The 57,671-nt window shown below is 72.0% G+C and carries 48 protein-coding genes and 1 pseudogene (2 of these 49 cut by a window edge); 34 read left to right on the top strand and 15 right to left on the bottom strand.

The annotated features are described in order from the left end of the window. The 5 genes from pgsA to pspM all read left to right on the top strand — a co-directional run. Positions 1-424, top strand: partial view of a CDP-diacylglycerol--glycerol-3-phosphate 3-phosphatidyltransferase gene (gene pgsA / locus IF46_RS0117610; RefSeq protein ID WP_030489449.1) — the 3' portion only. Its footprint begins 176 nt before the window's first position; the window shows 424 of its 600 coding nt (coding positions 177-600); its start codon lies beyond the left edge, outside the window; it ends in the stop codon at positions 422-424. A gap of 150 nt (positions 425-574) precedes the next feature. Next, positions 575-1,054 (top strand): CinA family protein, encoded by a 480-nt coding sequence (locus IF46_RS0117605; protein WP_084597947.1) that lies wholly within the window; start codon positions 575-577, stop codon positions 1,052-1,054. Between the two features lie 221 nt (positions 1,055-1,275). Then, the gene (locus tag IF46_RS0117600) at positions 1,276-1,710 is read left to right on the top strand and encodes a helix-turn-helix domain-containing protein (protein WP_030489447.1); all 435 of its coding nucleotides are present in this window, start codon (positions 1,276-1,278) and stop codon (positions 1,708-1,710) included. A gap of 198 nt (positions 1,711-1,908) precedes the next feature. Next, positions 1,909-2,784 (top strand): PspA/IM30 family protein, encoded by an 876-nt coding sequence (locus IF46_RS0117595; protein WP_030489446.1) that lies wholly within the window; start codon positions 1,909-1,911, stop codon positions 2,782-2,784. Positions 2,785-2,807: 23 nt separating this feature from the next. Beyond that, complete coding sequence (pspM, locus tag IF46_RS0117590; RefSeq protein WP_030489445.1) at positions 2,808-3,593, top strand: phage shock envelope stress response protein PspM; 786 nt, start codon at positions 2,808-2,810, stop codon at positions 3,591-3,593. 39 nt (positions 3,594-3,632) lie between these two features. Here the strand turns inward: pspM and IF46_RS0117585 are convergent, their stop codons facing one another. Next, positions 3,633-7,250 (bottom strand): hypothetical protein, encoded by a 3,618-nt coding sequence (locus IF46_RS0117585; RefSeq protein WP_030489444.1) that lies wholly within the window; start codon positions 7,248-7,250, stop codon positions 3,633-3,635. A 165-nt stretch (positions 7,251-7,415) separates the two neighbouring features. Next, a complete protein-coding gene (locus IF46_RS0117580; protein WP_030489443.1) occupies positions 7,416-8,225 on the bottom strand; it encodes a DNA-formamidopyrimidine glycosylase family protein in 810 nt (269 codons plus the stop codon). Between the two features lie 109 nt (positions 8,226-8,334). On the opposite strand from IF46_RS0117580, the gene IF46_RS0117575 reads away from it, so the two are divergent. Beyond that, positions 8,335-9,597, top strand: a complete 1,263-nt coding sequence (locus IF46_RS0117575) for a hypothetical protein (protein ID WP_084597943.1) — start codon at positions 8,335-8,337, stop codon at positions 9,595-9,597. 28 nt (positions 9,598-9,625) lie between these two features. On the opposite strand, the gene IF46_RS0117570 is transcribed toward IF46_RS0117575, so the two are convergent. Further along, the gene (locus IF46_RS0117570) at positions 9,626-9,868 is read right to left on the bottom strand and encodes a CPCC family cysteine-rich protein (protein ID WP_030489441.1); all 243 of its coding nucleotides are present in this window, start codon (positions 9,866-9,868) and stop codon (positions 9,626-9,628) included. A gap of 25 nt (positions 9,869-9,893) precedes the next feature. Then, positions 9,894-10,124, bottom strand: a pseudogene (locus IF46_RS0117565) (SAM hydroxide adenosyltransferase); the annotation flags it as partial. 147 nt (positions 10,125-10,271) lie between these two features. Here IF46_RS0117565 and IF46_RS32595 point away from each other — a divergent pair. After that, the gene (locus tag IF46_RS32595; protein WP_157563123.1) at positions 10,272-10,826 is read left to right on the top strand and encodes a hypothetical protein; all 555 of its coding nucleotides are present in this window, start codon (positions 10,272-10,274) and stop codon (positions 10,824-10,826) included. 183 nt (positions 10,827-11,009) lie between these two features. On the opposite strand, the gene IF46_RS0117555 is transcribed toward IF46_RS32595, so the two are convergent. After that, positions 11,010-15,731 carry an ATP-dependent helicase gene (locus tag IF46_RS0117555; RefSeq protein ID WP_420063577.1) on the bottom strand — a complete coding sequence of 1,574 codons (4,722 nt, stop codon included), beginning with the start codon at positions 15,729-15,731 and terminating at the stop codon, positions 11,010-11,012. 108 nt (positions 15,732-15,839) lie between these two features. Here IF46_RS0117555 and IF46_RS0117550 point away from each other — a divergent pair, with 108 nt between their 5' ends. The 10 genes from IF46_RS0117550 to IF46_RS0117505 all read left to right on the top strand — a co-directional run bounded on the left by IF46_RS0117550 (position 15,840) and on the right by IF46_RS0117505 (position 26,275). Continuing rightward, entirely contained in the window at positions 15,840-16,226 is a 387-nt protein-coding gene (locus tag IF46_RS0117550) for a hypothetical protein (protein ID WP_030489438.1), read from the top strand. 239 nt (positions 16,227-16,465) lie between these two features. Next, positions 16,466-19,300 carry a Na+/H+ antiporter subunit A gene (locus IF46_RS0117545; RefSeq protein ID WP_030489437.1) on the top strand — a complete coding sequence of 945 codons (2,835 nt, stop codon included), beginning with the start codon at positions 16,466-16,468 and terminating at the stop codon, positions 19,298-19,300. Positions 19,301-19,355: 55 nt separating this feature from the next. Then, on the top strand, positions 19,356-19,835 hold the full coding sequence (locus IF46_RS0117540) for a Na(+)/H(+) antiporter subunit C (RefSeq protein ID WP_030489436.1): 480 nt from the start codon (positions 19,356-19,358) through the stop codon (positions 19,833-19,835). After that, positions 19,835-21,340, top strand: a complete 1,506-nt coding sequence (locus IF46_RS0117535; protein WP_030489435.1) for a Na+/H+ antiporter subunit D — start codon at positions 19,835-19,837, stop codon at positions 21,338-21,340. Before IF46_RS0117540 ends, IF46_RS0117535 begins: the two co-directional genes overlap by 1 nt. Continuing rightward, complete coding sequence (locus IF46_RS0117530; RefSeq protein ID WP_084597942.1) at positions 21,337-21,945, top strand: Na+/H+ antiporter subunit E; 609 nt, start codon at positions 21,337-21,339, stop codon at positions 21,943-21,945. The genes IF46_RS0117535 and IF46_RS0117530 overlap by 4 nt, the downstream gene beginning before the upstream one ends. Next, positions 21,942-22,205 (top strand): monovalent cation/H+ antiporter complex subunit F, encoded by a 264-nt coding sequence (locus IF46_RS0117525; protein WP_030489433.1) that lies wholly within the window; start codon positions 21,942-21,944, stop codon positions 22,203-22,205. Before IF46_RS0117530 ends, IF46_RS0117525 begins: the two co-directional genes overlap by 4 nt. After that, positions 22,205-22,558, top strand: a complete 354-nt coding sequence (mnhG, locus tag IF46_RS0117520; protein ID WP_030489432.1) for a monovalent cation/H(+) antiporter subunit G — start codon at positions 22,205-22,207, stop codon at positions 22,556-22,558. The genes IF46_RS0117525 and mnhG overlap by 1 nt, the downstream gene beginning before the upstream one ends. 177 nt (positions 22,559-22,735) lie before the next feature. Further along, the gene (locus IF46_RS0117515; RefSeq protein ID WP_030489431.1) at positions 22,736-24,091 is read left to right on the top strand and encodes a hemolysin family protein; all 1,356 of its coding nucleotides are present in this window, start codon (positions 22,736-22,738) and stop codon (positions 24,089-24,091) included. A gap of 52 nt (positions 24,092-24,143) precedes the next feature. Next, positions 24,144-25,208 carry a hemolysin family protein gene (locus tag IF46_RS0117510; protein ID WP_030489430.1) on the top strand — a complete coding sequence of 355 codons (1,065 nt, stop codon included), beginning with the start codon at positions 24,144-24,146 and terminating at the stop codon, positions 25,206-25,208. 134 nt (positions 25,209-25,342) lie between these two features. Continuing rightward, positions 25,343-26,275, top strand: a complete 933-nt coding sequence (locus tag IF46_RS0117505; protein ID WP_030489429.1) for a sporulation protein — start codon at positions 25,343-25,345, stop codon at positions 26,273-26,275. Between the two features lie 10 nt (positions 26,276-26,285). Here IF46_RS0117505 and leuE read toward each other — a convergent pair whose 3' ends face one another. Further along, entirely contained in the window at positions 26,286-26,957 is a 672-nt protein-coding gene (leuE, locus tag IF46_RS0117500; RefSeq protein ID WP_030489428.1) for a leucine efflux protein LeuE, read from the bottom strand. Continuing rightward, positions 26,957-28,201: a bifunctional pyridoxamine 5'-phosphate oxidase family protein/GNAT family N-acetyltransferase gene (locus IF46_RS0117495; RefSeq protein WP_030489427.1), complete on the bottom strand. Its 1,245-nt coding sequence runs from the start codon at positions 28,199-28,201 to the stop codon at positions 26,957-26,959. Before IF46_RS0117495 ends, leuE begins: the two co-directional genes overlap by 1 nt. Before the next feature lie 37 nt (positions 28,202-28,238). Here IF46_RS0117495 and IF46_RS0117490 point away from each other — a divergent pair, with 37 nt between their 5' ends. The 8 genes from IF46_RS0117490 (at position 28,239) to rny (ending at position 37,378) form a co-directional block, all read left to right on the top strand. After that, positions 28,239-29,579 (top strand): aminotransferase class I/II-fold pyridoxal phosphate-dependent enzyme, encoded by a 1,341-nt coding sequence (locus IF46_RS0117490; protein ID WP_030489426.1) that lies wholly within the window; start codon positions 28,239-28,241, stop codon positions 29,577-29,579. Positions 29,580-29,894: 315 nt separating this feature from the next. After that, positions 29,895-30,599, top strand: a complete 705-nt coding sequence (locus IF46_RS0117480) for a UdgX family uracil-DNA binding protein (RefSeq protein WP_030489425.1) — start codon at positions 29,895-29,897, stop codon at positions 30,597-30,599. A 115-nt stretch (positions 30,600-30,714) separates the two neighbouring features. Continuing rightward, on the top strand, positions 30,715-31,296 hold the full coding sequence (locus IF46_RS0117475) for a hypothetical protein (RefSeq protein WP_157563120.1): 582 nt from the start codon (positions 30,715-30,717) through the stop codon (positions 31,294-31,296). A 194-nt stretch (positions 31,297-31,490) separates the two neighbouring features. After that, the gene (locus tag IF46_RS0117470) at positions 31,491-32,864 is read left to right on the top strand and encodes an MFS transporter (protein WP_030489423.1); all 1,374 of its coding nucleotides are present in this window, start codon (positions 31,491-31,493) and stop codon (positions 32,862-32,864) included. Positions 32,865-32,869: 5 nt separating this feature from the next. Further along, positions 32,870-33,070 (top strand): DUF3046 domain-containing protein, encoded by a 201-nt coding sequence (locus IF46_RS0117465; RefSeq protein WP_030489422.1) that lies wholly within the window; start codon positions 32,870-32,872, stop codon positions 33,068-33,070. Positions 33,071-33,254: 184 nt separating this feature from the next. Further along, positions 33,255-34,301 (top strand): recombinase RecA, encoded by a 1,047-nt coding sequence (recA, locus tag IF46_RS0117460; RefSeq protein WP_007456801.1) that lies wholly within the window; start codon positions 33,255-33,257, stop codon positions 34,299-34,301. Positions 34,302-34,315: 14 nt separating this feature from the next. Then, positions 34,316-35,014, top strand: coding sequence for a regulatory protein RecX (locus IF46_RS0117455; protein ID WP_030489421.1), 699 nt, complete (start codon positions 34,316-34,318; stop codon positions 35,012-35,014). A gap of 597 nt (positions 35,015-35,611) precedes the next feature. Beyond that, positions 35,612-37,378: a ribonuclease Y gene (rny, locus tag IF46_RS0117450; protein ID WP_030489420.1), complete on the top strand. Its 1,767-nt coding sequence runs from the start codon at positions 35,612-35,614 to the stop codon at positions 37,376-37,378. 100 nt (positions 37,379-37,478) lie between these two features. On the opposite strand, the gene IF46_RS0117445 is transcribed toward rny, so the two are convergent. The 4 genes from IF46_RS0117445 to IF46_RS0117430 all read right to left on the bottom strand — a co-directional run bounded on the left by IF46_RS0117445 (position 37,479) and on the right by IF46_RS0117430 (position 40,991). Then, complete coding sequence (locus tag IF46_RS0117445; RefSeq protein ID WP_030489419.1) at positions 37,479-38,351, bottom strand: amino acid ABC transporter permease; 873 nt, start codon at positions 38,349-38,351, stop codon at positions 37,479-37,481. A 155-nt stretch (positions 38,352-38,506) separates the two neighbouring features. Next, complete coding sequence (locus tag IF46_RS0117440) at positions 38,507-39,163, bottom strand: amino acid ABC transporter permease (RefSeq protein ID WP_030489418.1); 657 nt, start codon at positions 39,161-39,163, stop codon at positions 38,507-38,509. A 79-nt stretch (positions 39,164-39,242) separates the two neighbouring features. Further along, the gene (locus IF46_RS0117435; protein WP_030489417.1) at positions 39,243-40,178 is read right to left on the bottom strand and encodes a glutamate ABC transporter substrate-binding protein; all 936 of its coding nucleotides are present in this window, start codon (positions 40,176-40,178) and stop codon (positions 39,243-39,245) included. A gap of 57 nt (positions 40,179-40,235) precedes the next feature. Then, positions 40,236-40,991, bottom strand: coding sequence for an amino acid ABC transporter ATP-binding protein (locus IF46_RS0117430; RefSeq protein WP_030489416.1), 756 nt, complete (start codon positions 40,989-40,991; stop codon positions 40,236-40,238). Positions 40,992-41,186: 195 nt separating this feature from the next. On the opposite strand from IF46_RS0117430, the gene selD reads away from it, so the two are divergent. Beyond that, the gene (gene selD / locus IF46_RS0117425; RefSeq protein WP_030489415.1) at positions 41,187-42,176 is read left to right on the top strand and encodes a selenide, water dikinase SelD; all 990 of its coding nucleotides are present in this window, start codon (positions 41,187-41,189) and stop codon (positions 42,174-42,176) included. Between the two features lie 239 nt (positions 42,177-42,415). After that, the gene (locus IF46_RS0117420; protein WP_030489414.1) at positions 42,416-42,895 is read left to right on the top strand and encodes a hypothetical protein; all 480 of its coding nucleotides are present in this window, start codon (positions 42,416-42,418) and stop codon (positions 42,893-42,895) included. Positions 42,896-42,908: 13 nt separating this feature from the next. Here the strand turns inward: IF46_RS0117420 and IF46_RS0117415 are convergent, their stop codons facing one another. Next, positions 42,909-43,145, bottom strand: a complete 237-nt coding sequence (locus IF46_RS0117415; RefSeq protein ID WP_030489413.1) for a DUF2277 family protein — start codon at positions 43,143-43,145, stop codon at positions 42,909-42,911. A 162-nt stretch (positions 43,146-43,307) separates the two neighbouring features. On the opposite strand from IF46_RS0117415, the gene IF46_RS0117410 reads away from it, so the two are divergent. The 6 genes from IF46_RS0117410 to fxsT all read left to right on the top strand — a co-directional run bounded on the left by IF46_RS0117410 (position 43,308) and on the right by fxsT (position 52,490). After that, positions 43,308-43,496, top strand: coding sequence for a hypothetical protein (locus IF46_RS0117410; RefSeq protein ID WP_030489412.1), 189 nt, complete (start codon positions 43,308-43,310; stop codon positions 43,494-43,496). A gap of 63 nt (positions 43,497-43,559) precedes the next feature. Then, positions 43,560-45,836, top strand: a complete 2,277-nt coding sequence (locus tag IF46_RS0117405) for an FxsB family cyclophane-forming radical SAM/SPASM peptide maturase (protein WP_232234073.1) — start codon at positions 43,560-43,562, stop codon at positions 45,834-45,836. Next, complete coding sequence (locus IF46_RS0117400; RefSeq protein WP_051723980.1) at positions 45,820-46,644, top strand: aminoglycoside N(3)-acetyltransferase; 825 nt, start codon at positions 45,820-45,822, stop codon at positions 46,642-46,644. The genes IF46_RS0117405 and IF46_RS0117400 overlap by 17 nt, the downstream gene beginning before the upstream one ends. A gap of 52 nt (positions 46,645-46,696) precedes the next feature. Then, positions 46,697-47,356, top strand: coding sequence for a TIR-like protein FxsC (locus tag IF46_RS35205; RefSeq protein WP_030489409.1), 660 nt, complete (start codon positions 46,697-46,699; stop codon positions 47,354-47,356). Further along, positions 47,353-48,624 carry a TIR-like protein FxsC gene (locus tag IF46_RS0117390; RefSeq protein ID WP_051723979.1) on the top strand — a complete coding sequence of 424 codons (1,272 nt, stop codon included), beginning with the start codon at positions 47,353-47,355 and terminating at the stop codon, positions 48,622-48,624. The genes IF46_RS35205 and IF46_RS0117390 overlap by 4 nt, the downstream gene beginning before the upstream one ends. Continuing rightward, a complete protein-coding gene (gene fxsT, locus IF46_RS0117385) occupies positions 48,621-52,490 on the top strand; it encodes an FxSxx-COOH system tetratricopeptide repeat protein (protein WP_030489407.1) in 3,870 nt (1,289 codons plus the stop codon). Before IF46_RS0117390 ends, fxsT begins: the two co-directional genes overlap by 4 nt. Before the next feature lie 48 nt (positions 52,491-52,538). Here the strand turns inward: fxsT and IF46_RS0117380 are convergent, their stop codons facing one another. Next, the gene (locus tag IF46_RS0117380; RefSeq protein ID WP_051723978.1) at positions 52,539-53,447 is read right to left on the bottom strand and encodes an alpha/beta fold hydrolase; all 909 of its coding nucleotides are present in this window, start codon (positions 53,445-53,447) and stop codon (positions 52,539-52,541) included. A gap of 176 nt (positions 53,448-53,623) precedes the next feature. On the opposite strand from IF46_RS0117380, the gene miaB reads away from it, so the two are divergent. Further along, a complete protein-coding gene (gene miaB / locus IF46_RS0117375) occupies positions 53,624-55,162 on the top strand; it encodes a tRNA (N6-isopentenyl adenosine(37)-C2)-methylthiotransferase MiaB (protein ID WP_051723977.1) in 1,539 nt (512 codons plus the stop codon). Between the two features lie 39 nt (positions 55,163-55,201). Here miaB and IF46_RS0117370 read toward each other — a convergent pair whose 3' ends face one another. Both IF46_RS0117370 and IF46_RS0117365 read right to left on the bottom strand, forming a co-directional pair. Next, complete coding sequence (locus IF46_RS0117370; RefSeq protein WP_030489404.1) at positions 55,202-56,566, bottom strand: cellulose binding domain-containing protein; 1,365 nt, start codon at positions 56,564-56,566, stop codon at positions 55,202-55,204. A 236-nt stretch (positions 56,567-56,802) separates the two neighbouring features. Continuing rightward, on the bottom strand, positions 56,803-57,671 hold the 3' portion of the coding sequence (locus IF46_RS0117365; RefSeq protein WP_030489403.1) for a cellulase family glycosylhydrolase. 715 nt of this gene lie beyond the right edge of the window; 869 of the gene's 1,584 nt are visible here — the last part of the coding sequence; its start codon lies off the right edge, out of view; its stop codon occupies positions 56,803-56,805.

The following is a 57,671-nucleotide window of genomic DNA, read 5'->3' as shown; positions in this document are numbered from 1 at the left end:
GATCTTCGCGGTGGCTTCGGCGACCGACCTGGTGGACGGCTGGATCGCCCGCCGGTTCGGGCTGGTCACCTCGGTCGGCAAGGTGGCCGACCCGATCGCCGACAAGGCGCTCACCGGCGCGGCCCTGGTGCTGCTCTCCTGGTACGACCAACTGCCCTGGTGGGTGACCGCGCTGATCCTCGTCCGCGAGCTGGGCATCACCGGGCTGCGGTTCTGGGTGATCCGGCACGGTGTGATCGCCGCCAGCCGAGGCGGCAAGGTCAAGACCGCGCTCCAGATCCTGGCCATCGCCTGGTACCTCTGGCCGATGCCGGCAGCTCTCGCCGCCGTCGGCCCGTGGATCATGGCCGCCGCCGTCCTGGTCACGGTGGCCACCGGCTTCGACTACATAGCCCAAGCCCTCCGCCTCCGCCGCCCTCGCTAATAACCCCCGTAACCTCCCCCTCCCGGCCCTCCCACCCCCGCTCTCCCTCGGTGATCATGGAGTTATTGCCACCCGGGGCGGCGTGTCGTGACGCTAACTTCATGATCGACGCGCTTGGGTTGGGGTTGGGGTTGGGTGGAGGGGGTTGGGGTGGGTAGTGCTGCGGCGGGGGTTGTGCATCGGTTGGCCGAGCGGCACGAGACCCTGGCCACTGTCGAATCGCTCACCGGTGGGTCGCTGGCCGCATCGATCGTGGATATCGCCGGGGTCAGTGCGGTCTTCCGGGGCGGCCTCGTGGTCTACGCCACCGACCTGAAGGGCACCCTGGCCGGCGTACCCGCCGATCTGCTGTCCGAGCGAGGGCCGGTGGACCCGGACGTGGCGGCGGCGCTCGCCGAGGGTGGCCGGCAACGCTGCGGCGCGGACTGGGGGCTCGCCACCACCGGCGTCGCTGGCCCGGAGCCGCAGGACGGCAAGCCCGTCGGCCTGGTCTACGTCGCGGTCGCCGGCCCCAACGGTGGCGAGGTTCGCCAACTCGACCTGGGCGGCGGGCGGGACCACGTCCGCGCGGCGGCAGTGGTCGAGGCGCTGCGGCTGCTCGCCGAGCGGCTCAGCGCCGCGACGCGGTGAACGCCGAGGCCGGGATCGTGCCCGGGACCGCTGAGGCGGGCGGGAACGGGCTGCGGCGTACCCCGGTGAGCCCGTCCCAGCGAACCGACGGGCGGGGCGGGATGTCGGCTGGGCCCGCAACGGGTACGGTTGCGGGAAGGCTCCGACGTTCGGGGTCGGCGCGGCCCGCCGCGACCGGCTGCCCAGCGCCGGGCGCGAGGTATCCCTCAGGGGGAGGTGCGATGATCCTGCTACGCCGGGTGATCGGTGACGCACTGCGAGCGCGCCGGCAGGGGCAGCAGCGCACGCTGCGTGAGGTCTCCACCGCCGCCAACGTCAGCCTCGGCTACCTCTCCGAGATCGAGCGGGGGCACAAGGAGCCGTCCAGCGAGCTGCTCGCCGCGATCTGCGACGCCCTCGGTGCCCGCCTGTCCGAGCTGCTGCTCGAGGTGAGCGACACCGTGGCGCTCGCCGAGCAGATGCCCGGGGTGCTCGTCTCGATGCAGGACGAGCCGGCCGACGCCGCAGCCAAGAGCACCAACCGGGGTGTCCGTCAGGTCACCTCCGACGGCAAGGTGGCTGTCTCGGTCCGCCAGGACTCGCCGCTCAAGGCCACGCTGCGCAGCACCCGTGTTCGCCCGACGGAGCGCGACCGGGACGTGGTCTGCGCCGCCTGAGTCGCCGATCCGGTTGACCATGGGCGGGTTGGCCCCGGCCGCGTAGGGTGGCTCGCAGGAGGTGCCGGTGCTGTCGACCGCCGGTACGGATGCCTCATTGGCGTTCGGCTGGGACGATGGAGGCCGGCCGGTCCCGGTCGGTCGGTTTCAGCCGGCCCGGCCGTGGTGCAGCGACGCTACTGAGGGGATACCGCGGAGATGGCGAACCCGTTCGTCAAGGGCTGGAACTACCTGATGGCACTCTTCGGTGCGAAGATCGACGAGCACGCCGATCCCAAGGTGCAGATCCAGCAGGCCATCGAGGATGCCCAGCGGCAGCACCAGGCGCTGGTTCAGCAGGCTGCCGCCGTGATCGGCAACCAGCGCCAGCTGGAGATAAAGCTGTCCCGGCAGATGTCCGAGGTCGAGCGGTTGCAGGGCAACGCCCGGCAGGCACTGGTCCTCTCCGACCAGGCCCGGGCCAAGGGCGACGAGGCCGAGGCGGTGCGGTTCGAGCAGTCGGCGCAGACGCTGGCCAGTCAGCTCGTCTCCGCCGAGCAGGCCACCGAGGATCTGAAGACCTTGCATGACCAGGCGCTGGGCGCCGCCGCCCAGGCCCGCCGTGCGGTCGAGAACAACTCGATGATCCTCCAGCAGAAGCTCGCCGAGCGCACCAAGCTGCTCAGCCAGCTGGAGCAGGCCAAGATGCAGGAGACGGTGGCCCGTTCGCTGGAGTCGATGTCGTCGCTGACCGCGCCCACCAACACCCCGTCGCTGGACGAGGTGCGCGACCGCATCGAGCGGCGGTACGCCAACGCGATGGGTCGCGCCGAACTGGCCGGCAACTCCGTCGAGGGCCGTATGTTGGAGATTCAGAAGGCCACGATCGACTCGGCCGGCTCGGCGCGGCTGGAGCAGATCCGGTCCAGCATGGCGGGGGAGCAGCTCGGCGGCGGCGCGGGGCAGCGACCGGCCGTGCCGCAGGCCGAGAAGGCCGGCCCGGCCAACGATCCGACGGCCGCCGCTCGGCTGGACGAGCTGCGCGCCAGCATGGCCCGCGAGCGGGGCACCGGCGACCCGACCGCCGCCGGCTGAACGACCGGACCGAGGAGGTCAGGGTGGCAGACGAGCGGACGCGGTACTTCCGGAGGCTGGGTCGGCTTCGCCGGTCGGCCCGACGGTGGAGCGTGCTGGCCGGTGGGCTCGGCGGCGCCGCGGTGGTGCTGACTCCGTACGCCGGCCTTGGTCTGCCCGACGCGGCCTGGGCCGGCGCCGCGGGCAGTGCGGTGGCGCTCGCCGCCTGGCGTTGGATCGACGTGCGCGCCCTGGCCGCCCAGCCGGCGCCGCCCGCGCTCGGCCCGGCCGAGGCGGCGGCCCGGTCCCGAGCCCGGTTGATCGCCGCCGTCGAGCGGCTGCCGGTCGGCCCTGGTGTGCTGGCCGAGGTACGCCGGGTCCGTTCCCGGATCGCGCTGCGCGGCACCAGCGCCGGGGAGCAGTGGGCCCGACTGGATCGGGCGGCGCTCACCCTGGCCGGGATGGCCCCTCGGCTCACCGGGCTGGCCGAGCCGGCGGTGCTGGAGGCCGCTGCCGCCGACCGTTCGCTGCGCGACCTGGCCGCGCGGGTGGCCAGCGTCGAACGTGCGCTGCGGCTGGCCCCGCCCGACGCTCGGCCGCCGCTAGCCGAGGCGCACGCCGCGCTGACCGCGCAGCTGGAGGGCGGGGTGGCGGCGTACGAACGACTGGTGGTCGCCGCCGCCGGTTACCTGGCCGAGGACGCCCGACCGGAGACCGCGCACCCGGCGGCCGACCGGCTCACCGAAGCGACCGACCTGCTGCACGGGGTCGCCGGCGCCCTCGCCGAGCTGCGCGCCGTCGGCACCCCGCTGCGCGCGCCGACGCGCTGACCGCGCGCCCGCGCCGCGCCGCGCGCCAACCCCGGCCGGTCACGGTGGCGTCGTCACCAGGACCACCCCGCTGTACGGCGAGGTGCCCACGACGTTGAACGACCGAATCCGGTAGTGGTAGGTCACGCCCCGGGCCAGCCCCGTGTTGGTGAAGCCGCGGCCGGTCACCGTGAAGGTCGACACCTCCTGGTCGAAGGTCGGGTCGAGCGCCCGCTGCACGGTGAACCCGGACCCTGGACCGCCGGGTGTGCTCGCCGCCCAGGCCAGAATGACGGTCGCGGTGTCCGGCCCCGGCGCGCTCGCGGTGGCGCTCACCCCGCTCGGGGTGCCCGGCGCGGGCGGCGAGGTCACCGTGGCGACCGTCGACCACGCCGAGGCGGCACCCAGATAGGTGGTCCGCACCCGGTAGTAGTACGTGGTGTCCGGCGCGACGGTCGCGTCCAGGTGGTTGTCGCCGACCCCGATCGCCGTGGTGCCCGGGCCACTGGTGAACGTCGGGTTGGTGGCCCGCTGCACGTCGATGCCGGTGGCGAACGACCGGTTCGTCCAGCGCAGCGCCGCCCGCAGTGGCGCGGCCGGCGGGAGCGTCGCGACCAGACCGCTCGGGGCGGCCAGGTGCACCGAGGCGGGTACGCCGTTGGACCAGGACGAGTAGCTGACCGCGTTCTCCGTCCGGATCCGGTAGTGGTAGGTCACTCCGGGGGTTACCGTCGCGTCGGTGTACCGGGTGGCGGCGGCCGCGACGGTGATCGTGGTGACCTCGCCGCCGAAGGTCGCGTCGGTGGACCGTTGCAGCAGGTGGCTGGTGGCGGGCGGTCGGCCGCCGTTGCTGGTCCAGGCCAACGTGATCGCGGGTAGCGCCGTGGCCGAGCCGGGCACCGGTGTCGCGGTCAGCCCGGTCGGTGCCTTCGGCGCCACCCGCAGCACAAGTGGCCGGGTCATTCCGGCGTCGCGGTGACCGGCGAGCTGGCTGTGCCAGCGATACTCCCAGCCCAGGTTGACCAGTTGGTTGACGACCGTGGCGGGTCGCCCGTCGGCCGGGCTGATCGGCGTCGACCCGGTCCGGGCCCCGGCCGGGCGACAGGGGTCGAGCAGCCGGACGCTGTCGCCCAGCTTGAACGGCAGCGCCGGGGCGGCCGGGCGCAGCGCCACCACCACGTCCTCCCGTGGGTTGACCCGGACGATGCCCTTCCAGCCCAGCTCCGTGCCGTGCGGAGGGCGCAGCGTGCCGTCCCAGCCAACTCTGTTGATCACCTGCAGGTCGCAGCCGCCGACGTGCAACGGCTCGGTCTGCCGGACGTTGCCGCTGATCCGCCAGAGCTGCGTGCCGTCGGTGGGAGCGCCCACCGGCACGGCGGGGTCGGTGGCGAAGAGCACCTCGGTGACCGGGTCGGTCGCACCGAGCGGCAGCGTCGTCGGGTTGAGCGGCCCGGCGTGCGGGTGCCCGACGCCGAGTCGACCAACCAGCCGGCCGTGCTCCGGCTCGAAGAGCTGCTGTGCGGCCTTGACCGCGATCGGCAGGGTCACCGGGCCGGTGCCGGCCGTCGGCGTGAACGTCACAGTGGTGGCGTGCACCGGCACCGTCGTCTCCACCACGGTCCGGGTCCCGAACGCCGGGTCGTACACCGGCTGCGGGACGATCGGCGGGCGTTGGCTGGCCGCGTACGCCCGGGGCAGCCGTTCGCGCAGCCGGCTCAGGTCGTACGGCGGCGCGGGCGTCCCGGCGACCCGGAACTGGAGCAGGGTGCGGGTGTTCGGGCCGTACCCCGGTTCGGTCCGGGGCGGGCCGCCCTCGGCGCTGCGGTCCGGGCCGTCGGTGTGCTGGTCGTAGCGGCTGTCGAAGCCGGGCAGCGGGGCCGGGGCGTCGTTGTACAGGATCAGCGTGCTGCCCGGCGGCACGGCGGAGAAGTCGACAAGCACGTCGGCCCGCTCACCCGGGGCGAGCAGCAGGGTGTGCCCGTCGACGTTGAGCACGGTCGGGTCGAGCCGGTCGTAGCGGTAGCCGATCGGTCGGTTCGGCAGCACCACCGGCGCTGGCAGGAGGCCCGCCTCGTTGCCGATCTGGATGAACTCCGGGCCGGCGGCGCGCGGGTCGGGCACACCGCCGTCGCGACCGTCGGTCGGCCACCCCGTCGGACGGTCCGCCGCCCGCGTGGCGGGCACCATCGGCACCTCACCGGCGTCGGGGTCGGCGAGCGCCCCGTCGGCCGTCCACATCGCCGCGTCGGAGCAGGCGCGGTAGAGCTGGAGGTTGAGGCTGCGGTCCAGGCAGGCGTTGAGGATCCGGAACCGGTACGCGCGCGGCAGCACCTCCAGGTACGGGTAGGCGACGCCGTTGACGAGCGGGGTGTCGCCGTACGCCTCGGGGACAGCGGACGGGTGTGGCACACCGGGGCTCAGCGGCGGTTCGTCCGGCGCGTCGACCGGGTCGTGGTACGGGTTCGGCACAGAGCCGTCGGTGCGGGTGTCGTCCGGGGCGCAGCCGCGTGTCCACGGGCCGTAGTCCCACCGGCCGGTCGGGTTGCGTCCGCCGGTCCGGTACGGGTTCTGCCGGGGTTGGTAGACGTGCGGGTGCCAGAGGCTTCCCCGGGCGCCCCAGCGTTCCCGGTCCCAGGTCGGGTCCTCGGCGGCGAGTTGGGTGTCGTCCGGGACGAACGTCTTGTCCTCGATCACCAGGGGTAGCTGGTCGGCCGGCAGCACCCCGTCGGCGACGAGCTGGTCCTCGGCCGGGTCGGTGAGCAGGTAGAGCGCGAGCTGTCCGCCGTAGACGGTGAGCCGGGCCAGGCCGAGAGTGTTGTCGTGCAACCACAGCAGCCGGCCGCTCTGCTCGTTCGGGAAGTAGAGCGTGGTGGCCCCGGCACCGGGCGCCGGCATGTCCGGCACGTGGGCCAGGCCGGGCCCGGTCGGGTACAGAGTGATCTCCCCGGCCGGAGTGATCCACTGCCCCGGGTTGCCCGCGCTGGTCCAGCCGGTCTGCGCCCCGGCCAGGTGCAGCACGGCCCGGTTCTGCGGGTACGGCGCCGGTCCGTCCAGTGGGCCCAGCCCGGCCCCCTCGATGGTGTCGTCGACCGGCAGGAACAGCTCGCCGGCCCGGCCGGTGGGGAGCTGGTTGATGAACTTCACCCGGACCGGTCGCCCTCGACGGGCGAGGATCATCGGCCCGAGGTGCCACTGTCGTTCCGGAGGAACCACCGTGTTGTGTCCGGCCGGGTCGGTGCCCAGGTTGAGCTGCCGGTAGCCGCGCAACCGGGTGGCCGGCAGGTCCCGGTGCAGCCTCTGGGCGTACTCCTGGAGGCCGATCTCGTAGTAGTCGCAGCCCGGATAGCTGATCGTGTCCGGCGCGGCCACCGGCAGGTGGCTGCCGAGATCGCCGCGGCTCGGCTGGCCGGGGATGGGCAGCGGGTCGACGAACTTGCGCAGCCCGGTCCCGGCGGCCACCTTCCCGTCGGGGCCACGCGTGGGACGGGGGCTGTGGGCGAAGTTCGGCACGGTGCCGAAGTAGCGGGGCACCACGGCCGGGTCCAGGCTCGGCGTCGAGACGGTCTCCTCGGCGGTACGCGCGGCGGGCACGGCTGCCGCCTGGTCGTTGTCGCGGGCGTCGGTGTCGCGGGTGGTCCGCTCGAAGAAGGTGGAGCGGAGTCTGCGGAACATCGCCATGACTCTCCCCGGTTCGGGGCGCGAGGTCCGCCACCCCGGCGTGGGGACCTCGGCACTCTGCTGACGGTCGGTGAGCGCTCAACCGCAGCATGCGACTCCGGCGGCCGGTTAGGAATTACCCAATCGTCCGTTTCTGCGACGGGTCTGGTTCGACGAGAGCCCTGGTCAGCCCGATGACGGTGAACCCGGGCGCTCGGGCTGGCAGACCGGGCACCAGTAGGTGACCCGGTCGCCCAACTCCTCCTTGCGGATCGGGGCACCGCAGCGGCGACAGGGCTGGGCGCGTCGGCCGTACACGTAGCTGGTCTGCCCGCGGTGCAGCGAGCCGGTGCTGCTCTGCGTCCACCGACCGCGGTTGGCGGCGAGCAGCCGCTGCGCGAGGGCCACCAGGCCCGGCAGATCGGGCACCGCGTCGACCCGGGTCCACGGTGACACACCGCGCAGGAACAGCACCTCGCACTTGTAGAGGTTGCCCACGCCGGCCAGGTTGCGCTGGTCGAGCAGCGCCTCGCCGATGGTCTGCTCCGGGTGGTCGGTGAGCCGACGGACCGCCTCGGCCGGATCCCAGTCCGAGCCGAGCAGGTCGGGGCCGAGGTGGCCGACCAACTCGTCTTCCTCGGCGGTCGGCACCAGGGTCAGCTCGTGCAGGTGGTAGCCGACCGCGACGGCGCCGGGGCTGCGCAGCACCACCCGGATCAGGTGCGCGGGTCGGCCGGTCCAGCGTTCCCCCGGGGCGTACGCCCGCCAGGCGCCGTCCATCCGCAGGTGGGAGTGCAGGGTCCAGTGCGCCTCGGTCGGAGCGCTGAGGCGCAGCAGCAGGTGCTTGCCCCGGCTGGCCGACTCGCGGACGGTCCAGCCGGAGAGGTCCGTGGTCGCCAACTGCGGCACCCGGAAATCACTGCCGGTGATCCGCGCGCCGGCCAGCGCGCGATGCAGCACGCGCGCGGTGTTCCAGACGGTGTCGCCTTCGGGCACCCTGCCATCCTCCCTCTTTCGAGCAAGATTCGCATGTGTCGCTATTTGTACAGAGGTTCCTCATGATCTCCGGACATGCGAGGGTCAGGGAGTTCTGAGGAGAATGCCCATGAAGCGACATCATTGTCGTATCCCATCTGTCGCCCTTGTCGCCGCCCTCTCCCTCCTGCTCACCGCAGCGCTCCTGCCCGCCACCGGCCACACCCCGGCCGCATCCACCGACGCCCCGATCGCCCTCGTCGCCGCCGCACCCGGCGACGAACGATGGAGCGCCGACCTCACGATCGTCGATCGCGACGACGTCAACGTCCGGCGCACCGCCGCCGGCCTACGACTACGGGAGGCCCGGTCCACCGGTCGCGGTGCCCGCAGCCCGCACAGCGCGGTCGCCGAGGGGATGCTGCTGACCGCTCCCCGCACCCTCGCCCGGCCCGCCACCCGGGTCCGCGCCGAGATCAGCGCCGCGGTCCCGACCGGGGCGACCGTGGAGGCGCAGGTCCGCGGCTGGCGGCCCGCCGGCTGGACGGAGTGGCGGGCGGCCACCGGCGGCGCGGTCTTCGACCGGCCGGTCACCCAGGTACAGACCCGGGTGGTGCTCACCGCCCCTGACGGCGGCGCCACGGCGACGGTACGGGGCGTGCAGCTCACCGCCGACGCGACCGCCGCCGTCTCCGCCGCCACGCCCGGCCGCACCTACCGGGTGTACGCCACCCGCATCGGGCTGGTCGGCGAGCAGACCGCCAACGGTCGTATCGTGCAGCCCCGGGACCACTTCGCGGCGCTGCCGTCGCGGCGGGGTCTCTCCCCGATCAACACCGGCGACTACACCGTGCGGGTCTGCACGACAAGCGGCTCCCGCTGCGAGTACGCCCCGGTCTGGGACGTCGGGCCGTGGAACACCCGCGACGACTACTGGAACCCCTCATCGGTCCGGGAGAACTGGAAGAACCTGCCGCAGGGTCGACCCGAGGCGCAGGCCGCGTACCAGTCCGGTTACAACGGCGGACGGGACCAGTTCGGGCGGACCGTGCTCAACCCGGCCGGCGTCGACCTGGCCGACGGCACGTTCTGGGACGGGCTGCGGCTGACCACAAACGCCTGGGTGGACGTCGCCTACCTGTGGACCGGCAGCGGGCCGCGCGGCGTGGTCGGTGACGGGCCGCTCAACATCCGCGTCGGGGCCAGCACGTCGTACGCGAGCCGTGGCCTCGCCGCCCGGCTGGCCCACGTGCCGATCCAGTGCTACGTCACCGGCCAGTCGGTCGCCGGGCCCTACCGGACCACCACCCGCTGGAACCGTCTGGCCAGCGGGCAGTACGTCAGCCACGCGTACATCTCCAGCGTGTACGGCGGCAGCGTGCCGGTCTGCTGAGCCGGGCTCGCCCCGTCGGGTGCTGCCGTCAGGGGCGCTCGTCGGGGCGAGCCGTGCGCACCATGTCCTGGTAGCGCGGGTGGCTGGCACCGTAGACGGCGTAGTTGAGTCGGGCGTGCGAGAGGCTCAGGTCGCCGTTGGGGCCACCCCGTACGGCGTCGGCGTCGGCGTCGGTCTGGCCGTCGTCGGTCCAGAAACAGACCGGGCAGGTCCCGCCGCCGGTCCGTGACGCACAGCAGGGACAACCCACCGGAACTACATGTTCACCCACCGGAGAAGCATTCCACAGTCGAACATCAGCCCGATACCCGCAGGAGGTCCCCCGGCGACGCCGAAAGGAGGTCCGCGGCCCGCGCTCCGTTGACCGCGACCGCGACCAGATCGGCCGAGTCGACGTACGCCACCAGGCCGCCGGCCGGTGCGTCGCCGAAGGTCCGTCCGTGCACCGCCGGGAAGGCCAGCGCAGCTCCCGGAGCGCTCACCCGGACCATGGCCGGCAGCGGACCGAGCAGCTCGGCGGGTGCGGCGGGCATGTGCGCAGGCTGACCCTCGGCGTCGGTACGCAGTTCCAGGACGAGTTCGTCGCGAGATCGACCGGCGAATGGCGGATACGGGACAGCGCAGTGGCCGACCGGCCCCTCCCGCCGCCGGAAGGCGTTGGGCAGACTGCCCTGGTGACAAATCGGAACCTTCCCGCGATCGGAATCCTGCTGGTCGCCGTCGCCCTCACCGCCGGCTGTGGCAGTGCCGACGACGGTCGCCCGAACGCGGCCCCATCCGCCTCGTCCGAGTCGGCCCCGACCACGCCGACGCCCCCGGAATCGCCCGGCGTCGACGGCACGACCTCGCCGTCCACGGCGACGCAGGGCCCGACGCAGCGGCGCCCGGCCAGCCCGCCTCCGGTGGTGCTCCCCAAGCGTCCGGCCGGTGCGCCCGGGGCGAAGCAGGTCGTCGACGCCTTCCGGGCCGCCGGCCTCAAGGTGCCGAGCCCGAAGGACCGCTCGGTCGAGTGTGGGCCGGACGGCCTGGGCCTGGGCTGTTCCGAGCTGATGGCCACCGGCGCCGTCACCGTGTACGTCTTTCCGGACGAGACCAGCGCCAGTGACATCGCGGGGACCTGGGGCGGCCAGTCGTACCAGCGCGGCGCGGTGGTGCTGAACTACCTGGAGGCGAAGACCCCGGCCGCTGACCGCCCGCGCTACGAGAAGGTGCTCAACGAACTTCGTTGAGCGCCGAGGCGTCCGCGTGGCCGAGACGTGTCGTCCTTTTGAGGGTGATGACTGTGAGTCATCGTGATGACTCACAGTCATCAGGCTCAGTGCAAGGTTGCCCTCGGTGGCCGCGCAAGCTTCGGCCGCGCAGGACCCGACCGCGCAAGCCCGGACCGCTAGGAGTGGGCCGTAACTGACTGGTCAGCCGCGCAGGCGTAGGCCGCGGGGGGTGGCCCGGAAACCGGCGGCGGTCAGCGCGTCACGCAGCGGCGAGGAGTGCACCGCCTCGCCGTCGGCCCGCTCCACCGACATCGCGCCCAACGCCCCGGAATGGACGGCGTCGGCGAGCGCCTTGCCGGCTGCGGCGAGCATGTCGGTGTCGTCGCTGAACGAGAGCAACGTCCGGCCCCCGCGTTCGACGTAGAGGACGAGGTCGCCGCCGACCTGCACCACCAGGGCACCCGCCTTGCGCCCGGCCCGGTGCCCGGTCGCAGGCGCAGCCCCGTCGCCGGAGTCGACCACCCGTTCCGGCCAGGGCAGCGCCGCGCCGTACGGGTTGGCCGGGTCGGTCGCGGCGAGCACAGTGGCCGCCGCACCCCGGCCCCGGGCGCCGTCGGTCGGGTCGGCCAGCGCCCGCAGCCGGTCCACCGCACCGGGTACGGCGAACTGCGCCGCGCCGAGCCCTTCGACGAAGTAACCCCGGCGGGCCGCTCCGCGTTCCTCCAACGCCGACAGCACCGGGTAGACCGCCGAGAACCCGCCGATGACCTGCTCGGCCATCACCGCGCCGCGGGTGACCACCCCGTGCCGCTCCAGCAGCAGATCGGCGAGCGCGGCGGCCCGCCGGGTCGGGTCGAGGTCCCGCTCCGGGAGGCGTGACCAGCGGCCGGCGACCGTCGGCGGGCCACCCCGGGTGGGCAGCGCCACCCGACCGGGCCGCCGATAACGGGTGCGGGGCGCGGACGGCCGGGAGCGGTGCGCACCGCCAGCGCCGAGCACCGCGCGTAGCGGGGCGAGGGTGTCGTTGGTGAGGTGCCCCGCCCAGACCAGGTCCCAGATCGCCCCGGTCAGCGCGGCGTCGTCGGTCGAGCCGACCCGGTCGGCCAGCGGGCGGAAGAACAGCGCCTGCCCGTCGCCGAGCGCGTCGAGCACCGCCTCGTGCAGCGGAGTGTGGGTCAACGCCTCGTCGGGCGGCGGGAGCAGCAGCGGCGCGGCGTCCGCGTACGCCAGGGTGACCCAGCCGTCACCCCCGGAGATCGCACCCGACCCCGCCCAGAGCACCTCCCCGCTCGCGCACAGCTCGTCGAGCTGGGCGGGGGAGTAGTCCGCGACCCGCGCGGGCAGCACCAACCGCTCCAAGGCGGACGCCGGCACCGCCGCGCCCTGCAACTGCTCCACAGTGGCGGCGAGCGCCTCCACACCTCGGCCGGACGAGCCGACCTGCTGCCAGCGGGGCAGGAACGTCGCCAGCGCCCGGGGCGGCACCGGCTCGATCTCCCGGCGCAGCGCCGCGAGCGAGCGGCGGCGCAGCATCCGCAGTACCTCGGCGTCACACCACTGGGCGCCGGTCGAATCCGGGGTGAACTCCCCGGAGACCACCCGCCCGGTGGCGCCGAGCCGGCGCAGCGCCTGCTCGACGACGAACACGCCGAGCCCGAAGCGGGCCGCGCAGCTTGCCGCGGCGAACGGCCCGTGGGTGCGCGCGTAGCGGGCCACCAGGTCACCGAGCGGATCGGCCACCGGGGCGAGGTACGCCTCGGCCACCCCCACCGGCAGCGCCACGCCGAGGGCGTCGCGCAGGCGGGCGGCGTCCTCGACGCCCACCCAGCGCTGCTCGCCCGCGATCCGGACCCGCAGCACCCGGCGGGTGGCCTCCAACTCGGTCAGCCAGCCCTCCGGCACACCGCGCTCGGTCAGCTCGGCGTCGCTCAGGTCACCGAGCACTCGCAGCAGCTCGACGACGTCTTCGGCGTCGCGGGGGCGGCGCTGCTCGGTCAGCCAGCGCAGCTGCCGGTCGGTCTCGGTGAGCACCGCCGGGTCGAGCAACTCCCGCAGGTCGACCCGGCCGAGCAGTTCGCCGAGGAGCGTGGAGTCGAGGGCGAGTGCGGCGGCGCGGCGCTCGGCGAGCGGGGCGTCGCCCTCGTAGAGGAACGCGCCGACGTAGCCGAAGAGCAACGACCGCGCGAACGGGGACGGCGCGCTGGTCTCCACCTCGACCAGCCGCACCTTGCGGGTGGCCAGGTCACGCATCAGCCCGGCCAGCGCCGGCTGGTCGAACACGTCCTGGAGGCACTCCCGGGCAGCCTCCAGGGTGACCGGGAAGTCCGCGTATTCGCGGGCGACGTCGAGCAGTTGCGCGGCGCGTTGCCGCTGCTGCCAGAGCGGCTGGCGGCGGCGCGGGTCGCGGCGCGGCAGCAGCAGTGACCGCGCGGCGCACTCCCGGAAACGGGCGGCGAAGAGGGCGGAGGTGCCGACCGACTCCTCCACGAGCTGGGTGATCTCGTCCGGCTCGAAGACCACCACGTCGGCGCCGGGTGGCTCGTCGGCGGTGTCCGGAAGTCGCACCACGATGCCGTCGTCGGAGGGCATCACCTGGGCGTCCACCCCGTACCGTTCGGCCAGCCGGCGGCCCACCGCGAGGGCCCACGGCCCGTTGACCCGGGCACCGAGGACGCTGTGCACGGCCAGCCGCCAGTCACCCAGCTCGTCGCGGAACCGCTCGACCACGACGGTGCGGTCGTCGGGCAGCGAGCGGGTGGCCTCCCGCTGCTCGCGCAGGTAGGCCATCAGGTTGCTGGCGGCCCACTCGTCCAGCCCGCTGTCGCGCAGCGCGGCCAGTGCCGCCTCGTCGGTCTGGCGCAGGAGGGTGCGCACCCGGGCACCGATGGCCCGGCCCAGCTCCACCGGCCGGCCCAGCTGGTCGCCCTTCCAGAACGGCATGCGCGCGGCCTGCCCGGGGGCGGGCGAGACCAGCACCCGGTCGGGGGTGATCTCCTCGATCCGCCAGGAGGAGGAGCCGAGCAGGAAGACGTCGCCGACCCGGGACTCGTAAACCATCTCCTCGTCCAACTCGCCGACCCGGGCGGCCCGCTCGGCGCCGGCCAGGAAGACCCCGAACAGGCCCCGGTCGGGAATGGTGCCGCCGCTGGTCACCGCGAGTCGCTGCGCGCCGGGGCGGCCGGTGAGCAGGTCGGTGGCCCGGTCCCAGACCAATCGAGGGCGCAGCTCGGCGAAGGCGGTGGACGGGTAGCGGCCGGAGAGCATGTCCAACACGGCGTGCAGCGCCGAGTCGGGCAGCTCGGCGAAGGGTGCGGCCCGGCGGACCAGCACGGCCAGGTCGCCGAGCGGCCACGGCTCCAGGGCCACCATCGCGACGATCTGCTGGGCCAGCACGTCCAGCGGGTTGCGCGGGTAGTGCAGCTCCTCGATCGCCCCGTCGGTCATCCGCTCGGCGACCACAGCGCAGGAGAGCAGATCGCCGCGGTGCTTGGGGAAGACCACCCCACGGGAGACGGCGCCCACCTGATGCCCGGCCCGGCCGACCCGTTGCAGCCCGGCCGCCACGCTCGGCGGCGCCTCGATCTGCACCACCAGGTCGACCGCGCCCATGTCGATGCCCAGCTCCAGGCTCGAGGTGGCCACCACCGCCGGGAGCTGGCCGGACTTGAGCGCCTCCTCGATGTGCTTGCGCTCCTCTCGGGAGACGCTGCCATGGTGGGCGCGGGCGATCACGGGTGCCGCGCCGGTGGCCGCGCCGGACTGGGCCATCACCTCGGCCGGCGGCCGGTTGCGCAGCGGACCGGCCGGACCACCCCACCGCTGCGCGCCGCCCGCCAGGCCGTCGTCGCCTGCCGGCAACCCCTCCGGTACGCCGATCGCGCTCTCGCCCGACGTGGCGGCCACCGCCTCGGCGGCCAGCTCGTTGAGCCGGGCGCAGAGGCGCTCGGCGCTGCGGCGGGAGTTGGTGAAGACGATTGTCGAGCGGTGCTGCCCGATGAGAGTGAAGACCCGTTCCTCCACGGCCGGCCAGATCGACGCCCGACGTGGCCCGGGGCCGCCGAGGTCGTCCTCCGCAGGCTGCTCCTGCTCGTCCAGGCGGGTCATGTCCTCGACCGGGACCTGCACGCTGACCTCGATGGTCTTCGGGGTGGCCGGCTGCACCACGTCGACCGGGCGGGCACCGCCGAGGAATTGCGCGCAGGCGTCGATCGGCCGGACGGTGGCCGAGAGGCCGATGCGCTGCGCCGGGGAAGGCAGCAACTCGTCGAGACGTTCGAGGGAGAGCGCGAGATGCGCGCCGCGTTTGCTGCCGGCCACCGCGTGCACCTCGTCGACGATCACCGTCTGGACGCCGCGCAGCGAATCACGAGCCGCAGACGTGAGCAGCAGAAACAGCGACTCGGGCGTGGTGATGAGGATGTCGGGCGGGGTGCGGGCAAAAGCTCGCCGCTCGTCGGCGGGGGTGTCGCCGGTGCGCATGCCGACGGTGATGTCGGGCGGTGCGACACCCAGTCGGGTGGCAGCCTGCCGGATGCCGGCCAGCGGGGCGCGCAGGTTGCGCTCGACGTCGACGGCGAGGGCCTTGAGCGGGCTGACGTAGAGCACCCGGCACCGCTGGCGGGCCTCGGCCGGGGCGGGCTCGCGGGCCAGCCGGTCCAGCGACCAGAGGAATGCCGCCAGCGTCTTGCCCGAGCCGGTGGGCGCCACCACGAGCGCGTTGCGGCCAGCGGCGACCGACCGCCAGGCGCCGGTCTGCGCGGCCGTGGGTGCGGCAAAGGCGGCGTCGAACCAAGCACGGGTGGCCGGGCCGAACCCGGCGAGCACCGCGCCGGCGTCTGCGTCTGCCCCGGTCACCGGTCCATCGTGCCCCGCCGGTACGACATCCACGAGCGACCCGGAGTGGAATAGGCGCGCAAAAGGCAAAAAGCGTGGAACATGCGCTTAATCCGTTAAGTCTCACTTAACTGCTTGCTTCTAAGGAGCAACATAAAGTAACTTCACTCGCAACGCGAACCGGGGTGAGGGGATTTGATGGCCGGCGAGCAGCGCACCGTCGAACCGGGCACCGACGTGCTGATTCGCAAGGTCGACAGCCATCTCACCGCGCTCCGTGCCGGCCTGCACGGCCCCGAGCTCGAGCTCGCCGAACGCCTCGCCCGCTGCCTGCGGGAGTTGGTCCGCTGCACCGCCCAGGCCAGCGCCGCCGATCGGGGGCAGGTCCGCGTCGCCGTCCACTACTTCGTGCTGCGGCGCGAGAGCCGCGGCCGATTGCTCTCGGTGCGGTCGCTGACCGCCGCAGAGCGGGTGGTCGACCGCGTCGCCCGCCAACTCGGCCGCCTCGACCTGTTGGTCGAGCTGCGCCGTGACCGCCCCGCCCCCGACGACGCCCAACCCCTAAACAAGGCCCTCCTGCGCTAACCCCCACCCCCAACCCCACCCGCCTGTGTTGATCAAGAGGTTTGCGTCATCCTCGCCCGCGTTCCTGACGCAAACCCCTTGATCGACCACGAGAGGGCGGGGTGGGGGTTGGGGGTGGGGGTTAGGGCGCAGTGGGCGAATTCCGGCAAAACCGCACGGCGGGCACCGAACTGGCGTCTGATCGCTGCTAGGCGCCACCGCTGCCACGGGCGTCGGCCATGTCGATCGGGAGCGCGCAGGTGCTGGTACTGCTCATCCTCCATCTCGTGGCGGCCCTCGCCGCGCCCCTGCTCGTTCGCTGGTGGGGTCCGCGCGCGTGCTACCCGCTGGCGTTGGCGCCGGCCGCCGCGTTCTGCTGGGCGGTGGCCCGGACCCCGGCCGTCGCCGATGGCGGTGCGGTGGTCGAGACGTACCCGTGGATTCGGCAATTGGGTCTGGACATCGCGCTACGGGTCACCACGCTGTCCTGGCTGATGACGCTGCTGATCGGCGGCATCGGCGCGCTGGTGTTGGTCTACAGCGCCCGCTACTTCAGCGCTGGCTCCACCGGGCTGGCGCAGTTCGCCGCGGTCCTGGTCGCCTTCGCCGGCGCGATGCTGGTGCTGGTCTTCGCCGACGACCTGCTGCTGCTCTACGTCGGCTGGGAACTGACCACGATCTTCTCGTACCTGCTGATCGGGCACAGCACGGAACGGCGGTCCAGCCGGTGGGCGGCGGCGCAGGCGTTGACCGTCACCACGCTGGGCGGGCTCGCCATGCTTGTCGGGTTCATCATGCTGGGTGAGCATGCCGGCACCTACCGCTGGTCGGAGATCAGCGCGCAGCCGCTGCCCGGCGGCGGTTACCTGGTGGGTGCCGTGCTGCTCATCCTTGCCGGCGCGCTGTCCAAGTCGGCGGTGTTGCCGTTCAGCTCGTGGCTGCCGGTCGCGATGGCGGCACCCACGCCGGTCAGCGCCTACCTGCACGCCGCCGCGATGGTGAAGGCCGGCGTCTACCTGGTCGGGCTGCTCGCGCCGGTGCTCGCCACGGTCGGCCCGTGGCGGCCGGTGGTGCAGATCGCCGGCGTGGCGACCATGCTGCTCGGCGGTTGGGCCGCGTTGCGGCAGACCGACCTCAAGCTGCTGCTGGCGTACGGGACGGTCAGTCAGCTCGGCCTGCTGGTCGCGGTGACCGGGTCGGGGACCCCGGACGCCGCCCTGGCCGGCACCGCGATGCTGCTGGCGCACGCCCTGTTCAAGGCGGCGTTGTTCCTGGTCGTCGGCATCATCGATCACGGTGCCGGCACTCGTGACCTGCGCGAGCTGTCCGGGCTGCGACGTTGGTCCCGGCCGCTGTTCGTGGTCGCCGTGCTGGCTGCGGCGTCGATGGCCGGCGTGCCGCCGCTTGTCGGCTTCGTCGCCAAGGAGGCGGTGTTCGGGGCGTTCACCGAACAGCCGGCGCTGCTCATCGGCCTGGTCGCCGGGACGGTGCTCACCGTCGCGTACAGCGCCCGCTTCCTCTGGGGCGCGTTCGCCGACCGGCCGGGTGTGACGCCGGTCCCGCCGGGACCGATCGCCGCGTCGCTGCTGGTGCCGCCCGCGGTGCTCGCCGGTGTCGGTTTGCTCGCCGGTCCGGCCGCGAGCGTGCTGGACGACCTGCTGCGTCCGTACGCCGATCTGCTCGGTGAGGTCGACGCGCACCTGGCGCTCTGGGCCGGACCGACCCCGGCGCTGGGCCTCTCCGTGCTGGCGCTCGTCGGCGGCGGCCTGCTCTTCGCCGTGCGCGGGCCGCTCGCCCCGGTGCTGGCCCGGTTGCGGTCGCCGGTGGGGGGAAACCAGGGGTACGAGTGGGCGGTGGGCCGCTTCGACCGGCTGGCCATCGAGGTCACCGGCGCGACCCAGCGTGGCTCGCTGCCGCAGTATCTGGGCATCATCCTGGTCACCCTGGTGCTGGTGCCCGGCGCGGCAATGCTCTCCGCCAGCCCGTGGCGGGCGCGGATTCCGCTCTGGGACAGCCTGCTGCAACCGGTGGTCGTGTTGGTGATCACGGTGGCGGCGGTGCTGGCGGTCGGTGCCCGCCGCCGGCTGACCGCGATGCTGCTGGTCGGCATGACCGGCTACGGCACGGCGATGCTCTTCGTGCTGTACGGGGCGCCCGACCTGGCGCTCACCCAGTTTCTGGTGGAGACCTCGACGATCGCGGTCTTCGTGCTGGTGCTGCGCCGCCTGCCGGAGCGGTTCTCGGCCCGGCCGCTGCGCCGCAGCCGGTGGGCCCGCCGCGCCATCGGGGTGGCGGTGGGTGTGGCGGCCGCCGGGCTGGCCCTCACCGCAGTCGGCGCCCGCCGGGCACCGGACGTCTCGGCCGCGTTTCCGGAGCTGGCGGTGGCGCACGGGTACGGCCGCAACGTGGTCAACGTGGTCCTGGTCGACATCCGGGCCTGGGACACGATGGGCGAGCTGGCGGTGCTGGTGGTGGCCGCGACCGGGGTGGCCAGCCTGATCTTCGAGCGGTCCCGCACCGGGCCACGGCCGCGCCGGCCGGGGGCGGACCGAGGGGCGAGTGGACCTGGCCGCCCGGTGTGGCTGCGCGGTGGCCCCACCCTCTACGAGGGACGCCGCTCGATCGTGTTGGAGGTGGTCATCCGGCTGATCTTCCACACCGTGGTGCTGTTCTCGCTGTTCCTGCTCTTCTCCGGGCACAACGCGCCAGGTGGCGGCTTCGCCGGTGGTCTGGTGGCGGGTCTCGCCCTGGTGGTCCGCTACCTGGCCGGCGGCCGGTACGAGCTGACCGAGGCGGCTCCGGTCGGTGCCGGCGCGATCCTCGGCGCGGGGCTGGCCGTGTCGGTGGGCAGTGGCGTGGTGGCGCTGCTGGTCGGTGGATCGGTGCTGGAGAGCGCCAAGATCGACAGGTCACTGCCGCTGATCGGCGACGCTCACCTGGTCACGTCGCTCTTCTTCGACATCGGCGTGTATCTGGTCGTGATCGGGCTGGTGCTGGACATCCTGCGCAGCCTCGGCGCCGAGGTGGACCGGCACATCGAGGCCACCGGCACGGCGACCGGCGGCCTGGCCGTCGACAAGGGGGATCGGCCGTGAGCGTGAGGAGTGAGCCGGGTTTGCGAGCCCCGCAGTCGCGAACAAAGGAGGAACGGTGACGGCCACTGGCGCGGGGCCGACGCTGGTGCTGGTGCTGGCCGTCGCGGTGCTTGTCGGGTGCGGGGTGATCCTGCTGTTGGAGCGCAGCCTGACCCGGGTCCTGCTCGGTGTGATCATGCTCGGCAACGGGGTGAACCTGTTGATCCTGCTGGGCGGGCGGCCGGGCGGGGCACCGATCGTCGGTACCGGGTCGGTGCAGCGGATGAGTGACCCGTTGCCGCAGGCGATGGTGTTGACCGCCATCGTGATCACGTTCGGGTTCACCGCGTTCCTGCTCGCGGTGGCGTACCGCAGTTGGTATCTCTCCGGCGACGACGAGGTGCCCGACGATCTGGAGGACCGGCAGATCATTCGCCGGGCGGGACGCAACGAGATGGGTGCGGTCGACCTCGGTGGGGAGGGTCCGAACGGTGACCCGGAACAGGTCGATCCCGAGCCGGCCCGCCGACGGCTACGACGCGGGGAAGAGACGTGATGAGCGCCCTGTTGCCGCTGCCGGTGGTGGTGCCGCTGCTCGGTGCGGCGCTGACCCTGTTGCTGGCCGGGAAGCCCCGAGTTCAGCGCGCGATAAGCGTGCTGTGTCTGAGCGGCACGCTCACGGTGGCGGTGCTGTTGCTGGTGCAGGCGTACCGGCACGGGCCGGTGGTGGTGGCGGTCGGGGCGTGGCCGGCACCGGTCGGCATCGTCCTGGTGGCCGATCAACTCGCCGCGCTGATGCTTGTGGTGTCCTCGGCGGTGACCCTGTGCGTGTTGCTGTACTCGGTCGGTCAGGGTCGCAGCGAGACGATCGAGAGCACGCCGGTGTCGATCTTCCACCCGACGTACCTGGTGCTCACCGCCGGCGTCACCAACGCGTTCCTGGCTGGTGACCTGTTCAACCTCTTCGTCGGGTTCGAGATTCTGCTGGCCGCCAGCTTCGTGTTGATCACCCTGGGCGGCACCGAGACCCGGATCCGGACCGGGTCGACGTACGTGGTGGTCAGCATCCTCTCCTCGATGCTCTTCCTGACCTCGGTGGGTCTGGTGTACGCGGCCACCGGCACGCTCAACCTCGCCCAGCTCGCCCAGCGCCTCGACGACCTGCCCGACGGCGTCCGACTGGCCCTGGAGCTGATGCTGCTGCTGGCCTTCGCGATCAAGGCGGCGGTCTTTCCGCTGTCGGCCTGGCTGCCGGACAGCTATCCCACCGCGCCGGCCCCGGTCACGGCCGTCTTCGCGGGTCTGCTCACCAAGGTGGGCGTCTACGCGATCATCCGCACCGAGACGTTGCTGTTTCCCGGCGGGCGGGCCGACGTGCTGCTCATGGTCGTCGCCGGGCTGACCATGGTGATCGGCATCCTCGGCGCGGTGGCCCAGTCCGATCTGAAGCGGCTCTTCTCGTTCACCCTGGTCAGCCACATCGGTTACATGATCTTCGGGGTGTCGTTGAGCAGCATCGCCGGGCTCTCCGGCGCGATCTTCTACGTGGTGCACCACATCACCATCCAGACCACGCTGTTCCTCGTCGCCGGCCTGGTCGAGGAGCGTGCGGGCAGCACCGATCTGCGCCGCATCGGCGGGCTGGCCCGGGTGGCGCCGCTGCTCGGCGTGCTGTTCTTCGTCCCGGCCATGAATCTGGCCGGGGTGCCACCGTTCTCCGGCTTCCTCGGCAAACTCGGCCTGCTCCAGGCCGGTGTGGCGGCCGGCGGGCCGCTGCCCGGGGTGCTGGTCGCGGCCGGCACGCTGACCAGCCTCCTCACCCTGTACGTGGCGTCGCGGGTGTGGAACATCGCCTTCTGGCGTGCGCCTCGAATGGCCACCAGCGAGCCGGTCGTCCGGCTGCCGAAGCTGATGGTCGGGGCCACCATGGCCCTGGTCGCGCTCGGGCTGGCGTTGACGGTGCTGGCCGGTCCGCTCTTCGACGTCACCGCCGACGCGGCTGCGGACCTGCGCCTGCGCACCCCGTACGTCCGTGCCGTGCTGCCGGGCGGCGTACCGTGACCGGCTCGCCGCCGACGGCCGTGACCTCCGGCGGGTCGGAAGCGTCGCGGGGCCGGTTCGGGCGTTGGCGGGACCAGGCGGTGGCGCTCGGGTGGCTGGTGGTGGTCTGGAACCTGCTCTGGGGTGACATCAACTGGGCCAACCTGGTCGGTGGCCTGCTGGTGGGTGGGGCGGTGCTGGTCTTCTTCCCGCTGCCGGCGGTCAGCTTCGGTGGCCGGCTGCGCCCGTGGGCGCTGCTGGTGTTCGCGAGCCGGTTCGCCGCCGAGCTGGTCAGCGCAAGCCTGCACATCGCCCGGATCGCCGTGCAGCCCGGCTACCGGCCGCGCGGCGCGATCATCGCGGTCCGGTTGCGGGTCTCCACCGACCTGAACCTGGCGCTCACCGCCGAGGCGGTCTCGCTGGTGCCGGGCACGCTGATCCTCGAGGTGGACCGGGACTCCGGAACCCTCTACCTGCACGTCCTGGACACCCACGCCCCGACGGACCTGGACGTGGCCCGGGAACGCACGCTCGCCGTCGAACGGCGAATCCTGCGCACGGTGGGCTCCACCGCAGAGCTGCGCCAGCTCGACGTCTCCGCACCCGAGAAGGGAACCCGCCCGTGACCACGTTCCTGGCCGTCGTCCTCACCGCCCTGCTGTCGGTCACCGCCCTCCTCGCGCTGGCCCGCCTCTACCGTGGCCCGTCACTGGTGGACCGGGTGATCGCCGCGGACATGCTGCTCGCCACAATGGTCGGCGCGGTGGGCGCCGAGGCGGCGGTCAACCGGCACGCCACCACGCTGCCCGTACTTGTGGTGCTCTCCCTGCTCGGCTTCGTGGGCTCGGTGTCGCTGGTCCGCTTCGCCGTCCGGGAGCAGCAGTGATCGCGACGATCGCGGACTGGCTCGGCGCCGGCTGTCTGGTGGCCGGCGCGCTGCTCGGCCTGGCCGCCGCGATCGGCGTACTGCGCTTCCCGGACGCGCTGTCGCGGATGCACGCGGCCACCAAGCCGCAGGTGCTCGGGGTGCTCCTGCTGCTGCTGGGCATCGCGTTGCGGCTGCGGTCCCCGGCGGACCTGGGCATGATCGCGCTGGTGGCGGTCTTCCAGTTGGCGACCGCGCCGGTCGCGGCGCAGATGATCGGGCGGGCCGCGTACCGGTCGGGGCGGCTCGACCGAAGCCTGCTCGACGCCGATGAGCTGGCCGAACGCGGCTCAGGTGGTGGGTCGGCGGGATGACCGGGGCACCCGCTGAACCGGACGTTTCGCTCCTTCGGCCCACCCCCAGCGGAGTCCCAGCCAGCGCCGATAAAATAGCGGCATGATCGACTCTTCTGCCCAGGAGGGCAGCAGTAGCCAGCCGGGTCGTGCCCGGCATATCCCCGTACCGACGACCCCGGGAGCCCTGAGCAACCCGTGTTGATCGTCGTTGGTCTTCTTCTGATCACTGTTCTTACTGCCGCCACCGGCTACTTCGTGGCGCAGGAGTTCGGCTATGTCGCCGTGGACCGCGGCAAGCTGCGCCAGCTCGCCGATGACGGCGATCCGGCCGCCGCTCGGGCCCTGACCGTCACCAGCCGGCTCTCCTTCATGCTCTCCGGCGCCCAACTCGGCATCACCGTCACCGCGCTGCTGGTCGGCTACGTCGCCGAACCGTACCTGGGTGGTGGCCTCGCCGACCTGCTCGGCGTGGCCGGTGTCAGCGAGGCGGTCAGCCTGCCGCTGTCGGTGGCGTTGGCCCTGGTCATCGCCACCATCGTGCAGATGGTCCTCGGGGAGTTGGCCCCGAAGAACCTGGCCATCGCGCGGGCCGAGCAACTGGCTCGGGCGTTGAGCCGATCCACCCTGATCTACCTGGCCGTCGCCGGGCCGCTGATCCGGCTCTTCGACCGGGCATCGGTGCGTCTGCTGCGCCGGTTCGGCATCGAGCCGATCGAGGAGCTGCCCAGCGGCGCCACCCCGGCGGACCTGGAACAGATCATCGCCGAGTCCCGCGAGGAGGGCAGCCTCGACGCCGAGATGTCCACGCTGCTCGACCGAGGTCTGGACTTCCGCGAGCTGACCGCCGGCGAGGCCATGGTGCCCCGGGTCGACGTGCACACCGTACGGGCACACGAACCGGTCAGCCGGGTGGTCGAGCTGCTGGACACCGGCCACTCCCGCTTCCCGGTACGCGGTGCGGAGGGCGTCGACGACCTGCTCGGCATCGTCGGCATCGCCGACGTGCTCGGCGTACCCCCTGGGGAGCGGGCCACCACTCCGGTGAGTGCGGTGGCCGGGCCGCCGCTGCTCGTACCGGAGACGTTGCCCCTGCCCACGGTGCTCGATCGCCTGCGGGCCGGGCATCGGCAGATGGCGTGCGTGGTCGACGAGTACGGCGGTTTCGCCGGCGTGATCACGCTGGAGGACATCGCCGAGGAGCTGGTCGGCCCGATCCGGGACGAGGACGACCCACCGGAGCGGGCACCGGCCCGGCAGGACGACGGGTCCTGGGTGGTGCCGGCCCGCTGGCGGATCGACGAGGTCGCCGACAGCACCGGCATCGCCCTGCCCGAGGCCCCCGAGTACGACACCCTGTCCGGGTTGGTGATGCGGGAGCTGGGCCGGGTGCCGGAGGTCGGTGACCGGCTGGAGATCAGCCTGGCGCCCGAGGGATCGGACGGCGAGGACGGCGAGGCGGAGCCTCGGGCACTGGTCGAGGTGCTGGCCGTGGATCGGCACGTGGCCGACTCGGTGCGGTTGCAGCTGACCAAGCCGGGGGTGACTGCGTGAGCGCGAGGAGTGAGCTTGCGAGCACCGCAGTCGCGACCAAAGGAAAGCACCGATGAGCCCCGGAATCGCACTGTTCAGCTCGGCGATCCTGCTGGCGCTGAACGGGTTCTTCGTGGCCGCCGAGTTCGCCCTGGTGGCCAGCAAGCGCTACCGGCTGGAACAGGCGGCGGCGAACGGCGGTCGAGCCGCCCGCGCCGCGCTCGACGGCGTACGCGAGCTGTCACTGATGTTGGCCGGCGCGCAGCTCGGCATCACGCTCTGCACCCTGGGTCTCGGCGCGCTGGCCGAGCCGGCGATCGAGCACCTGCTCAGCCCTCTGCTGCACGCGGTGGGCCTGCCGGACGCGGCCAGTCACCTGGTCGCCCTGCTCTTCGCCCTCGGGGTGGTGACCTTCCTGCACCTGGTGGTGGGGGAGATGGCGCCGAAGTCGTGGGCGATCACCGACGCGGAGCGCTCGGCGACGCTGCTCGCGTTGCCGTTCCGCGCCTTCGCCCGGGTCTCCCGGCCGGTGCTCTCCGCGCTCAACGCCCTGGCCAACGCGATCCTGCGGCTGCTCGGGGTCACCCAGCAGGATCAGCTCGCCCAGGTGCACGGCCCGGACGAGCTGCGGATCCTGCTGGAGCAGTCCCGTGAGCACGGGCTGCTCGGTGCCGAGCAGCACCAGTTGCTGACCAGCATGCTGGAGTTGCAGGGCACGTCGGTGGCGCAGGTGATGGAGCCGTTCGCCACCATGGTCACCGTCCGTCGGGACGACCCGGCCACTCGGATCGAAGAGGTCAGCCGGGACAGCGGCCGATCCCGGCTCGCGGTGCTCGACGAGGCGGGCGACGTGTGCGGCCTGGTGCACGTCCGGGAGGCGGTCCGGGTGGTCACCACCGGCCGGGTCGCCACCGCCGGGGAGCTGATGACGCCCGCGTTCACCCTGCCCGCGACGTCGTCGGTCACCGAGGCGGTGGCGGCGATGCGGGCCCGGCAGTCACAGCTGGCATTGGTACGCAACGGCGGCGGCCCGGCCCGGCCGATCGGCTTCGTGGCCCTGGAGGACCTCCTTGAGGAGGTCATCGGGGAGTTCGACGACGAGACCGACACGGTGCCGCGCGGGCGGCGACTTCGCTGAGCTCACCGGCCCGGCCGCGCTGCGTCAGCGTGGCCGGGTCGGCGCTGCTCGGCGCGGGCGGGCTTGAGGTCACCGCGACCGGGTAGGCGCGCACGGTGGGGCCGGCGGGGCCCCGTCCCGGGAGGGGGCGTGCGGTGCGGCTGACGGGAGTGTCCCCGGAGTCCGGCCGGACCGGGCTGGCCGTGCAGACCACGCTGCCCAACCCGAGCACCCGGCCGGGCCTGCGCCTGCCCGGGCGGGTGACCCTCGCGGCGGGCCCGCAGGACGTGCTGGTGCGCCACATCCGGCTCGGCCTCGTCACCACGGTCGAGCCGGATGACCCGAACGCTGCCCGGCGCCTCGTGCAGTTCCATCAGTTGCCGATCGCCGGCCGGTTCGTGGTGCCGGCCGGTCGGCGGCGGGCGGTCGACTTCGCGTTGCCGCTGCCGTGGGAGACCCCGGTGACCACGTTCGGCGGGGTGCCGCTGTTGAGTCTGCGGATGGGCCTGCGGACCGAGGTCTCGCTCGACCCCGATCTCGACCAGGGCGCCATGGTGCCGATCTTCGTGCACCCGATCCCCACCCAGCAGCACGTGCTGGCGGCGCTGGACACGCTGGGCTTCATGATCCGTCAGTCCGGGTTGCAGGAGGGCGGGTTGCCGGGGGTGGAGCACACCCTGCCGTTGCACCAGCGCTGGGGCTACTGGGTGGGCCCGCTCTACGCCGGCCCGATCACCGAGCTGGAGGTGATCTTCGTGACCAACTCGGCGGGTCTGGAGGCGATCCTCTGGATGGATCGCCGGTTGGCGCTGGCCGGGATCACGCACCAGAGCATCAGCCGATTCCGGATCTGGCACGCGGACGCCGACCAGCGGGACTGGATCGCCACCGTGGACGGCTGGATCCGCCAGGCGATCAACCGGCACGCCGCCGCGGCCGCGCACGCCGACTGGTCCGCGCGGATCAGCGGGTCCGCCCACGTCAGCCGCCACCCCGACGAGCCGATCAAGCCCGGCTACGGCCTTGGTGGCACCGCCGGCGGCGCCGGCGTGGGAGGCGGCGGCTCCGGCGGCGGCGACGGCACCTGACCGGGGCGGGTCAGCCGGCGCTGGCGGTGGCCAGCTTGAGGCTAAAGGCCAGGAACAGGGCTGCCACGGCGGTGGTGCCGCCGGCCGCCAGGCGGCGACGCCTGCGGAACTGGGCGGCCAGGAAGGTGCCCGCGAAGATCAACGCGGTCAGGTAGAGGCCGCTGGTCACCTGGGCGATCAGCCCGAGTAGCAGGAACGACAGCGCCGGCCAGGCGTAGCCGGGGTCGACGAACTGGATGAAGAACGAGATGAAGAACAGGATCGCCTTCGGGTTCAGCAGGCTGATCACCAGCGCCTTGCGGAACGGGCTGCGCATCTCCGCCGGCTGCGCGGCGTCGATGAGGCGCGGCGTGCTCGGGTCGTTGCGGTCGCGCCAGCGCCGCACGGCGCCGAGCAGCATGGTCACCCCGACATAACCGAGGTACGCGGCACCGATGTACTTGATCACCATGAACACCGGCGGGTACGCCTTGAGCAGCGACGCCACCCCGGCGGCGGAGAGGACCATCAGCACCCCGTCGCCGACGAACACTCCGCCGGCGGCCCGATAGCCGGCCCCCACGCCCCGCTTGGCCGCGGTGGAGAGCACGAAGAGCGAGTTGGGCCCGGGCAGCAGGATGATCGCTACGGTGCCCAGCACGTACGTCCAGATGTCGGTGATTCCCAGCACGCCCGCCATCATCACGCCACAGGTGCCGTACGACGAAGTCTTTCTCGCAGCCTGACCTGTGCGCTCGGCCACTCGTCGATGGTCATCGCGTACGTCACGGTGTCGCGCCAGGAGCCGTCCGGGCGTTGCCGGTGCATCCGGAGCACCCCTTCCCGGGTCGCGCCGAGTCGTTCGATGGCCGCCTGGGAGCGAACGTTGCGGATGTCGGTGTGCCAGACCACCCGCACCGCGCCCAGCTCGTCGAAGGCCCGGCCGAGCAGGAGCAGCTTCGCCTCGGTGTTGATCCCGGTACGCCACCAGGGCCGGCCGAGGAAGGTGTGCCCGATCGCCACCGCCCGCCGCTGCGGATCGAGGTCGTAGTAGGACGTGGTGCCGACCACCGCCCCGGTCGCCGCGCACCGCTGCGCCCAGGCCACCCGCTCACCCCGGTGCTGGGCGGCCAGGGCGGTGCCGATCACCTCGGCGGTTTCGGCGGGCGTGGTGGGCGGCGCGACGCTGAGGTGTCGCCACACCTGCGGGTCTGCGGTGGCGGCGTGCAACTCGTCGGTGTGCGCCAACTCCAGGGGCTCCAGCCGAACGTGCTCGCCGTGCAGCGGCACCGGGTCGTGCCAGGGCGTGCGGGGCGTCCGCAGGTACGTCGGCAGCGGCGCGGTGACCCCGGCGTCGGGCTCGGGTGCCCCGGCGGTCAGGCGCAGCGGCAGCACACCGGCCCAGTGCGGAAGGTGCAGGTCGGCTTCGTCCTCGCGGACCCCGCCGGTGCGGGCCCGGACGGACACCTCGCGCAGCGGCAGCGCCAGGACTGCGGTCTCGGCCAGCTCGCGCCGGCTGGGCGGGCGGGTGGCCGCGCTGCGTCCCGCGCCGACCTTCTCGACAAGCGCGGTGAGCATGGCGAGCTTCTCCCGCTCGTCGCTGATCAGTCGGGCGGTGCCGTGCGCGACGACCGAGCGGTAGTTGGCGCTGTGGTGGAACTGCGAGCGGGCGTAGACGAGCCCGTCGAGCAGGGTCACCGCGACGCAGACCGGCAGCCCGTCGTCGCCTCGGGCGGCGAGCAGCGGCCGGCTGCCGGTGGAGCCGTGCAGGTAGAGCGTGTCACCGATGCGCACGTGCAGGGTGGGTAGCACCCGTGGCTGGCCGTCGACGGTGAAGCTGAGCGCGCAGTCGTACGCCTCGTCGAGCACGGCGTGGGCAGCGGCCTGGTCGTAGCTCAGCTTGTCGCGCGAACGATGTGGTGTGGTCCGGGCGGTGGGTGGATACATGCGCGCGGCCCCTTTGTTCTAGTACAATCTCTTGTTTGTGTCAGCACGCTATCAGCTCACCGGAGCGACAGCCGTCGAGATTTCGGCCAGCATCGAGTCGGGCATCCGTACCGGCGCCCTGTCACCGGGGGCTGCCCTGCCGCCCGTGCGGGCGCTCGCCGCCGAGCTGGGGGTCAGCCCCGCCACCGTCGCCCGCGCCTACCAGGAGCTGCGCCAACGCGGCCTGCTCGCCACCGCCGGGCGGCACGGCACCCGGGTACGCCCCCGCCCGCCGGTGGCCGCCCGACGCTCCGCGCTGCGGCCCCCACCGCTGCCCGGCGCCCGCGACCTGTCCCGGGGCGAACCCGACCCCCGGCTGCTGCCCCCGCTGGGCCCGCACCTGGCGGCGCTCGCCGCCGACGGCGGCCCGTCGGTCGGCTACTCCGACGCCGGAGTGCTCCCCGAGCTGGCGGAGGCGGCCCGCGCCCGGCTGCGCGCCGACGGCGTACCGGCCGGGGAGTTGACTCTCGTCGGCGGGGCGCTGGACGGCATCGAGCGGCTGCTCGGCGCCCACCTGCGCCCCGGCGACGCGGTCGCCGTCGAGGACCCGGGCTGGGCCAACCTGCTCGACCTGGTCGCCGCGCTGGGGTTGCGTCCGATCGGGGTGCCGCTGGACGACGAGGGGCCACTTGTCACCGGGGTGGCCGCGGCGCTCGCCGCCGGAGCACGGGCGCTGATCATCACCAGCCGGGCCCAGAACCCGACCGGCGCCGCCGTCTCCGCAGCCCGCGCCGAGGCGCTGCGGGCGCTGCTCGCCGGCCGACAAGACCTGCTGCTGATCGAGGACGACCACGCGGCCGAACTGGCCCGCGTACCCCTGCACCCGCTGGCCGGCGCGACCGCGAGTTGGGCGTTCCTGCGCTCGGTGAGCAAGCCCTTCGGCCCGGACCTGCGGCTGGCGGTGCTGGTCGGCGACGAGACGACGGTGGCCCGGGTGAGTGGCCGTACGCGGGTCGGTGCCGGCTGGGTCTCCACAGTGCTGCAACGCCTGGTGCTCGCCCTGTGGCGGGATCCGGCGGTCACCGAGTTGGTGCAGCGGGCGGCGCAGAGCTACGAGCAGCGGCGCGACGGGTTGCTCGCCGCGCTGGCCGAGCATGGCCTGACCGCACATGGTCGCAGCGGCATCAACGTCTGGCTGCCGGTGGCGGACGAGACCAGCACGGTGACCGCGCTCCGCGACGCCGGCTGGGCGGTGGCCCCCGGCGCCCTCTACCGGATCGCCGCGCCGCCCGCTCTCCGCATCACCGTCAGCCCGCTGACCACAGACGATCTGGCCCCCCTGGCCGCTGCCCTGGCCGAAGCGGCAAACCCCACCCCCCTTCGAGGCTTCCCCACCTGACCCCTGCGATCTTGCAGTTTGTGTTGGCTGAATGTCGGACCTGTGGATGTTGGTCGGGACAGAAAGTGCGAGATCGCGGGGATTCGGGGCGGCGGGGACGGGTATGCGCCGGCCGGAGGTGTGGGAGATATGGCTTCTGGTGGGGCTCGTAAGGGGATTTGGATCGCGGTGGCGGTGGCGATCATCGTCATCGTCATCGTGCTGATCGCGATCGCTTCCGGCGGCGATGGGGGCGGTAACGGGTACTGACGCGGCGGCAGTGGTGCGCCGGGGTGTAACCGACAGCGGGCGCCGAACGGGTATATAACAGTCGGCATGGCCGAGCAGACCGGGAGCGCTCCTGGCGCCCAGCGGTTCATTCCGCCCGACGCCGACACCATCGACGACCTGCGCACCGCTGCCGGCGGCTGCCGGGGCTGTGAGCTGCACCGGGATGCCTCCCAGACGGTCTTCGGTCGGGGTGACGAAAGCGCCCGCGTGGTGCTGGTCGGCGAGCAGCCCGGCGACATGGAGGACCAGAAGGGGCTGCCCTTCGTCGGCCCGGCCGGACGCCTGCTGCGCCGCGCGGTCGACGACGCCGGGCTGGACCCGGGGCAGCTCTACCTGACAAATGCCGTAAAGCACTTCCGTTTTGAACTGCGCGGCAGGCGGCGGATCCACCAGACCCCGGACCAGGTGCACATCACCGCCTGCCGACCGTGGTTGGTCGCCGAGTTCGCCCGGCTGCGTCCGGAGATCGTGGTGGTGCTCGGCGCGACCGCAGCCAAGGCGCTGCTCGGCCCGTCCTTCCGGGTCACCCGCCAGCGGGGTGAGCTGCTGCCCTGGCCGGAATCGGCCCAACACCCCGCAGACTTCGAGCAGGTGCCGGTGGACAACGCCGGAAAGCGGACCGACGCGCCGTCGGCCCGGTTGTTGGCCACCATCCACCCGTCCGCAGTCCTGCGCGCGGACGACCAGGACAAGGCGTACGAGGGACTGGTCGCCGACCTCACTGTCGTGACCCGCGCCCTGCCCGGCTAGCCGGCAACCGCAGCCGTGAGCCGTCCAGATCTTGGACAGTTTCCGTTCGCGCGGAACGGAAACCGTCCAAGATTGACAGTGCTTCGCGGATCGCGTGAGCGGGTAACGGGTGTCGATGGACGTTGACAACAAGGAGCGTGGTGCGGGTGCGTCCGCTGTGGCCGCCGGGCGTCGCGAGAGATTGAAGCGATTCATCGAGCGGGCACCCGGCTTGCAGCTCATGGCCCTCTACTGGGTGCCGATGACGGTGTTCATCGGGCTGCCGGTGCGCTGGCTCTTCGACCGACAGGACGCACTGGCCGTGGCCGTGCTGGGTGCCGCTCTGAACACCGTCTGGATCGGCCCCACGATCTCCCTGACGCAGCGCCTTCTGGGCGACGCCCGGCGGGATCCCGAGGGCCACGCGCTGCGCCAGGCACTGCGTACCGGCAGCGTGCCCGAGGACGACGCGGTACGGGCCGAACTGCCCACGTACCTCGCAGGGCAGCGGCAGGCCACCTGGGCGGCGCTGCTGTCCATCGTGGGCACCTCTCTCGGGCTGATCCTGCTCGCTCTGCTCGCTGCCGACAACGAGGGCTTCGCGGTGATCTTCGGCGTGGTCGCGGTAGTCAGTGTGGCCGTCGCCGCGCGCACTCTGACCCAGATCCGTCGGCTCGCGTCCCTGCTGGCCGTGCCCAACCCACCGGAAACACCCTGATCGCGCAGGTGAGAGCGCTTGTCGGAGGGCTCATCCGGGCACCATAGGCGTGGGTCGCGCCGGCAGCGACCCCGTTGCGGGCGGGCCCGCTCAAACGGAGCGGAGCCGGTGGACGGTTCGGCGCTCGGCAGACCCACTGCCGCTGACCGGTGCGGGTGCGCGAGGATGAGTCACCCCTTCCGACAGGAGCGCCGATGGCGACCGACCTGACCGCGCCGCGTCCCGCCGCCCGACCCGACGTCACGTCGATCCAGCGGCGCACCCTGCGGCTGCTCTTCACCACGCAGATCATCGGCGGAATCGGCGTCACCATCGGCATCGCCGTCGGCGCGCTGCTCGCGGCACGGATCGCCGGGACCGCGGTGGCCGGTGTCGCGCAGAGCGCCGGCGTCGTCGGTGCCGCGCTGCTCGCCGTCCCGGTCACCCGGGTCATGGCCCGGCACGGTCGCCGGCCGGGCCTGGTGTTGGCGTACACGGTCGGGGCCGTCGGCGGTGTACTGGTGGTGCTGGCCGCCGTCACCCGCTCGGTGCCGTTGCTCTTCCTCGGCATGCTCCTCTTCGGCGGGGGCACGGCCGCGAACCTGCAGGCCCGCTACACGGCAGTGGATCTCGCCGAGCCGGCCCGACGAGGGCGGCAGCTCTCCCTGATCGTCTGGGCGACCACCATCGGTGCGGTGGCCGCGCCGAACTTCGCGGCGCTGGCCGACCGGGTCACCACCGGCTGGGGGCTGCCCCCGCTGGCCGGCCCGTTCGCGTTCAGCGCGGCCGCGTTCGTGCTGGCTGCCGTCGTACTCCTGGGGTTGCTCCGGCCCGACCCGCTGCTCACCGCGCGGCGGCTCGCGGCGGCCGAGGAGCCCGCCGCCGACGCGACGGCGACCGCCGTGGCGGCCGAGGCGCCCGCGGCTGGCGGCGATGCGACACCGGCGGCCGCGCCGGTCAAGGTGCGCGCGCCGCGCGGCGCCGGGATGCGTGCGGCCTGGTCGGTGGTACGCGGGCAGCCCGCCGCCCGACTCGGCATCGCCGCGGTGGCGGTGGGTCACCTGGTGATGGTGGCGGTGATGGCGATGACCCCGGTCCGGCTCGGTGAGTCGCACGCCGATGCCGACGTGTTGCGGCTGGTCGGCATCGTGTTGAGTCTGCACATCGCCGGCATGTACGCGTTCTCCCCGGTGGTCGGTTGGCTCACCGACCGGCTCGGTCGACGGGCGGTGATCCTCGGTGGGGTCGGGCTGCTGCTGGCCGCCTGCGCGGTCGCCGGCACCGCCGGGCACCACACGCCTCGGCTGTCGGTGGGTCTGGTCCTGCTCGGGCTGGGCTGGTCGGGGACGATGGTGGCCGGCTCGACCCTGCTGTCCGAGTCGGTGCCGGCCGGGGTACGGCCGAGCGTCCAGGGGCTGTCCGACCTGATCATGGGGTTGGCCGGGGCCGGGGCCGCCGTGGCCAGTGGGTTTGTCATGCAGTTCGCCGGATATCCCGTGCTCACCCTGCTCGCGGCGGTCGCGGCGGTGCCCCTGGTGGCGCTAGCGTTGCGCCCGGTGCCGACCGGGGCGCCGGACGAGGAGGGCTGATCACTGTGCGGCTGACCGACTTCTGGACGCGGCTGGACGAGGCGTTCGGGCCCGGCTACGCGGCCAGCATCGCCCGCGATCAGGTGCTGTCCCAGCTCGGCGGACGGACCATCGAGCAGGCGCTGGCATCGGGGGAGCAGACGCACGTGGTGTGGCGGGCGGTCTGCGCCGCGTACCCCGACCGGGTGCCCGCTCGACTACGCTGAGCAGCCTTTTCGTCGCTTCCGCGTGTCGCTTCTCGAGTCGTACACCTGTTCGGCTATTGTCCACAGCGGGGTGCTCGTCCACAGCTCGCGGCCCGTCGGCTGGTTTTCTGTCGGACCTAGCGCCTAGCGTGTCCGCGTGACGCGAAGCTCAGCAAAGACGCCGGCGAAGGCAGGGGTGGCAACCATGGCAGCAGGGCCTGACCGGGAGAAGGCACTCGACCTTGCTCTCGCTCAGATTGACAAGCAATTCGGCAAGGGCTCGGTGATGCGGCTGGGTGACCGGCCGGTCGTCCAGACCGCGATTATTCCGACCGGCTCCATCGCGCTCGACGTGGCGCTGGGCATTGGTGGTCTGCCGCGTGGCCGGGTGGTCGAGATCTACGGCCCCGAGTCCAGTGGTAAGACCACGGTGGCGCTGCACGCGGTGGCCAACGCCCAGCGCAACGGTGGCATCGCCGCCTTCATCGACGCCGAGCACGCGCTCGACCCGGAGTACGCGAAGGCCCTCGGCGTCGACACCGACGCCATGCTGGTCTCGCAGCCGGACACCGGCGAACAGGCGCTGGAGATCGCGGACATGCTGATCCGCTCCGGCGCTCTGGACATCATCGTGATCGACTCGGTGGCGGCCCTGGTGCCGCGCGCCGAGATCGAGGGCGAGATGGGCGACAGCCACGTGGGCCTTCAGGCCCGGCTGATGAGCCAGGCACTACGGAAGATCACCGGTGTGCTCAGCAACACCGGCACCACGGCGATCTTCATCAACCAGCTGCGGGAAAAGATCGGCGTCATGTTCGGCAGCCCGGAGACCACCACCGGTGGTCGGGCGCTGAAGTTCTACGCCTCGGTCCGGCTCGACGTGCGACGCATCGAGAGCCTCAAGGACGGCACCGACGTGGTCGGTAACCGCACCCGGGTCAAGGTCGTGAAGAACAAGGTCGCCGCACCGTTCAAGCAGGCCGAGTTCGACATCATGTACGGCAAAGGCATCTCGCGCGAGGGCTCGCTGATCGACGTCGGCGTGGAGCAGGCGATCATCCGTAAGTCCGGCGCGTGGTACACGTACGACGGCGACCAGCTCGGCCAGGGCAAGGAGAAGGCCCGGGAGTTCCTGAAGGAGAACCCGGACGTGGCCGCCGAGATCGAGAAGAAGATCCTGGAGAAGCTCGGCGTCGGGGTCGGCGCGGGTGACGCCGCCGGTGGCCCGGAGCTGCCGCCGGTCGACTTCTGATCGGTCGCTGACTGATGGCAGGACGACGCGCTCGTACGGGGCGGGGCTGGGATGCCAGTCCGCCTCGTACGGGCGACGCCACCGATCCGCCCCGACCCCGACGAGGCCGCCGGGGTCGGTCCGAGGAGACCGACACCGTCGAGTCTCCGGCCCCCCCTCGCGACGAGTCCGAGGTGGCCCGCGAGATCTGCCTGCGCCAGCTCGCCGTCCGGCCCCGCACCCGGGCCGAGCTGGCCGGGGCGTTGGCCAAGCGGGGCATCTCCGAGGAGGTCTCGGCCGAGGTGCTCGACCGGTACGACGAGGTCGGCATCATCGATGACGCCGCGTTCGCCCGGGCCTGGGTGTCCAGCCGGCACGCCGGGCGTGGCCTCGCTCGTCGGGCGCTCGCCAACGAGCTGCGCCGCAAGGGCGTGGACGGCGAGGTGGCCACCGAGGCGCTGGGTGAGCTGGACGAGGAGACCGAGGCGGACACCGCCCGTGGCCTCGTGGACCGCAAGTTGCGTACCGCCCGAGGTGAGCCGGACGCGGTCTTCCGCCGACTGGTGGGCATGCTGGCCCGCAAGGGCTACCCGCCCGGCGTGGCGATCCGGGCGGTGAAGGACGCGCTCGCCGCGCAGAGCGCCGAGGCGGCCGAGTTCGCCGAGCAGATCGACGCCGACGCGCTCGCCGAAGCCGAGGGTGAATTGGAGCGCGACAGCCGTTCGTCCGACTGATCGTCTGGCGTTCGCGCGGTGGTTGTCCGCCAGTTGGACGGTTGGGTCACACCCGCCCACCGACCGGCGTACCCAGGCCGTATGGCACCGGACGGTCGGTTAGGCCCGGGTTGAGCAGGCATGACTCGTTTCGCCGCTCGTACACCTCGTGGAGTTTGTCCCCTCCTGTCCGGCGTGATATCAGCGCGCGGTGACGACGCAACTTCTCTCCGTTCGGGGGGTTTGATCATGAGTCCTTGACCAGAGCACCCCCGGCGACCTAGCCTCGCCATACAGGCTCACATTGCCCGACCAGCGCAGGCTAAGCGCACAACATAGATCGCGTAACAAGACAGCATCACTTTGGCCGACTCCGCGGCCTTTGGCGGCAGTTCCGGACAGGCCGTTCCGGAACTCTGCGACAACTGCACCCGGTCGCCGACGCTGCCTCCCGGGCACCGCCGGCGGAGAAAGCTATCCACGGCCAGCCGCTCCGGTCGGGCGTCCACAGCCGCAGGAGTGTGCCCCGGGCACGGTCGCTGCGGTCTCGACGTTAGGGGAGGCGGCCATGGCGGGGCGGCGGCACAGGTTCACCGGTAGACCCGACGGGGTCCCGGCATGAACGCCTTCGACGTCGTGCTCCTCGCGGCAGTCCTCGTCCTCGCGGTGGTGGTGATCGGGGCCGTGCTGGTCGGCATCCGGACACTGCGCCGGATGGGCGCCGCGCCGGCCCCGGAGGATCCCGCCTTCATCGCCGAGAAGGACCGCCAGGAGCAGTCGCTGGCCGCCCTGCGGACCGCGGCCGACGAGGCGAACAGCACGATCGACGTGGCGAAGTCCGCGGCTGCCGCAGCTCGTACCGAGGCGGCGGCGGCGAAGGCCGAGGCGAAGGCGGCCCGCGCCGAGGCGCGTCGGGTCCTCGACGACGCCCGGGCCGAGGCGGACACCGTTCTGGAGCGCGCCCACAAGCAGGCCGAGGCGGACGCCGAACAGCTGCGGACGGCAGCGCGGCGCAGCGGCGAGCGGGAGGTCGCGGTGCTCGCCGCCACCACCCGGGAGCAGGCCGCCGAGGTGGAACGTCGGGCAGCTCGGATGGACGAGCGGGAACGGATGCACACCGAGGAGGTGGAGCGCTTCGCTGAGCGGGAGCGGCAGCTCACCGCCGCGAAGGCTGCCCTCGCCGCCCGGGAGACCGCGCTCGCCCAGCGGGAGATCGAGCTCACCGAGTCGGAGGAGCTGCGCCGCCGGGAGTTGGAGCGGGTCGCCGGGCTCACCGCCGACTCCGCGCGACAGGAGCTGGTCGACGCCATCGAGACGTCCGCCAAGCGGGAGGCCGCGCTGCTCGTGCGGGACATCGAGTCCGACGCGCGCAACACGGCCGAGCAGCGGGCCCGACACATCGTGGTGGACGCGATCCAGCGGGTCGCCAGCGAGCAGACCGCGGAGAGCGTGGTGAGCGTCCTGCACCTGCCCGGTGACGAGATGAAGGGGCGGATCATCGGCCGGGAGGGGCGCAACATCCGCGCCTTCGAGTCGGTGACCGGCGTCAACCTGATCATCGACGACACCCCCGAGGCGGTGCTGCTCTCCTGCTTCGACCCGGTCCGTCGCGAGGTGGGCCGGCTGACCCTGGAGAAGCTGGTCCTGGACGGGCGGATCCACCCGCACCGGATCGAGGAGGTCTACGATCTGGCCCGGCAGGAGGTGGAGCAGCTCTGCCTCCGCGCCGCCGAGGACGCCCTCGTCGAGGTCGGCATCACCGAGATCCACCCGGAGCTGGTGACCCTGCTCGGCCGGCTGCGCTACCGCACCTCGTACGGGCAGAACGTGCTCAAGCACCTGGTCGAGACCGCCCACATCGCCGGCATCATGGCCGCCGAGCTGCGGCTGGACGTGCCCATCATCAAGCGGTCGGCGTTCCTGCACGACATCGGCAAGGCGCTCACCCATGAGGTGGAGGGCAGCCACGCGATCATCGGCGCGGACCTGGCCCGCAAGTACGGCGAGCACGAGGACGTGGTGCACGCCATCGAGGCGCACCACAACGAGGTCCCCCCGCAGACCATCGAGGCCGTGCTCACCCAGGCCTCCGACGCCTGCTCCGGCGGTCGGCCGGGCGCACGTCGGGAGAGCCTGGAGGCGTACGTCAAGCGGCTTGAGCGGATCGAGGAGATCGCGGCCAGCAAGCTCGGCGTGGACAAGGTCTTCGCCATGCAGGCCGGCCGGGAGATCCGGGTGATGGTCAAGCCGGACGACGTGGACGACATCGGAGCGGCCGTGCTGGCCCGCGACGTGGCCAAGCAGATCGAGGAGGAGCTGACCTACCCGGGTCAGATCCGGGTCACCGTGGTCCGCGAGTCCCGGGTCACCGAGATCGCTCGCTGACCGGCCCGATCACCACGCGCTCAGCAATATCGGGGTGTCCCCAAGGAGGGGACACCCCGATATCAAGTAAATCGAGTCGATCAGGCGCCGTCCGGCCCGGTCAGATCATCCGGCCGGCGGCGTCGCCGACATCCTGGGAGGGCAACACCTTTGCGGCCGTCCGACGGCTGCGACCCATCCGCTTCTGCAGCCACCACGCCAGGATCGACAGCGCACCGCAGATGGCGATGTAGATCGCCCCCACGATCAAGTAGGTCGGCACGTACGGCAGCCCGAACGGTAACCGGCCACCGATTTGCTTACCCACGAAGAGCAGTTCTGGGTACGTGATGATGAAACCCAGCGCGGTGTCCTTGAGCAGCACGACGAGCTGACTGACGATCGCCGGGAGCATCGACCGGACGGCCTGCGGCAGCAGGATCAGTCGCAGCACCTGGTTCTTGCGCATGCCGATCGCGTAGGCGCCCTCGGTCTGCCCGTACGGCACCGCGTTGATGCCAGCCCGGAAGATCTCCGCGAGCACCGAGCCGTTGTAGAGCATCAGCCCGATGACCAGCGCCCACAGCTTGTCGATCGACCAGCCGTACTGCAACGGCACGTAGTAGCCGAAGAAGATCAGGATCAGGAGCGGGATCGCCCGGAACAGCTCCACCACGAAGGTAGCCGGGGTACGCAGGATCCATTTGTCGCTCAGCCGGCCACTGGCGAAGACCGCACCGAAGAGCAGCGCCAGGACCGCGGCGATGGCGGCCGCCTTCAGTGTCGCCCCGAGGCCGGCGAGCAGTTCACGCTGCACCGAGGCGTACTGGAACTGCTCCCACCTGCGGGCCTCGAACTGGCCGGTGTCGGCGAACTTGTAGCCGATGTAGGCGAGCAGGGCGATGATGCCGGCGGTGGAGACGACGCCCAGGATCGCGTTGCGCCGCTTGGCGCGGGGCCCGGGCAGGTCGTAGAGGATCGACGCCTGGCTCAACTCAGCCACCTTCCGTTCGCGACTGCGGGGCTCGCAAGCTCACTCCTCGCGCTCACCGCAGCCACCTTCCGTTCGCGACTGCGGGGCTCGCAAGCTCACTCCTCGCGCTCACCGCAGCCACCTTCCGCTCACGGCCGTCGGGCTCGCCAGCTCGTTCATCGGGCGACCCTCCACTTGCGCTCCAGGATCCGCTGCAACGCCACCAGCGGCAGGATCAAGATCAGGAATCCGATGGTGATCCAGAGCAGGACGGCGAACTGTGGCTCGCCCCGCTCGGCCATGTACGCGGGGATCGCGCCAGCTTCCAGCACCGAGAAACCGGCGGCGATTGTGGTGTTCTTCAGCATCGCGATGAACACGCTCATCATCGGCGGGACCATCGCCCGCAGCGCCTGTGGCAGCACGATGAGGGTGAGCACCTGGCCGAAGGTCATGCCCAGCGCGCGGGCCGCCTCGGCCTGCCCGGCGGCGACGGTGTTCACGCCGGAGCGGATCACCTCGCACACGAAGGCGGAGGTGTAGACGGTCAGCGCGACGGCGGCGCTGTCGTCGTAGTCGATGTTGACGTCGAGCTTCGGCACCGCGAACACGAGGAACGCGAAGACCAACGTCAGAGGGGTGTTGCGCACCAAATTGACGTACGTGGCGCCGAATGCCCGCAGCGCTGGTACGGGGGAGACCCGCATCGCGCCAAGCAGCGTGCCGAGGACGAGGCTGCCGACCGCGGCGATCAGGAAAAGTTTGACGGTGTTGGTGAACCCGTCAACGAACAGTTGCCCGTTGTCCGTCAGTACGCGGAAGAACTCGCCCATGCCTCGCTCTCAGTCCTCGGACGGGCGCCGGACGGGGACGAGCCCCGCCCGGCGCCACAACTCGTGTCGAACCAGTCGGTCAGTACCGCTCGAGGGTGGGTGGGGTGCCCGCCGAGCCGGACAGACCGAGCGTGCCGTCGTAGATCTTCTGCCAGGTGCCGTTGCTGAACGACGCCTCGATCTGGTTGTTGATGTAGTCGCGCAGCGCCTTGTCGTCCTTCGGCAGGCCGATGCCGTACTTCTCGGTGCTGAACGGCTGGCCGACCACCTTAAGCTCGGTCGGGCTCTGCGCGGCGTAGCCCTTGAGGATGGCGTCGTCGGTGGTGACGGCGTCGACCTTCTTGTCGAGCAGCTGCGAGACGCACTCCGAGTAGGTCTTGAACTCGACGATGTTGTTCGGCTCGGTCAGACCCTCGTCGCGGACCTTCTGGATCGGGGTCGAGCCGGTGGCCGAGCAGACCTTCTTGCCCTTGATGGTGTCCTTGCCGGTGATCGACGTCTCGTCCTTGCGGACCAGCAGGTCCTGGCCGGCCACGAAGTACGGGCCGGCGAAGGAGATGTCGTTCTTGCGCTTGTCGGTGATCGAGTAGGTGCCGACGTAGTAGTCGACCTCACCACCCTTGATCGCGGTCTCCCGGTTGGCGGAGGCGATCTCCTTGTACTCGATCTTCGCCGGGTCGATGCCGAGCGTGCTCGCCACGTACTGGGCGATCTCGATGTCGAAGCCGCACCGCTTGCCCTGGGCGTCCTTGTAGCCGAGGTTCGGCTGGTCGAACTTGACGCCGATGGAGACCTTGCCGGCCGCCTTGATCTTCTCGAAGGCCGGGCTGCCAGCAACGGCCGCGTCCGTCTTGGGGGTGAAGGTCGCGCCGGAGCTCTTGCAGGTGTCGGACTGGGCGCCACCGGAGGCGCTACCGCCCGCGCTCGGGGTCGGCTCACCCTCCTTGCCACAGGCCGCAGCCGACAGGGCGAGGGAAGCCATCATGGCGACCGCCGCCACGCGCTTGATACGCATACTCTTCTCCTTCTTCAACGGAGCCCACCGAGGTGCGGCACGCTCCACTACGGACGCCTAGTGCGTGAGGATCTTGGAGAGGAAGTCCTTGGCCCGCTCGCTGCGCGGGTTGTCGAAGAACTCGGCCGGGGAGGCGTCCTCGACGAGCCTGCCGTCGGCCATGAAGATGACCCGGTTCGCGGCGTGCCGGGCGAAGCCCATCTCGTGGGTCACCACGACCATCGTCATGCCGTCGCTGGCCAGTGAGGTCATCACGTCGAGCACCTCGCCGACCATCTCCGGGTCCAGCGCGCTGGTCGGCTCGTCGAAGAGCATCGCCTTGGGTTGCATGGCCAGCGCTCGGGCGATGGCCACGCGCTGCTGCTGGCCGCCGGAGAGCTGGGCCGGGAACTTGTCCGCCTGGTTGGCGATGCCGACCCGGTCGAGCAGGGCCAGGCCGCGCTCGCGGGCGGCGGCCGGCTTCTCCTTGCGAACCTTGATCGGGCCGAGGGTGACGTTCTCCAGGATGGTCTTGTGCGCGAAGAGGTTGAAGGACTGGAAGACCATGCCCACCTCGCTGCGTAGCTTGGCGAGGGGCTTGCCCTCGGCCGGCAGCGGCTGACCGTCGAAGGTGATGGTGCCGGAGCTGATCGGTTCCAGTCGGTTGATGGCGCGGCACAGCGTCGACTTGCCGGAGCCGGACGGGCCGATAACCACGACCACCTCGCCCCGGCCCACCGACAGTGAGACGTCGTCCAGCACGTGCAGCGGCCCGAACCACTTGTTGACCGCGTCCAGCACGATGAGCGGTTCGCCCGTCGTCACGTCGTCCACCGTCCCCTGTCGTCTCCCGGATCGGGGTCGGTTGACCCCCGGTTCGGCCACTGTAGGTCGCCTGATGTGGCGGAATGCAATTCAGCGGGTCACGGAGCGGTAACACCGGTCACGATCGTCGTGGCGGGTCCGATTCCGGTCACCGTACGAGTCGCAACGGTGGCGATCGAGGCACGTTGCCGAGATCATGGGTGGATGACCGAACCGGTACGGCTGACCAAATACGCCCGCGGTGGTGGCTGCGCCTGCAAGATCCCGCCAGGTGAGCTGGAGATCATGGTGGCTGGTCTCGGGCCGGCGACCGGCACCGCGGAGCTGCTGGTCGGGTTGGATCACGGCGACGACGCGGCGGTGGTGCGCCTGGACGAGCGGACCGGCCTGGTCAGCACCGCCGACTTCTTCACTCCGGTGGTCGACGACGCGTACGACTGGGGTCGGATCGCCGCGGCCAACGCGCTCTCCGACGTGTACGCGATGGGCGGCATCCCGCTGGTGGCGCTCAACCTGCTCTGTTGGCCGCGCGATGTGCTTCCGCTGGAGTTGGCCCGTGAGGTGCTGCGCGGTGGCCAGGACGTGGCACGGGAGGCCGGCTGTCACCTGGCTGGCGGGCACAGCGTGGACGACGACGGCCCGAAGTACGGCCTCGCGGTCACCGGCACGGTTCGACCGGAAGAGTTGATCACTCTCGACGCCGGGCGGGCCGGGCTGCCGTTGTCGCTGACCAAGCCGCTCGGGGTGGGTGTGCTGAACACCCGGCACAAGGCCACCGGTGAGAGCTTCCCGGAGGCGGTGGCCACGATGAGCGCTCTCAATCGGGACGCGGCCCGCGCGGCGGTGGCCGCGGGCATCCGCTGCGGCACCGACGTGACCGGGTTCGGGCTGCTCGGGCACGCCTCGAAGCTGGCCCGGGCCAGCCAGCTCACGGTGGCCATCGACACCGCCCGGGTGCCCTACCTGGCCGGTGCGCGCGAGGCGCTGCGGGACGGGTTCGTCAGTGGCGGCAGCCGGCGCAACCTGGACTGGGTGACCCCGTGGACCGACTTCGGCGCGGCGGACGAGTCGGAGCGGCTGCTGCTCGCCGACGCGCAGACTTCCGGTGGCCTGTTGGTCGCCGGTGAGGTGCCCGGCGCTCCGGTGGTGGGCGAGCTGTTGCCCCGTGGGGAGCACCGGGTCGTGCTGCGCTGACCGACCGGCTGAGGGCGGTCGCACCTGCGGAAGGACACGCGGTGGCGGTGGTGCGGATGGCGCACCATACCCGATAAACTGTCACCTTCCCGCTACTCCGAGCAATGCCGCTCAGGGAAATTTTGCCCGGAATGGTCACAGACCGGTAACTTGCCCCCGGCTGGGGTCAAATGCCCCCCACCATCGTGTGTAAGGCCCGATCCGGAGGCCGGTGGGGACGAACGCAGCGAGGAGGCGGAATGACCGAGCTGTGGAACTGGAGAATCGACGGGGCTCGACCCGTGGAGGTCTACCCGGCGCTGGCCGAGGCGCTTGGTCGGGTGGTGATGCCGTTGGCGGCGGCCGACCCGGCGCGGCTGCCGGCGTGCGCGGTGGTGTGTGACGTCTGGCAGGCGCCGGGCGAGTTCTCGACGGTGATCGACTGCTATGGGGTGCCCGAGCAGCTCTCCGAGCACCCGAGCATCGCCGCGCTGGCCCGATTGCTGGGCCGCAACTGCCTGTTGCGCGACGACACGCTCGACGCGGGCCGGCACCTGCTCGTCGCACCGGACGGCACGGTCCGGCCGGTGCACTTCGACGTGCGGGACACCGACGACGGTGAGGTGCTCAGCAAACTGCGGCTCTGCTCGCTGGGCGACCCGGGTTGTCGGGGCTGGTCGCAGTGCCACCGATCGCGTTGGGCGCCGGACACGGTCGCCCCAGCGCTCGCCGCGGCCTGACCCCTTCGCAGGGTCAGGCCCGGTCGGTCGGGGTGCCCGCTCCGGTGCCCCGTACCACAAGTTGGTCGAGCAGGGTGCGCGTCGCCTCGGCCACGGCCGCGACTGCGGCGTCGAACGCGGCGGCGTTGTGCGCGGCGGGCGCCCGGAAGCCAGAGATCTTCCGGACGTACTGCAACGCCGCCGCCTCGACGTCCGCGTCGGTCACCTGCGGGGTGTACGGCTCACGCAGGGTCTTGATGCTCCGGCACATATCCGCTCCTTCTCGTCGACCGCGGCTTGCCACCCGCCGTGCCGGCGGCTGCACCGACGGTGACAGTTGGTCGATAGTTGTCTATCCTGGTCACGGACCAGAGCCGTTCGAGCCACAGCCGCCGCTCGCGCTCCCAGCGCCCCGGGCCCCCGGAGACTCATTGTGGACCATGCCCCCGCCCGACCATCCCGTCCCGACCTCGACGATCTCACGCGTAGCCTGCACACGCCGCTGGAACGGATCGGCGTCGAGCACGCCGATTTGATCGAGGCGGTGCGCAGGCGCGTCGTCACGAACGCCGCCGTGCCGTCCGGAAGCGTTGCCGTCGCCGCCTTCAACTCGTCCATCTGAGCGATGGCCTGCCGGTGCGGTCCACCCGCAATGGGCGGATCCTGCCGGCGGATCAGTCAGTTCGTGCTGAAGGTGCACAGCCGGTGCGACCTCAGCTGCGACCACTGCTACGTCTACCAGCACGCCGACCAGACCTGGCGTGGCCGTCCGGTGCGGATGTCGGCGGCGACGGCCCAGTCCGCCGCACGGCGCATCGCCGAGCACGCCCGCGAGCACGAGCTGCCGGTCGTGCACGTGGTGCTGCACGGGGGTGAGCCGCTGTTGCTGGGCGCCGCCGGGCTGCGGGAGCTGCTGGCCGAGCTGCGCGCGGCGATCACCCCGTGGACGCGGCTCGACCTGCGGATGCAGACCAACGGCGTGCTGCTCGACGAGGAGCTGTGCCGGCTGTTCGTCGAGTACGACGTACAGGTCGGTGTGTCGTTCGACGGCGACCGCGCCGCCAACGACCGGCACCGGGTCTTCGCTCACGGCGGCAGCAGCCATGACCACGTCCGGCGGGCGCTGGCCCTGCTCCGGCGTCCGGAGTTCCGCGCCAGCTACGCCGGCATCCTCTGCACGATCGACGTGCGCAACGATCCCGACCGGGTCTACGAGGCGCTGCTGGCCGAGAGCCCGCCCCGGGTCGACCTGCTGCTGCCCCACGCCACCTGGGATCACCCCCCGCTGCGTCCCGGCTCCGAGCCCACCCCGTACGCGACCTGGTTGGGGCGGCTGCACCGGCGGTGGGTGGACGACGGGCGTCCGGTGTCGATCCGGATGTTCGAGGCGCTGCGGCCCGGTGGCGGCGGCACCGAGGCGTTCGGCCTCGCGCCGGCCGACGTGCTGGTGATCGAGGCGGACGGCAGTTGGGAGCAGGTCGACTCGTTGAAGACCGCGTACCACGGCGCGGCCGACACCGGGTTCGACGTGTTCGACAATTCGGTGGACGAGGCCGCGCGGCACCCCGGGGTCGCCATCCGGCAGGACGGCGCGGACGGGCTCTGCGCGACCTGCCGGGCCTGCCCGGTGGTCGACAGATGTGGCGGCGGCCTGTACGCCCACCGCTGGCGCACCGGCTCCGGCTTCGACAACCCCTCGGTGTACTGCCCCGACCTGCTCCGCCTGATCGACACCGTGGACGCCTACCCGCCGCCCACCCCACCCGCCCCGGCCGACCGGTCCGCCACCTCGCCCGTCGACGAGTTGCTTGACGACCTGGCGACCGGGCACGGGTCGGCGTCGACGCTCGCGTTGCTCGCCGCCACCCAGCTCTCCATCACCCGAGCGCTGCTGGCGGCCTGCCGGGACAGGTCCGGCACCACGGCCGCCTGGGAGCTGCTCGTCCACCTCGACCGGGCTGCGCCGGAGGCGGTCCGGGCGGTCCTGGAGCACCCCTTCGTCCGAGCGGGTCTGGTGCATCGCCTCGACTCGTCGGCCCCGCCCGGCCTCAGCGCGGCGGTCGACCCGCTGCCGGCCATCGCCACCGCTGCGGCGCTGCGGGCCGGCGTGCCGGCCACGTTGCACGTCCCGGTGCGGGCCGACGCGATCACGTTGCCCACGCTCGGCAGCCTGGTGCTGCCCGGTCTCACCGAGAGCGCCGAGGTGACCGTCCGGCCCGGTGAGCTGCAGGTTCGTGGTGGGTCGGTCGAGCAGACGGTGCTCCTCGATCCGCTGGCGCCACCGTCGGCCAGCTGGCGTCCGACCCGCGACGTGGCGGTGCCCGGTGGCCGGGTGCTCCTCGAGGACGGCGACCCGTACCGGGACTGCTACGGCCAGCCGGTGGAGTCCCGCCTGGAGGGCCCGGCGGCGCGGGCGTTGGGGCGTACCCTGGCGGCGGCCTGGGAGGTCGTGCACCGGGACGTGCCGGCGCACGCGGCGGCGCTCGACGGCGGTCTGCGTGCCGTCGTGCCGTTGGCGCCCGACCCGGCGCGACCTCTGCGCAGCGCGACCGCCCGGCACGCGTTCGGCGCGGTCGCCGTCACCCCGCATCCCGATCCGGAGACGATGGCGGTGCTGCTCGTGCACGAGTGGCAGCACGCGAAGCTGGGTGCGGTGCTCGACCTGTACGACCTGGTCGAACCCGGCGAGAGCACCCGGATCCGGGTGCCCTGGCGCCCCGACCCGCGGCCACCGGAGGGCGTGCTGCAGGGGGTGTACGCCCACCTCGCCGTCACCCAGGTCTGGCAATCCCGGGCGGCCACCGACCCGGGGGACGCGTCGGCGCACGCGGCCCACTTCCTCGGGTGGACCCGGGACGGTGTCGACGCGCTGCTGGCCAGCCGGTCGCTCAGCGCGGCCGGTGAACGGTTCGTCGGCCAGCTGCGGCATGCCCTAGAGGAGACCGTTGTCGGGTCCAGATGAGCACCCACCGCCCACCCTCGGCCGTCCGCATCTCGCCGACGACCTGCGAGCGCTTGGCGTACGCCCGGGGGCGTGCCTGCTGGTGCACTGTGGCCTGCGCCGGGTGGGCCCGCTTGAGCACGGCCCCGCTACCCTCGCCGGCGCGCTGCGCGACGTCCTCGGCCCGGCCGGCACGCTGCTGGTGCCCACCCACACCGACGGCAACTCGACCACCTCCCGGGCCCACCTGGCGGCCACCGCCGGGATGGACCAGGCGCAGCGCGAACGGTACGAGGCGGCGTTGCCGGGCTGGGACCGCCGCAGCACTCCCTCGCAGCGGATGGGCGCGCTCGCCGAGTACGTCAGGTGCACCCCCGGTGCCGTGCGCAGTGATCATCCACAGACCTCGTTCACCGCGCTCGGCCCCCGGGCCCGGCAGCTCACCGACGGCCATGATCTCGCCTGCCACCTGGGGGAACGCTCACCGGTCGGCGGGCTCTACGCGGCGGACGGGCAGATCCTGCTGCTCGGCCTCGGCTACGAGGCGTGCACCGGCCTGCACCTGGCCGAGTACCGGCTGCCGGTGCCGCTACCCGAGCGCGACTACCACTGCTTCCGGCTCGTCGATGGGCGGCGGGTCCGCCTCGACTTCCGGGCGCTCGATCTGGACGACAGCGACTTCCCGACGGTGGGCGCCGCGCTCGACGAGACGCCGTTGGTGCGGCGCGGTCGGGTGGGGCGGGCCAGCGCTCGTCTGCTGCCGGCCCGTGCCACTGTCGACTTCGCGACTGGCTGGTTTGCCACGAACCGATTCGCGGCGCGGCGTTGACGCGGGGACTACGCTGATGTTCCGGCCGCGTGGGGAGGGCGGAGGGACAGCGGTGAGCACAGTGGACGCACCCTCCAGAACGCGCGCGCCGCTCTTCTTCATCAGCTATTCGCGGGCGCCCGTCGGCCGGGCCACCGGCAAACCCGCCGAGTACGTCTCCCGTTTCTTCGAGGACCTCTCCGTCCACGTCAGCGAGCTGGTCGGCCCGGTGACCGGAGTGGACGCCGGCTTCCTGGACAGCTCCATCGCCGGCGGGGAACGCTGGAGCCCTGAGCTGCTCCAAGCCGCCGGCACCTGCCAGGTCTTCGTTCCGCTGGTGTCCAGCGCGCTGCTCGGCAGCGACTGGTGTGGCCGGGAGTGGGACGCGTTCTCCCGCCGACGGATCATCCCGCGACACAGCTCCGCCTCGGTCCACGAGACGGCGATCGTGCCGGTCACCTGGTCGCCGACGAACGGCACGGCCCTGCCTCGGGTGCTCCGCGACATCCAGCGCTTCTCCCCGACCGCGATGCCGGATCCGGACATCGCGGTGCACTACCAGCGGGACGGGGTCTACGGCTTGCTGACCATGCAATGGGAGAACGCGTACCGGGCGGTGGTCTGGCGGCTGGCACAGCGGATCGTGGCGATCCACCGGTCGTACCTGGTCGAACCCTGGGTGCCGGCGGGCGTGGACGAGCTGTGCAACCGATTCGCCGAGGAGTCGGAGTGAGCCCGCCGACGGACCGACGCCGATCGGGGTCGCGGGGGACATACTTCTTCCTGAGCTACGCCCACTCGGCGCCGCCGCCGGGGGCCCGTGCCGACGCCGACGTCTGGGTCGGGCAGTTCTTCGCCGACCTGACCGACGAGGTGCGACGCCAGGCGCGACCGGTCGCCGGGATGCGGATCGGCTTCTTCGACCAGCACATCCCGTTGGGCGCGGACTGGAAGGCCGCCCTCGCCGAGGCGCTCGGTGACGCCGAGGTCTTCGTCCCGCTCTACTCGCCCGGCTACTTCAGTCGCCCGTGGGCTATGGGGGAGCAGGAGTCCTTCCGGGCCCGGCTGACCGCCGCCGGGCCGGCCCGGCTCACCGCCGGCCATCTCACCCCGGTGCTGTGGATCCCGTTCCCGCCCTGGGAGGCCCATCCGGAGCTGGACGGCGCCCTGGACCTGGGCCGGGACGTCCCGGAGTACGCGGCCGACGGTCTGCGCGCGTTCTGCATGCTGTCCTCCTACCGCACCCAGTACGAGCTGATGCTGAGCCGCCTGGCCACCCGGATCGTGCACACCGCCGAGCGGCGACCGATGGGCCCGTCCCGGGCGCCCGGTCTGGACGAGGTCGCCCGCCCGGCGCCGACCGACCCGGACTTCGTCGTCGCCGTCCTGGCCCCGACCCGGGACCGGCTGCCGACCGATCGCGACCCCGCCGGCTACGCCGCAAGCGGCCGGCTCTGGCGGCCGTACGGGAGTCGCCAGCAGTTGCCCGCCGCCGAGTACGCGGCCAGCACCGCCGAGCGGCTCGGGCTGTCGGCCCGCACCGAGGACTTCGCGCAGGCCGCCGCGCTGCTCGACCGGCGGCCGGCGGTGCTGCTGGTCGACCCGTGGATCGCGGCGGCGCCGGACGCGGCCGGAGTCCTCGCCCGCCTGCTGCACGGCCTGCGGGAGTGGGTCGTTCCGCTGGTGGTGACCGACGACGACGACACCCAGGACGTCACCCGGTGGGCCACCGAGGTGACCCAGTTGCTGCACGACGCCGGTCTGCCCCAGGTCAAGCGGGCGTGCACCATGCCGGAGTTCGTCGACCTGATGCCGGCGCTGGTCACCGAGGCCCGCCGCCAGTTCCTCAAGTACGGCCCGGTCGTCCCCTTCGAACCACCACCGGAGCCGGTGCCGAGCCTGCGCGACGGCCTGCCCGCCACCGGCTCGACAGTTCCCACCGACCCCGCCTCCCCGCCTGATGATCCGGCCCCACCGCGTCCCCACGGAGAAGACCGATGAACAACGATCGCGAAGGCCAGGTCGTCACCTTCTACTCCTTCAAGGGTGGGACGGGTCGGACGATGGCCCTGGCCAACGTGGCCTGGATCCTGGCGGCCAGCGGCCGGCGGGTGCTCGTCGCCGACTGGGACCTGGAGTCACCCGGCCTGCACCGTTTCTTCCACCCGTTCCTCGATGCCGAGGCGATCCAGGGCACCAGCGGTGTGATCGACATGATCCGCGACTACGAGTGGGAGACCACCCGGGTCGACGATCGGCCGGACCGCTGGATGGAGCAGTACGCCCGGGTCGGCCGGCACGCGTTCTCGCTGCGCTGGAACTTCCCGGACGGCGGTGGCCTCGACTTCCTCTCCGCCGGCCGGCAGAACAGCGACTACGCCGTCTCGGTGAGCGGGCTGGACTGGGACAACTTCTACAACCGGCTGGGCGGGGCGCAGTTCTTCGAGGCGCTGCGGGCGGACATGAAGCGTCAGTACGACTTCACGCTCATCGACAGCCGGACGGGGCTGAGCGACGTCGCCGACATCTGCACCCTGCACCTGCCGGACACACTTGTCGACTGCTTCACGCTCAGCGACCAGGGCATCGACGGCGCGGCCCGGGTGGCGCACTCGGTCCGGGACCGGTACCGGCGGCGCGACATCCGGGTCCTGCCGGTGCCGATGCGGGTCGACCAGGCCGAGAAGGAGCGGGCCGAAGCGGGTCGACTGTTGGCCATGCGCCGGTTCGCCGGGTTGCCGGCCGGTATGACCGAGGCCGAACGGCGGCGCTACTGGGCCGCGGTGGAGGTTCCGTACCGGCCGTTCTACGCGTACGAGGAGACGCTTGCGACGTTCGGCGATCCGCCCGGCTCCCCGACGTCGCTGCTGGCCGCGTTCGAGACGTTGACCGGGATCCTCACCGACGGTGGGGTGACCGCGCTGCCGGTGATGGACGAGTCGGTGCGGGAGCGGGGCAAGGCCCGATTCCGCCGACGCACCGAGGCGATCGACGACCAGATCGTGCTCCGCTACGCGCCGGAGGACGCCATCTGGGCCGAGTGGCTGGAGCGGGTGCTCAGCTCGGCCGGGCTGCGGGTGGTGGAGCCGACGGCCGCCGTCGGATCGGCCGGCACGCCGGCCCCGCGCACGCTGACCGTGGTCTCGCCGGCCTACGTGGCGACGCCGTCGGGTGGTCTGCCCGACCGCGACACGAGCACCGGTTCCACCGCCCTCGCCGTGTACGTCGCCGACCTGCGTCCGCTGGCGGAGTTCCCGTCCCAGAGCTCCACCAACCTGGTCAATGTGAGCGCCGCGACCGCGGTGGAACGGGTGTTGCGGCTGGTCGGGCGGCCGGTGCCGTCGTCGGCGGACGGCCCGGCGGGCGGGGGCACCCGGTATCCCGGCAGCGAGCCGTTGATCTTCAACGCCCCCAACCGGAACGCCCGGTTCACCGGCCGGGAGGACGACCTGGCGCGGCTGCGCGCGCAGTTGCAGAGCGGCGGCAGCGCGGTGGTGCTGCCGGTCGCCCTGCAGGGCATGGGCGGCGTCGGTAAGACGCAGGTGGCGTTGGAGTACGTGCACCGGTTCAAGGCCGCGTACGACGTGGTCTGGTGGATCGTGGCGGACCCGCCGCAGTTCGTGGACACCGCCCTCGCCGACCTCGCCAGCCGCCTCGGCATCCTCGTCGGGCCCACCCTGCCCGACACGGTCCGGTCGGTGCTCCAGGTGCTCGGCCGTGGCGAGCCCTACGAGCGGTGGCTCGTCGTGCTCGACAACGCCGAAGAGCTCGACCAGATCGAGCCCTTCCTGCCGCAGGGCCCCGGGCACGTCCTGCTGACCTCCCGCAACCGCGCCTGGGGTGACCGGGCGAACCCGATCCAGGTGGACGTCTTCGACCGCACCGAGAGCGTGTCGCACCTTGCCCAGCGGGTGCCCACGATCAGCGCTGAGGAGGCTGACCGGGTGGCCGAGGCGCTCGGCGATCTGCCGATCGCGGTGGCCGCGGCGGGCGCCTGGCTCGCCGACACCGGCACATCGGTCACTGACTACCTGCGGCAGATCGAGCGGCATGGCCCGAGCGCCCTCTCCGTGGAGGCAACCTGGGACCTGTCGCTGAACCGCCTGCTCGAACAAGCGCCCGCCGCGTACCGGCTGTTGCAGCTCTGCTCGGTGCTGGCCCCGGAGATCGCGCTGGAGCTGATCTACAGCGACGAGATGGCGGCGGCCCTCGTGCCGTTCGACCCGTCGGTGTCGGAACGGCTCGTACGCGGCGCCCTGGTCCAGCAGATCAACCGGCTAGCGCTGCTCAAACTCGACGTGCAGGGCGGTCGGGTCCAGGTGCACCGGCTGTTGCAGGCGGTGGTCCGCGACCGGATGACCGAGGACGAGATCATCGCCGCCCGACACCAGGTGCACCTGGTGCTTGCCGCGTCCCGACCCCGTGGCGACGTGGACGACCCGACCACCTGGGCCCGGCTGCGCATGCTCTGGCCGCACCTGGAGGTCTCCGAGGCGCTGACCTGCCCCGACGAGCCGGTGTGTCAGCTGCTGATCGACCGGGTCCGTTACCTGTGGCAGCGCGGCGGTCTGGACCAGGCCGACGGGTTCAGCCAGGAGGTGGACGACCTCTGGAGCGCCCGGCTCGGCGACATGCGGGAGGAGACCGAGGCGTCGGCGCTGGGCCGACAGTTGCTGCACCTGCGGTTCAACCGGGCGAACATCCTGCGCAGCCTGGGCCGGTTCGACGAGGCCCGGGACCTGGACGAGGCGGTGCTGGCCGAGCAGCGCCGGCTGCTGGGCCCGCTGCACCCGCACAGTCTGATGACCGCCGGCAGCCTCGGCGGTGACCTGCGGGCGCTCGGCCGCTACGCCGAGGCCCTGGAACGGGACCGGTCCACCTACGCCTCCTGGCTCCAGGTGTTCGGCGAGGACCACCCCCGGACGCTGAGCGCGGCCAACAACCTCGCCGTCTCGTACCGGCTGGTCGGCGACTACCGGGCGGCCCGGCGGTGGGACGACGAGGTGCACCAGCGGCGGCGGCTGGTGCTCGGCCCCACGCACCCCTACACCCTCGTCTCCGCCGTGCGCCTCGGCATCGACCTGAGGGAAGCCGGCGAGTACGAGAGGTCGGCCACCCTGCTGCGCACGGTGTACGACACGTACTGCGAGGTGCTCGGGCCGGACGACGGCCAGACTCTCGCCGCACAGGTCAACCTGGCGGTGTCCCTGCGCAGCTCCGGGCGGGGCAGCGAGGCCGCGCCGATGTTCGAGACGGCGTACCGCGAGCTCGACGAACGCTTCGGGTCGGACAACCCGGACACGGTGGCGTGCCGGTCGAGCCGCGCGGCGAACCTGTTGGCAGTCGGCGACGCGGCGCGGGCGTTTACCGAGATGACGGCCGTGCGCCTGGCGTACGAGGACGAGCTCAAGCTCGGTCCGGAGCACCCGCACACCCTCGCCACGCTGAGCAACATCTCGGCAGCGGAGCGCGCGCTCGGACGCAGGTCGGACGCTCTAGCATCGGCGGGCCGGGCGGTCGGCGAGTTGCGCAAGATGCTCGGCCCCGACCACCCGCACACGCTCGCGGCGGAGGTCAACCACGCGGTGTGCCTCGCCGACGAGGGTGACTGGGAGTCGGCGCGGGACCGGCTGCGGGAGACCTCCGGCCGGCTGGCTGCGGTGATCGGTGCGGACCACCCCGACACGCTGCGTTGCCTCGGCGATCTCGCCCTGGTGGCGAGGCGGGCCGGCGACGGCCCCGCAGCCGAGGACGTCGGCGTCGTGGCGGATCGGCTGGCCGAGGTGATCGGCCTGGAGCATCCAACCGTGCAGACGCTGCGCGAACGGCGCTTCATCGTCCGGGTGATCGACCCGCACACGATCTGACCGGGTGTCCGACCGGGCCGGCCGTACGCGCCGGGCCGGGTCGGGCGCTCAGACCTGCGGGCTGGTCGCGAGGGCCGGCGTGGCCAGCCAGGTCAGGGTCTGCGGCAGGATCTCCACCGCCCCGAAGTGGGCGGCGCCGGGCTGCACCTGCACCTCGGCGCGCGGGATCCGCGAGGCGAGCCAGTGGGAGTGCTCCACCGGGGAGAAGCGGTCCTGCTCGCCGTGCCAGAGCCGGACCTCTGCGCGGATGGCGCCGAGGTCGAACCCCCAGCCGCGCCGGATCGCCAGCACGTCGTCGATCCACCCCTCGGGGCCGTGTCGCAGCGCCTCGGCGTACATGTCGGTCAGTAGCCGGCGGATCGCGACGTCGTCGACGACCCGGATGTCCTCGTCGGGCAACTGCGGGCGGAGGAAGTCAAGCAGCGTCATCGGGTCCCGTCGGGCCTCATCCGCGCGGACCTTCAGGTTGAGCGTCAGCTCGGCCAGGTCCTCGTCGGCCTGCCCGTAGTCCTCCACGTTCGTCTCGGCCATGCCGGCGTACCAGTCGAGGTCGGGTGCGCCGGCCGGGGCGAGCCCCACCAGCACGGCGGCCCGGGTGACCCGGTCCGGCAGCAGCGCGGCGCAGGCCAGGGCATGCGGCCCACCACCGGATCGGCCCACCACCGCGAACCGGTCGATGCCGAGGTCGTCGGCGATCGCCGCCACGTCGGCCGCGGCGTCGGCCACCCGCCGGCCCTCGTGCCGGTCGGAGTCGCCGTACCCGGGTCGGTCATAGCAGACGAGGTGCACGCCGAGGCGGTAGACGACGATGCCTCGGGGTCGGGGGCCGCTGCGGCTGCCCGGGGTGCCGTGCAGCAGGAAGACCGCGGGTCCGTCCGGCGAGCCCGAGGTCTCCACGGCGAGATGCCGTCCGTCCGGCGTCGTGACGGTGCGTTGTGTCGCATCTTGTCGCGTCACGGTTGGCCTCCCGCGGGTCGTCATGTGCTCCCCCGTGAACGGAGCCGCGCATCGTCGGCACCGAGTGCAAAGCCCCCGAAATCGCCCAGAACACATTCTTGTTGTGCAGCGTACTGCCCGTCGTGGATGCCCGCCATGGGCCGCCGGGTCAATGCCCGGTGAGTTGGGGCACCCGAATGGGCCGCTACCCTGGTAGCCCGAGGGGAAGGGGCACCAAGAGGGTGGCTAGGACCTACAACGTCGTGACGTACGGCTGCCAGATGAACGTGCACGATTCTGAGCGGATCTCCGGCCTGCTCGAACAGGCCGGCTATGTGCGCGCGGTGCCGACCGACGACACCCCGGACATTGTCGTATTCAACACCTGCGCCGTGCGGGAGAACGCGGACAACCGGCTCTACGGCAACCTCGGTCGTCTGCGCCCGGTGAAGGACAAGCACCCCGGGATGCAGATCGCGGTGGGCGGCTGCCTGGCCCAGAAGGACCGGGGCGAGATCGTCCGCAAGGCGCCCTGGGTGGACGTGGTCTTCGGCACCCACAACATCGGCGCGCTCCCGGTGCTGCTGGAGCGGGCCCGGCACAACGCCGCCGCCGAGGTGGAGATCCTGGAGTCCCTCGACGTCTTCCCCTCCACGCTGCCCACCCGCCGTGAGTCGACGTACGCCGGCTGGGTGTCGATCTCGGTGGGGTGCAACAACACCTGCACGTTCTGCATCGTGCCGGCGCTGCGCGGCAAGGAGAAGGACCGGCGCCCCGGCGACATCCTCTCCGAGGTGCGTGCCCTGGTCGACGAGGGTGTGCTGGAGGTGACCCTGCTCGGGCAGAACGTCAACTCCTACGGCGTGGAGTTCGGTGACCGCTACGCGTTCGGCAAGCTGCTGCGGGCCTGCGGCGACATCGACGGGTTGGAGCGGGTCCGGTTCACCAGCCCGCACCCGAAGGACTTCACCGACGACGTGATCGCCGCGATGGCCGAGACACCGAACGTCTGCCACTCGCTGCACATGCCGTTGCAGTCCGGCTCCGACGACGTCCTGAAGGCGATGCGCCGGTCCTACCGCTCCGAGCGTTACCTGGGGATCATCGAGAAGGTCCGGGCTGCGATGCCGGACGCGGCGATCACCACCGACATCATCGTCGGCTTCCCCGGTGAGACCGAGGCCGACTTCCAGCGCACCCTGGACGTGGTCCGCGAGGCCCGGTTCTCCTCGGCCTTCACCTTCCAGTACTCGAAGCGGCCCGGCACCCCCGCCGCGACCATGGACGATCAGCTGCCCAAGCAGGTCGTGCAGGAGCGCTACGAGCGGTTGGTCGCCTGCGTCGAGGAGATCAGCTGGGCGGAGAACAAGCGCCTCGTCGGGGAGACCGTCGAGGTGCTTGTCGCCCTCGGCGAGGGCCGTAAGGACGAGCGGACCGGCCGGATGTCCGGTCGGGCCCGCGACGGTCGGCTGGTGCACTTCGCGACCGAGACTCCCGGCGGGGAATCCCTCGCTGGCCAGATCCGGCCGGGGGACATCGTGCACACCACGATCACCTACGCCGCGCCGCACCACCTGAACGCCGACGGAGCGCCGCTGGCGCACCGGCGCACCCGGGCCGGCGACGCGGCCGAGGCGGGCCGCTCTCCGCGTACCCCTGGGGTGTTGCTCGGTCTGCCGACGATCGGCGCACCGCCGGTCGCGCCCGCGCCCACCGCTGGCTGCGCCACGCACTGACCGCACGGAAGGGCCCCTCGACGAGGGGCCCTTCCTCGGTCAGACGGTGATCCGGCCGGCGCCGGCACCCGCCGTCACGATGGACTTGACGTTGCTCGCGGTGTCCAGCTGGTACGAGTACGGGATGCTGGCCACGCTGCCGCCGGTCTGGCCGGTGGACGAGTTGACGAAGTGGTTGTTGCGGGCGACCAGGCTGCCGGGCCCGGAGTCGCCCTCACCCAGGTGGTACGGGTCGTCGACGTTCTCAAAGTAGTTGCCCTCGACGAGCACGCCGGCGTTCTCGGTCGATGCCACGCCGTAGCCGCCGTTGGCCCGGTAGTAGTTGTTGTACACGTGCACCGGGTTGCCGAAGCGCACCCGGGGGTTGCGCTGGTTGCTGCCGTCGAACCAGTTGTGGTGGTAGCTCACCCGCAGGTGACCGACGTCCTGGCTGGCGTTGTCGTCGCTGTGGCCGAGCAGCATGTTCTTGTCGTGGTTGAAGACCCGGTTCCACGAGACGGTGATGAAGTCCGAGCCGCGCTTGATGTCGACGGAGCCGTCGTACCCGTTGCTGAAGCTGTTGTGGTCGATCCAGATGTTGGTGGCCGACTCCTGCACGTTGATCGCGTCGTCGTTCCAGTCCCGGAAGTTCAGGTTCCGGATGATCACGTTGCGGTCACCGTTGATGTTGAGCCCGCAGCCGGCGATTGTCGCGCCGGAGTTGCCGAGGATGGTCTTGTTGGACCGGACCCGCAGCATGCCCGAGCATGAGATCGTTCCGGACACTCGGATCACCGCCGCGCCGGTCGCGTTCAACGCGCTGGTGAGTGCGGAGGCGTTGGTGACGGTGGTCGTCGCGGCGTTTCCGCCGCCGCTGGTGCCGCCGTTCTGGGTGGCCCATCCGACCAGGCCGGTCTGCGGCGGGTTGCTCGTCGGCGGCGGGGTCGTCGGTGGCGGGGTGGTCGGTGGCGGGGTGGTGGGCGGCGGCGTGGTCGGGGTGGTGCTGCCGGTGCAGGCGACGTTGTTCAGGGTGAAGCTGGCCGGGGCCGGGTTGCTGGAGTTGTTCCAGCTCGCGTTGAAGCCGAACGTGGTGCTGCCGTTGGTCGCCAGGTTGCCGTTGTAGTCGACGTTTGTCGCTGAGACCTGCCCGCCGCTCTGCGAGACGGTGGCCCCCCATGCCTGGCTGACCTGTTGGCCGGCCCCGTACGACCAGCGCAGCGTCCACCCGGAGACCGGGTCGCCGAGGTTGGTGACTGTGACGTTGCCGGTGAACCCGCCCGGCCACTGACTGGCGACCGAGTAGGCCACCTGGCACCCGGCGGCCGCCTGAGCGGAGCCGGACGTCAGCAGCCCGGCGGTGACGAGGGTGGCGGTGGCTGCGGCGGTGCTGGCGATCAGCGTCATTCGACGCCGTCCTGTGCGCATGCTGCTTCCTTTCGATCAGGCGGACGGAGGTGTCGCGACGCCCATGCCCGTGGGCGGCGAATCTCGGCCGGGACCAGTGGTCCTCGGGCCCGCCAGTGCAGGTTCGTGAAGGAAAGCGGCTCCCGCGCTTGCGCCTACCGACGGAGAGGCAAGCGCTTTCCCGATAAAAGCATAGAAGCCTATGGATGTAAATGCCCGGGACGGCCAATGCGTTGCGCACCGGCCGTCCCGGTAGTTCAGCAGCTGGCGCCGTTGAGTTTCACGGTGCCCGGCGCGCTGGCCGTGCCGTTGGCGGTGAAGCCCACGGTGACCGACCCACCCGCCGGCAGAGATGGGGCGTGGCTCGGAGCGGCGGCGGTGACCGTCGTGCCGGACTGCGTGACGGTCGCGTTCCAGCCACTGCCCAGCGTCACCCCAGACGGCCAGGCCCAGGTGACCGACCACGGGTTCACCGCGGCCGAGCCGGTGTTCTTCACGGTCAACTCACCCTGGAAACCGCCCTGCCAGGCGTTGACCTGCCGGTAGGTGGCCGTGCAGGCGCCGGTCGGCGGATCCGTCGGCCCACCCGTCGGCGGCCCGCTGGTGCCACCGCCGGACGGCGCGATCAGGTACGGCTGGAGGATCGCCTGCTTGGCGGTGTTGATGTTCGTCCAGTCGTCCAACGCGATACCGCCGGTGTCACCCGAGTTGGGGTTCCACGACCAGTAGGTGAAGGACATCCCGGTCACCCCGGTGCCGGTGTAGGCCATCAACCGCTCCAGCCACACCTTGTCCTTCGGGTCGGCCAGGGTGCTGCCGAACTCACCCATCATGATCGGCGCGATGTTCTGCTTGTAGAGGTAACCGAAGTACTTGTCCCAGATCGCCGGCATGTTCGCCGGGTAGTCCGGGGCGTCGAACCAGGTCTGCCGGTAGACCGAGGTGGCGTACTCGTGCGGCGAGTAGACCAACCGGTTCGCCACGTTCAGCCGGACCGGGAACTGACCCGCCTTCGACAGGTTGCCACCCCACCAACCGCAGTCCTCGTCGTTGCTCGGGTCGTTGTCCCACACGTTGGAGAGACCACCACTGGGGCAGCTCACCCCCTCCACGAAGATCAACCAGT

It is taken from the genome of Micromonospora chokoriensis, assembly GCF_000718555.1.
Taxonomy (GTDB): domain Bacteria; phylum Actinomycetota; class Actinomycetes; order Mycobacteriales; family Micromonosporaceae; genus Micromonospora; species Micromonospora chokoriensis_B.
This window is presented reverse-complemented; position numbering and strand designations above follow the sequence as displayed.

Bases quoted from the DNA above. Each gene is read 5' to 3' on its own strand.
- IF46_RS0117600 (WP_030489447.1), top strand. From the start codon at position 1,276: ATGATCCTGCTACGCCGGGTGATCGGTGACGCACTGCGAGCGCGCCGG.
- IF46_RS0117595 (WP_030489446.1), top strand. From the start codon at position 1,909: ATGGCGAACCCGTTCGTCAAGGGCTGGAACTACCTGATGGCACTCTTC.
- IF46_RS0117585 (WP_030489444.1), bottom strand. From the start codon at position 7,250: ATGGCGATGTTCCGCAGACTCCGCTCCACCTTCTTCGAGCGGACCACC.
- IF46_RS0117575 (WP_084597943.1), top strand. From the start codon at position 8,335: ATGAAGCGACATCATTGTCGTATCCCATCTGTCGCCCTTGTCGCCGCC.
- IF46_RS0117550 (WP_030489438.1), top strand. From the start codon at position 15,840: ATGGCCGGCGAGCAGCGCACCGTCGAACCGGGCACCGACGTGCTGATT.
- IF46_RS0117535 (WP_030489435.1), top strand. From the start codon at position 19,835: ATGAGCGCCCTGTTGCCGCTGCCGGTGGTGGTGCCGCTGCTCGGTGCG.
- IF46_RS0117510 (WP_030489430.1), top strand. From the start codon at position 24,144: ATGAGCCCCGGAATCGCACTGTTCAGCTCGGCGATCCTGCTGGCGCTG.
- leuE (WP_030489428.1), bottom strand. From the start codon at position 26,957: ATGATGGCGGGCGTGCTGGGAATCACCGACATCTGGACGTACGTGCTG.
- IF46_RS0117495 (WP_030489427.1), bottom strand. From the start codon at position 28,201: ATGTATCCACCCACCGCCCGGACCACACCACATCGTTCGCGCGACAAG.
- IF46_RS0117480 (WP_030489425.1), top strand. From the start codon at position 29,895: ATGGCCGAGCAGACCGGGAGCGCTCCTGGCGCCCAGCGGTTCATTCCG.
- IF46_RS0117475 (WP_157563120.1), top strand. From the start codon at position 30,715: ATGGACGTTGACAACAAGGAGCGTGGTGCGGGTGCGTCCGCTGTGGCC.
- IF46_RS0117470 (WP_030489423.1), top strand. From the start codon at position 31,491: ATGGCGACCGACCTGACCGCGCCGCGTCCCGCCGCCCGACCCGACGTC.
- recA (WP_007456801.1), top strand. From the start codon at position 33,255: ATGGCAGCAGGGCCTGACCGGGAGAAGGCACTCGACCTTGCTCTCGCT.
- IF46_RS0117455 (WP_030489421.1), top strand. From the start codon at position 34,316: ATGGCAGGACGACGCGCTCGTACGGGGCGGGGCTGGGATGCCAGTCCG.
- rny (WP_030489420.1), top strand. From the start codon at position 35,612: ATGAACGCCTTCGACGTCGTGCTCCTCGCGGCAGTCCTCGTCCTCGCG.
- IF46_RS0117440 (WP_030489418.1), bottom strand. From the start codon at position 39,163: ATGGGCGAGTTCTTCCGCGTACTGACGGACAACGGGCAACTGTTCGTT.
- IF46_RS0117435 (WP_030489417.1), bottom strand. From the start codon at position 40,178: ATGCGTATCAAGCGCGTGGCGGCGGTCGCCATGATGGCTTCCCTCGCC.
- selD (WP_030489415.1), top strand. From the start codon at position 41,187: ATGACCGAACCGGTACGGCTGACCAAATACGCCCGCGGTGGTGGCTGC.
- IF46_RS0117420 (WP_030489414.1), top strand. From the start codon at position 42,416: ATGACCGAGCTGTGGAACTGGAGAATCGACGGGGCTCGACCCGTGGAG.
- IF46_RS0117415 (WP_030489413.1), bottom strand. From the start codon at position 43,145: ATGTGCCGGAGCATCAAGACCCTGCGTGAGCCGTACACCCCGCAGGTG.
- fxsT (WP_030489407.1), top strand. From the start codon at position 48,621: ATGAACAACGATCGCGAAGGCCAGGTCGTCACCTTCTACTCCTTCAAG.
- miaB (WP_051723977.1), top strand. From the start codon at position 53,624: ATGGGCCGCTACCCTGGTAGCCCGAGGGGAAGGGGCACCAAGAGGGTG.
- IF46_RS0117370 (WP_030489404.1), bottom strand. From the start codon at position 56,566: ATGCGCACAGGACGGCGTCGAATGACGCTGATCGCCAGCACCGCCGCA.